Annotated in this window: 47 protein-coding genes (1 of these 47 running past the window's edge); 24 read left to right on the top strand and 23 right to left on the bottom strand. The window is 71.5% G+C overall.

What is annotated here, in order from left to right:
* Positions 1-107 precede the first annotated feature (107 nt).
* Both ACWCRB_RS14590 and ACWCRB_RS14595 read right to left on the bottom strand, forming a co-directional pair.
* A complete protein-coding gene (locus ACWCRB_RS14590; protein ID WP_450996365.1) occupies positions 108-857 on the bottom strand; it encodes an SDR family NAD(P)-dependent oxidoreductase in 750 nt (249 codons plus the stop codon).
* Positions 858-925: 68 nt separating this feature from the next.
* A complete protein-coding gene (locus ACWCRB_RS14595; protein WP_450996366.1) occupies positions 926-1,729 on the bottom strand; it encodes an SDR family NAD(P)-dependent oxidoreductase in 804 nt (267 codons plus the stop codon).
* A gap of 271 nt (positions 1,730-2,000) precedes the next feature.
* Between ACWCRB_RS14595 and ACWCRB_RS14600 the strand changes: the two genes are divergently transcribed.
* The 6 genes from ACWCRB_RS14600 (at position 2,001) to ACWCRB_RS14625 (ending at position 11,559) form a co-directional block, all read left to right on the top strand.
* Complete coding sequence (locus tag ACWCRB_RS14600; RefSeq protein ID WP_450996367.1) at positions 2,001-5,240, top strand: amidohydrolase family protein; 3,240 nt, start codon at positions 2,001-2,003, stop codon at positions 5,238-5,240.
* A gap of 79 nt (positions 5,241-5,319) precedes the next feature.
* Complete coding sequence (locus ACWCRB_RS14605) at positions 5,320-7,614, top strand: tetratricopeptide repeat protein (RefSeq protein WP_450996368.1); 2,295 nt, start codon at positions 5,320-5,322, stop codon at positions 7,612-7,614.
* Positions 7,518-8,738, top strand: coding sequence for a hypothetical protein (locus ACWCRB_RS14610; protein ID WP_450996369.1), 1,221 nt, complete (start codon positions 7,518-7,520; stop codon positions 8,736-8,738). The genes ACWCRB_RS14605 and ACWCRB_RS14610 overlap by 97 nt, the downstream gene beginning before the upstream one ends.
* Positions 8,735-10,009, top strand: a complete 1,275-nt coding sequence (locus ACWCRB_RS14615) for an alpha-glucoside ABC transporter substrate-binding protein (RefSeq protein WP_450996370.1) — start codon at positions 8,735-8,737, stop codon at positions 10,007-10,009. The genes ACWCRB_RS14610 and ACWCRB_RS14615 overlap by 4 nt, the downstream gene beginning before the upstream one ends.
* A gap of 143 nt (positions 10,010-10,152) precedes the next feature.
* Positions 10,153-11,094: an amidohydrolase family protein gene (locus ACWCRB_RS14620; protein ID WP_450996371.1), complete on the top strand. Its 942-nt coding sequence runs from the start codon at positions 10,153-10,155 to the stop codon at positions 11,092-11,094.
* A gap of 9 nt (positions 11,095-11,103) precedes the next feature.
* The gene (locus ACWCRB_RS14625; RefSeq protein ID WP_450996372.1) at positions 11,104-11,559 is read left to right on the top strand and encodes an RpiB/LacA/LacB family sugar-phosphate isomerase; all 456 of its coding nucleotides are present in this window, start codon (positions 11,104-11,106) and stop codon (positions 11,557-11,559) included.
* Positions 11,560-11,605: 46 nt separating this feature from the next.
* Here the strand turns inward: ACWCRB_RS14625 and ACWCRB_RS14630 are convergent, their stop codons facing one another.
* A complete protein-coding gene (locus ACWCRB_RS14630) occupies positions 11,606-12,385 on the bottom strand; it encodes a DeoR/GlpR family DNA-binding transcription regulator (RefSeq protein WP_450996373.1) in 780 nt (259 codons plus the stop codon).
* Between the two features lie 145 nt (positions 12,386-12,530).
* Between ACWCRB_RS14630 and ACWCRB_RS14635 the strand changes: the two genes are divergently transcribed.
* Genes ACWCRB_RS14635 through ACWCRB_RS14645 form a run of 3 tightly spaced genes read left to right on the top strand, consistent with a single transcriptional unit; the run spans position 12,531 to position 15,143 of the window.
* On the top strand, positions 12,531-13,436 hold the full coding sequence (locus ACWCRB_RS14635; protein WP_450996374.1) for an SIS domain-containing protein: 906 nt from the start codon (positions 12,531-12,533) through the stop codon (positions 13,434-13,436).
* A 30-nt stretch (positions 13,437-13,466) separates the two neighbouring features.
* A complete protein-coding gene (locus ACWCRB_RS14640) occupies positions 13,467-14,315 on the top strand; it encodes a class II fructose-bisphosphate aldolase (RefSeq protein ID WP_450996375.1) in 849 nt (282 codons plus the stop codon).
* Between the two features lie 39 nt (positions 14,316-14,354).
* Positions 14,355-15,143, top strand: coding sequence for a helix-turn-helix domain-containing protein (locus tag ACWCRB_RS14645; protein ID WP_450996376.1), 789 nt, complete (start codon positions 14,355-14,357; stop codon positions 15,141-15,143).
* 34 nt (positions 15,144-15,177) lie between these two features.
* Here the strand turns inward: ACWCRB_RS14645 and ACWCRB_RS14650 are convergent, their stop codons facing one another.
* Positions 15,178-16,326, bottom strand: coding sequence for a methyltransferase (locus ACWCRB_RS14650; protein WP_450996377.1), 1,149 nt, complete (start codon positions 16,324-16,326; stop codon positions 15,178-15,180).
* A gap of 55 nt (positions 16,327-16,381) precedes the next feature.
* Between ACWCRB_RS14650 and ACWCRB_RS14655 the strand changes: the two genes are divergently transcribed.
* The gene (locus ACWCRB_RS14655; RefSeq protein ID WP_450996378.1) at positions 16,382-17,023 is read left to right on the top strand and encodes an alpha-ketoglutarate-dependent dioxygenase AlkB family protein; all 642 of its coding nucleotides are present in this window, start codon (positions 16,382-16,384) and stop codon (positions 17,021-17,023) included.
* Between the two features lie 193 nt (positions 17,024-17,216).
* Positions 17,217-18,437 carry an ROK family protein gene (locus ACWCRB_RS14660; RefSeq protein ID WP_450996379.1) on the top strand — a complete coding sequence of 407 codons (1,221 nt, stop codon included), beginning with the start codon at positions 17,217-17,219 and terminating at the stop codon, positions 18,435-18,437.
* 94 nt (positions 18,438-18,531) lie between these two features.
* On the opposite strand, the gene ilvY is transcribed toward ACWCRB_RS14660, so the two are convergent.
* Entirely contained in the window at positions 18,532-19,401 is an 870-nt protein-coding gene (gene ilvY, locus ACWCRB_RS14665; RefSeq protein WP_450996380.1) for an HTH-type transcriptional activator IlvY, read from the bottom strand.
* Positions 19,402-19,489: 88 nt separating this feature from the next.
* Here ilvY and ACWCRB_RS14670 point away from each other — a divergent pair, with 88 nt between their 5' ends.
* The 4 genes from ACWCRB_RS14670 (at position 19,490) to ACWCRB_RS14685 (ending at position 24,773) form a co-directional block, all read left to right on the top strand.
* The gene (locus ACWCRB_RS14670) at positions 19,490-20,971 is read left to right on the top strand and encodes a ketol-acid reductoisomerase (RefSeq protein ID WP_450996381.1); all 1,482 of its coding nucleotides are present in this window, start codon (positions 19,490-19,492) and stop codon (positions 20,969-20,971) included.
* Positions 20,972-21,124: 153 nt separating this feature from the next.
* The gene (locus tag ACWCRB_RS14675; RefSeq protein ID WP_450996382.1) at positions 21,125-21,445 is read left to right on the top strand and encodes an SHOCT domain-containing protein; all 321 of its coding nucleotides are present in this window, start codon (positions 21,125-21,127) and stop codon (positions 21,443-21,445) included.
* Positions 21,442-22,194 (top strand): ABC transporter ATP-binding protein, encoded by a 753-nt coding sequence (locus ACWCRB_RS14680; protein ID WP_450996383.1) that lies wholly within the window; start codon positions 21,442-21,444, stop codon positions 22,192-22,194. Before ACWCRB_RS14675 ends, ACWCRB_RS14680 begins: the two co-directional genes overlap by 4 nt.
* On the top strand, positions 22,191-24,773 hold the full coding sequence (locus ACWCRB_RS14685) for an ABC transporter permease (protein WP_450996384.1): 2,583 nt from the start codon (positions 22,191-22,193) through the stop codon (positions 24,771-24,773). The genes ACWCRB_RS14680 and ACWCRB_RS14685 overlap by 4 nt, the downstream gene beginning before the upstream one ends.
* 42 nt (positions 24,774-24,815) lie before the next feature.
* On the opposite strand, the gene ACWCRB_RS14690 is transcribed toward ACWCRB_RS14685, so the two are convergent.
* Both ACWCRB_RS14690 and ACWCRB_RS14695 read right to left on the bottom strand, forming a co-directional pair.
* A complete protein-coding gene (locus ACWCRB_RS14690) occupies positions 24,816-25,364 on the bottom strand; it encodes an ATP-binding protein (protein WP_450996385.1) in 549 nt (182 codons plus the stop codon).
* Between the two features lie 239 nt (positions 25,365-25,603).
* Positions 25,604-25,927 carry a hypothetical protein gene (locus ACWCRB_RS14695; protein WP_450996386.1) on the bottom strand — a complete coding sequence of 108 codons (324 nt, stop codon included), beginning with the start codon at positions 25,925-25,927 and terminating at the stop codon, positions 25,604-25,606.
* A gap of 336 nt (positions 25,928-26,263) precedes the next feature.
* On the opposite strand from ACWCRB_RS14695, the gene ACWCRB_RS14700 reads away from it, so the two are divergent.
* Complete coding sequence (locus ACWCRB_RS14700; protein ID WP_450996387.1) at positions 26,264-27,400, top strand: PLP-dependent cysteine synthase family protein; 1,137 nt, start codon at positions 26,264-26,266, stop codon at positions 27,398-27,400.
* A gap of 103 nt (positions 27,401-27,503) precedes the next feature.
* On the opposite strand, the gene ACWCRB_RS14705 is transcribed toward ACWCRB_RS14700, so the two are convergent.
* On the bottom strand, positions 27,504-28,319 hold the full coding sequence (locus tag ACWCRB_RS14705; RefSeq protein ID WP_369031903.1) for a DeoR/GlpR family DNA-binding transcription regulator: 816 nt from the start codon (positions 28,317-28,319) through the stop codon (positions 27,504-27,506).
* Positions 28,320-28,699: 380 nt separating this feature from the next.
* On the opposite strand from ACWCRB_RS14705, the gene ACWCRB_RS14710 reads away from it, so the two are divergent.
* Entirely contained in the window at positions 28,700-31,066 is a 2,367-nt protein-coding gene (locus ACWCRB_RS14710) for a hypothetical protein (protein ID WP_450996388.1), read from the top strand.
* Here the strand turns inward: ACWCRB_RS14710 and ACWCRB_RS14715 are convergent.
* The 4 genes from ACWCRB_RS14715 to ACWCRB_RS14730 all read right to left on the bottom strand — a co-directional run bounded on the left by ACWCRB_RS14715 (position 31,036) and on the right by ACWCRB_RS14730 (position 35,665).
* Complete coding sequence (locus ACWCRB_RS14715; RefSeq protein ID WP_450996389.1) at positions 31,036-33,474, bottom strand: right-handed parallel beta-helix repeat-containing protein; 2,439 nt, start codon at positions 33,472-33,474, stop codon at positions 31,036-31,038. The genes ACWCRB_RS14710 and ACWCRB_RS14715 overlap by 31 nt on opposite strands.
* A 117-nt stretch (positions 33,475-33,591) precedes the next feature.
* Positions 33,592-34,197 (bottom strand): Rv1733c family protein, encoded by a 606-nt coding sequence (locus ACWCRB_RS14720; RefSeq protein ID WP_450996390.1) that lies wholly within the window; start codon positions 34,195-34,197, stop codon positions 33,592-33,594.
* A gap of 159 nt (positions 34,198-34,356) precedes the next feature.
* On the bottom strand, positions 34,357-35,181 hold the full coding sequence (locus tag ACWCRB_RS14725; RefSeq protein WP_450996391.1) for an MOSC domain-containing protein: 825 nt from the start codon (positions 35,179-35,181) through the stop codon (positions 34,357-34,359).
* A gap of 40 nt (positions 35,182-35,221) precedes the next feature.
* On the bottom strand, positions 35,222-35,665 hold the full coding sequence (locus ACWCRB_RS14730; protein WP_450996392.1) for a DUF6643 family protein: 444 nt from the start codon (positions 35,663-35,665) through the stop codon (positions 35,222-35,224).
* A 278-nt stretch (positions 35,666-35,943) separates the two neighbouring features.
* Here ACWCRB_RS14730 and ACWCRB_RS14735 point away from each other — a divergent pair, with 278 nt between their 5' ends.
* Positions 35,944-37,239 (top strand): TerD family protein, encoded by a 1,296-nt coding sequence (locus ACWCRB_RS14735; protein WP_450996427.1) that lies wholly within the window; start codon positions 35,944-35,946, stop codon positions 37,237-37,239.
* 10 nt (positions 37,240-37,249) lie between these two features.
* On the opposite strand, the gene ACWCRB_RS14740 is transcribed toward ACWCRB_RS14735, so the two are convergent.
* Entirely contained in the window at positions 37,250-38,416 is a 1,167-nt protein-coding gene (locus ACWCRB_RS14740; protein WP_450996428.1) for a glycosyltransferase, read from the bottom strand.
* Positions 38,417-38,486: 70 nt separating this feature from the next.
* Between ACWCRB_RS14740 and ACWCRB_RS14745 the strand changes: the two genes are divergently transcribed.
* Together ACWCRB_RS14745 and ACWCRB_RS14750 are read left to right on the top strand one after the other, a co-directional pair.
* On the top strand, positions 38,487-39,272 hold the full coding sequence (locus ACWCRB_RS14745; RefSeq protein ID WP_450996393.1) for a glutamate racemase: 786 nt from the start codon (positions 38,487-38,489) through the stop codon (positions 39,270-39,272).
* 62 nt (positions 39,273-39,334) lie between these two features.
* On the top strand, positions 39,335-39,886 hold the full coding sequence (locus ACWCRB_RS14750) for a hypothetical protein (RefSeq protein ID WP_450996394.1): 552 nt from the start codon (positions 39,335-39,337) through the stop codon (positions 39,884-39,886).
* 24 nt (positions 39,887-39,910) lie between these two features.
* Here ACWCRB_RS14750 and ACWCRB_RS14755 read toward each other — a convergent pair whose 3' ends face one another.
* Positions 39,911-40,981, bottom strand: a complete 1,071-nt coding sequence (locus ACWCRB_RS14755; RefSeq protein ID WP_450996395.1) for an O-antigen ligase family protein — start codon at positions 40,979-40,981, stop codon at positions 39,911-39,913.
* Positions 40,982-41,187: 206 nt separating this feature from the next.
* Between ACWCRB_RS14755 and lnt the strand changes: the two genes are divergently transcribed.
* Together lnt and ACWCRB_RS14765 are read left to right on the top strand one after the other, a co-directional pair.
* On the top strand, positions 41,188-42,798 hold the full coding sequence (lnt, locus tag ACWCRB_RS14760; protein ID WP_450996396.1) for an apolipoprotein N-acyltransferase: 1,611 nt from the start codon (positions 41,188-41,190) through the stop codon (positions 42,796-42,798).
* 66 nt (positions 42,799-42,864) lie between these two features.
* Entirely contained in the window at positions 42,865-43,359 is a 495-nt protein-coding gene (locus ACWCRB_RS14765) for an NUDIX hydrolase (protein ID WP_450996397.1), read from the top strand.
* 48 nt (positions 43,360-43,407) lie between these two features.
* Here ACWCRB_RS14765 and ACWCRB_RS14770 read toward each other — a convergent pair whose 3' ends face one another.
* Together ACWCRB_RS14770 and ACWCRB_RS14775 are read right to left on the bottom strand one after the other, a co-directional pair.
* Positions 43,408-44,592 (bottom strand): PucR family transcriptional regulator, encoded by a 1,185-nt coding sequence (locus ACWCRB_RS14770; RefSeq protein WP_450996398.1) that lies wholly within the window; start codon positions 44,590-44,592, stop codon positions 43,408-43,410.
* 105 nt (positions 44,593-44,697) lie between these two features.
* Entirely contained in the window at positions 44,698-45,963 is a 1,266-nt protein-coding gene (locus ACWCRB_RS14775) for an alpha-L-fucosidase (protein ID WP_450996399.1), read from the bottom strand.
* Between the two features lie 207 nt (positions 45,964-46,170).
* On the opposite strand from ACWCRB_RS14775, the gene ACWCRB_RS14780 reads away from it, so the two are divergent.
* The gene (locus tag ACWCRB_RS14780; protein WP_450996400.1) at positions 46,171-49,119 is read left to right on the top strand and encodes a carbohydrate binding domain-containing protein; all 2,949 of its coding nucleotides are present in this window, start codon (positions 46,171-46,173) and stop codon (positions 49,117-49,119) included.
* Positions 49,120-49,166: 47 nt separating this feature from the next.
* On the opposite strand, the gene ACWCRB_RS14785 is transcribed toward ACWCRB_RS14780, so the two are convergent.
* The 3 genes from ACWCRB_RS14785 to ACWCRB_RS14795 are packed head-to-tail and all read right to left on the bottom strand — an operon-like array spanning position 49,167 to position 52,860.
* Positions 49,167-50,036, bottom strand: a complete 870-nt coding sequence (locus ACWCRB_RS14785) for a geranyl diphosphate 2-C-methyltransferase (RefSeq protein ID WP_450996401.1) — start codon at positions 50,034-50,036, stop codon at positions 49,167-49,169.
* Positions 50,037-50,095: 59 nt separating this feature from the next.
* Positions 50,096-51,424, bottom strand: coding sequence for a family 2 encapsulin nanocompartment cargo protein terpene cyclase (locus ACWCRB_RS14790; protein WP_450996402.1), 1,329 nt, complete (start codon positions 51,422-51,424; stop codon positions 50,096-50,098).
* A 5-nt stretch (positions 51,425-51,429) separates the two neighbouring features.
* Complete coding sequence (locus tag ACWCRB_RS14795) at positions 51,430-52,860, bottom strand: family 2B encapsulin nanocompartment shell protein (RefSeq protein WP_450996403.1); 1,431 nt, start codon at positions 52,858-52,860, stop codon at positions 51,430-51,432.
* A 339-nt stretch (positions 52,861-53,199) separates the two neighbouring features.
* Between ACWCRB_RS14795 and ACWCRB_RS14800 the strand changes: the two genes are divergently transcribed.
* Positions 53,200-53,610, top strand: coding sequence for an SseB family protein (locus tag ACWCRB_RS14800; protein ID WP_450996404.1), 411 nt, complete (start codon positions 53,200-53,202; stop codon positions 53,608-53,610).
* 12 nt (positions 53,611-53,622) lie between these two features.
* Here ACWCRB_RS14800 and ACWCRB_RS14805 read toward each other — a convergent pair whose 3' ends face one another.
* The 4 genes in view from ACWCRB_RS14805 to ACWCRB_RS14820 are tightly spaced (at most 56 nt apart) and all read right to left on the bottom strand, a layout consistent with a single transcriptional unit that may run on beyond the window.
* The gene (locus tag ACWCRB_RS14805) at positions 53,623-54,999 is read right to left on the bottom strand and encodes an FAD-binding oxidoreductase (protein ID WP_450996405.1); all 1,377 of its coding nucleotides are present in this window, start codon (positions 54,997-54,999) and stop codon (positions 53,623-53,625) included.
* Positions 54,996-56,156: an acyl-CoA dehydrogenase family protein gene (locus ACWCRB_RS14810; protein WP_450996406.1), complete on the bottom strand. Its 1,161-nt coding sequence runs from the start codon at positions 56,154-56,156 to the stop codon at positions 54,996-54,998. Before ACWCRB_RS14810 ends, ACWCRB_RS14805 begins: the two co-directional genes overlap by 4 nt.
* On the bottom strand, positions 56,153-57,169 hold the full coding sequence (locus ACWCRB_RS14815) for an ABC transporter substrate-binding protein (protein ID WP_450996407.1): 1,017 nt from the start codon (positions 57,167-57,169) through the stop codon (positions 56,153-56,155). The genes ACWCRB_RS14810 and ACWCRB_RS14815 overlap by 4 nt, the downstream gene beginning before the upstream one ends.
* 56 nt (positions 57,170-57,225) lie before the next feature.
* A protein-coding gene (locus ACWCRB_RS14820; RefSeq protein ID WP_450996408.1) for an LLM class flavin-dependent oxidoreductase crosses the window boundary here: on the bottom strand, positions 57,226-57,671 show its final stretch. It continues 661 nt past the right edge of the window; only the last 446 of its 1,107 coding nucleotides appear in the window; the start codon falls outside the window, past its right edge — the gene reads right to left on this strand; it ends in the stop codon at positions 57,226-57,228.

Genomic DNA, 57,671 nt, shown 5'->3' on the forward strand with positions numbered 1-57,671 from the left:
GTCCTCGTCCTGAGGACGAGGCCGTTCAGGCCGAAAGGGGGGTCTGGGGGCGCAGCCCCCAGGGATGGGAATGGGTAGGGGCGGCGGGGGCGAAAAAACCAACCACCTCAACGCGCCGTCCAACCCCCATCGACATACAACTCAGACCCAGTCACAAAGCTCGCGTCATCGGAAGCGAGAAACGCCACCGCCCCCGCCACCTCCTCAGGCGTACCAAGCCGCCCCAACGGCGTCCCCTCCACCATCGCGGTCAACCGAGGCGTGCCACGCCACAGTTCACGGGACCGAGGCGTCTCGATGAACCCAGGATGCAGCGAGTTCACCCGAACCCCACGCGTAGCCCAGTGCAGCGCGGCATTCTTCGTCATCAACCGCACAGCCCCCTTCGCCGCGTGATACGAGAACTGCGCACCAAATCCCCCCACCGTCCCGAAGATCGACGCGACATTGACAATCGAGCCCCCACCGGAACGCTCGATCGCCGCACCCCCGTACTTCATCCCGAGCCAAACCCCGGTCTGGGTCACTCCGAGAACCCGCTCCCAGGACTCCATGGTCTCCGTCTCAACCGTGTGCATGGCAGCGATGCCGGCATTGTTGACCAGCACGGACAAACCCCCCAGCTCACCGGTCACCGAATCGACGACCTCCCGCCAAGCCGACTCGTCCGAGACGTCGAGCGCCAACCCCAGCGCCCCACCCCCGACCTCCTCGGCAAGCTTCGCGCAGCGATCACCGTCGAGGTCGGTCACCACGACCACCGCGCCCTCGGCCGCGAGCCGCCGTACGACGGCATCACCGATACCTCCCGTGGCCCCGGTCACCAGCGCCGTCTTTCCAGCCAGCCTCGCCTGCATCGAACCCCCTGTCCCAGCCATCGTCATCCCAGTCATGGATCTAGGCGCGCCCCGCCCCTCCTCAGCCCTCAATCCCGCACCCCAAGCCACGCAAGCGCACCCCCATCGATCACATACGACGCCCCCGTGATGAACGCCGCGTCGTCCGACGCCAGAAAGCACGCCAGCTTGGCGACCTCCTCCGGGCGCCCGAGCCGCTCCACCAACTGCGGTGCGGTCAGCTCCCGTTCCATGGCGTCACGGTCGGTCGCGGCGGCGAAGTAGTCCTGGGCGAGCGGGGTGTCGATGACGCCGGGGCAGAAGCAGTTGCAGCGCACGGGGGCCAGGTCGACGGCGGTCACCTTGGTCAGATGGATGACACCGGCCTTGGTGACGCCGTAAGCGGGGGCGTTGGGAAAGCCGGTGAGGCCGGAGACCGAGGCGGCGTTCACGATGGCGGGCCCCTGCCGCGAGCGGCGCAGGTGGGGTGCGGCGAACTTGGTGGTCAGCCACACCGCCTTGAGGTTCACCTCGTAGACGGCGTCCCAGACCTCCTCGGAGAGCGACTCGACCCCACGGTCCGGGTCCGCCGTGAACGCGGTCTCGATCACCCCCGCGTTGTTGACCAGGACGTCGAGCCCGTCGAACCGCTCCGCCGTACACGCCACCATCGCCTCGATGTCGTCCCGCACCCGCAGATCGCACACGATCGCCTCGGCCCGCGCCCCCTCCGCGCGGACGAGGTCCGCCGTCTCGGCGGCGGTCTCCTTGTTCCGGTCGGCGACAGCCACGGCCGACGCGCCCTGCCGGGCCATCTGTACGGCGATCGCCCGCCCGATCCCTTGCCCCGCGCCGGTGACGAGGGCGGTCCTGCCATTGAGGGAACCCAGCATGAGTCTGCTCCCGATCCCGAGTACGCGACGCACATCCCGAAACAGGCCGTACATCCTGAACTGAACTAGCTTCATTTTCTTCGAGTCTAGATTTGCGCGACAGCGGGGGGCAAGGCTCACGTCAGAGTGAAGTTCGGCCGAGAACCGCCGGGCGGGGTCCCCCGAAGGCCACTCTGCCCCTTACGTTCTTCTCCTCACCTCTCTCACCCGCCCGGCCCGTCCGACCTGCCCAACCTGTCCGACACGCCAACTCCGCACACTGGGAGCCTTCTTGGACGCCGAAGACACCTTCAGCACCACGGACGACGACGACACCCGGTTCGGCCCGCTCTCCCGCCGCAGATTCCTCCAGGTGACCGCCACAGCCACCGCCACGGTCACTGTCACGACCGCCGCACTCGCCACCGCCGGTGCGTCGGCCGCGATCGCCGCGCCTCCCAAAACGAACCTCACCTTCACCGCCGCCACAGGCGGCTCCGCGACCCTCGCCCCCGCCGGTGACCGTCTCGTCGCCGAGGTCCAGAACGTGCTCTGGTCCGTGCCGCGCGGCGGCGGCACCGCCGTCCCGCTGACCGCGCCCGGCCTCGAACCCACACGCCCCCAGTTCTCGCCCGACGGCAGCCGTCTCGTCGTGTGCGCCTACCGCGGCGGAGGCTTCCATCTCTGGACGCTGCGGCCCGACGGCACCGGCCTTCGGCAGCTCACCGACGGGCCGTGGGACGACCGGGGCCCGGCCTGGTCGCCGGACGGCACCCGGATCGCGTTCGCCTCCGAGCGCGGGGGCGACACCGTGACCGGAGCCCCGTACCGCGTCTGGGTCGTGGACGTACGCACCGGCGCGCTGACCCGGCTCACCGGGCGCCCCGGCCAGCAGGGCCCCGGCCAGGACGCCGCCTGGGAGGACTTCGACCCGACCTGGTCATCCGACGGTGAGCGAGTGCTGTTCGTGCGCGCGACCGTTCCCGCACCGGGCACCCTCCGCGCGACCACCGTCGCGTCCGTGGCCGCCGACGGCTCGGGCCCGGTCGTCACGGAGCACACCGACGACTCCGGCGCCCAGCTCATGACCCCCGCCGTCTCACCCGCCGGACACCTCGCCTACCTGCGCACCACGGCCGCCCCCACCGCCTCCTGCACCCTCGTCGTGGACGGCACACCGGTCCCCGTCGACGGAGACCTCCTCCCGGCACCGCCCCGCTGGACGGACGGCGAACGGCTGCTGCTGAACATCGACGGCCACTTCCACCTCCTCGACCCGGACACACCGGCACCGGCCGACCGCGAGGAGATCCCGTTCACGGCCACGCTCCCCGTGCACCGCCCCAAGTACCGCGTCAAGGCGTACGACTTCGAGGGCGCCGGCACCCGCCCCGTCCGCGCGCTCCACCTCCCCGCCCTCTCGCCCGACGGCCGGTCCGTCGCCTTCGCCGCGCTCAACGCGCTGTGGACCGTCGGGACGACGGGCGGCCGGCCACCCCGCAAGGTGCTCCAAGTCCCCGCCACCCGCTATGTGCTGGCGCCGACCTGGACACCCGACGGCACGGCGCTGGTGTACGCCGACGACCGCGACGGGCTGTTCACCGTACGGCGCCGCGACCTCGACTCCGGGACGGAGACCGTGCTCGCCGAGGGCGGCCGGGTCTTCCCCGCCCTCTCGCCCGACGGGACCCGGCTGGCTTGCCTGGACATGTCGGGCAACCTCGTGGTGCGCGACCTGCCCGACGGCGCCGAACGGATCCTCGCCGCACCGCTCGGCTCGGGCGGTCTCCCCGGCCGCCCCAGCTGGTCGCCCGACGGCCGGTACGTCGCCCTCTGCGACCGGAACCGCGTCAACCAGCGCTTCCGCGAGGGCTTCAACCTCATCCGGGTCGTCGACACCACCACCGGCACCGCCGTCCTGCACGCCCTCGCCCCGCACACCTCGCTCGCCGACCGCTACGACTCAGGGCCCGTCTGGTCCCCGGACGGCCGCTGGATGGCCGTCGTCGCCGAGTCCGCACTGTGGCTGCTGCCGGTCCGCGCCGACGGCACCCCCGACGGTGAGCCCCGCCAACTCACCACCGAACCCGCCGACCACCCGTCCTGGTCCGCCGACTCCCGCACCCTCCTCCACCTTTCCGCCGGCACCCTGCGCCTGACCGACATCGCCGACGGCAGCACCCGTACCGTCCGCGTCCCGCTGGACTACCGCAGACCCCGCCCGGCCGACACGGTCGTCCACGCGGGCCGCTTCTGGGACGGCACAGGGCCGGACGTCCGCGAGGACATCGATGTCGTCGTCCGCGACGGCCGTATCGTCGAGGTCGCCCCGTACCGGGCCGGCCGCGCGGCCGTACGGCGGATCGACGCGAGCGACCGCACGGTGATCCCGGGTCTGTGGGACGCGCACACCCACCCCTGGCAGTCCACCTACGGCGGCCGTCAGACGGCCCTCCAGGTCGCGTACGGGATCACGACCGCCGTCTCGCTCGGCGGCTTCGCCTACGAACAGGCCCGCATCCGGGAGGCGGTCGCCGCCGGTGCCCTCGCCGGACCCCGGCTCCTGTCCACCGGCGAACTGCTCGACGGCGGGCGCGTCGCCTACAGCATGGCCCGCGCCCACCGCACCCCCGAAGGCCTGCGCCGGTCCCTGACCCGGGCGCGGGCGCTCGACTGGGACTTCGTGAAGACGTACGTACGAGCCCCCGGCTGGGTGATGAAGGAGGCCGCCGACTTCGCCCACGACCGGCTCGGGGTGCGCAGCGGCAGCCATCTGTGCAGCCCGGGCGTACAGCTGGGCCAGGATCTGACGACCCATCTGCAGGCCACGCAGAGACTGGAGTTCGGACACGCGACCACGGCGACGGGCCGCGCCTACCAGGATCTGGTGGAGATCTACGCCCGTACCGACTTCCACCTGATCGCCACTCCGTTCACGGCGGCTCCGCTGCTCGGCGCCGACCCCAGCCTCGCCGACGACCCGCGCGTCACGACACTCATGCCGCCGTGGGACACCGCACTCGTCCGGCAACAGGCGGGCGTACCGCCCACCGCAGCTCAACTGGCGACGCTGGACCGGGAGTTGGATGTCTACCGGCGGATCCTCGCGGCGGGCGGCCTGGTCGCGCTCGGCACGGACCAGCCGCTCGTCCCGGTGGGCCTGCACCTGCACCTGGCGTTGCGCGCACTGCACCGCGCCGGCCTCTCGCCGGCCGAGGCACTGCGCACCGCCACTCTGCTCCCCGCGCGGGTCTTCGGGGCCGACGCCGACCTGGGCACCCTGGAGGAGGGCAAGCTCGCCGACCTCACGATCGTGGACGGCGACCCCTTCACCGACTTCGCCACCCTGATCCGTACCGTGGCCGTCCTGCGAGGAGGCGTCCCCTTCGAACAGGCGGCCCTGGTCGACGCCTTCGGCGCCGACTCCACGCGCCGCCACGGCCTCCAACAGTCGCCCTCGGCCGAGGACTGGCTGGAGGTCAGCCACCGTATGCGGCGCGACGGATGCTGCGATCCGGAGAGCGGGGGCTGAACACCGCCGCAGGAGTTCCGCAGGGTCCGCACGGAACGCGAGGGGTCATTTGGCCGCCTCGGGCCTACTCTGGGGAGGCATGGCGGGGGATGCGGGCAAAAGCGTGTCCGGTGAAGTGCCGGACTCCGAGTGGTCGTTGGGGCCACTCGTGATCGCCGGGCAGCCGGCGTTCCTGCGGGCCGCGCGCGTCGAACTCCCCGAGGAGAACCCCGATCCGACCGTGCTGCCCACGATCACACTGCTGGAGCGTGCGGCGTCCCGGGGGATCGACGCGGAGGAACTGCCGCTGCCGCCCGGGCAGTTGCTCGCCGGGCAGTACCTGCTGATCCGGCCGCTCGGCTACGGCGGGATGGGCGAGGTCTACCTCGCGCTCGACACGAAGGTCGACGACCGCGAGGTGGCCATCAAGATCCTGCACCCCGAACAGGCGGCGGTCGCGGCGGGCGCCCTGGTCCGGGAACGGCGGGCCCTGGTCGACCTCAGCCACGACGACATCATCCGCGTCTACAACTACGGGCACCACCCCGAGGTCGGCGACTTCCTCGTGCTCCAGTACGTGGACGGGCTGACCCTGGAAGAGGTACGGGCGCGGGCGCGGCTGAACCCGGAGGAGTTCGGCGGCGCACGGTTCCACGAGTTCGTGCTCGCGTACGGCCTGCGGATCCTGTCCGCCCTCGGGCATCTGCACGCCGACCTGCCCGGCAAGGTCTACGGCGATCTGAAGCCGGACAACGTCATGCACGACGGCACCACGACGAAGATCATCGATGTCGGGAGCGTTCGTGCCGCCGGGCTGCCGGGGCTGACGACGAGAGGATTCCGCGCCCCGACGGTGGGCCCGAACGGTGAATGCTCCGGCCAGGACGACCTGTTCAGTCTGGGGGAGACACTGCGGCGGCTGAGCGGCCTCGGCACCTCGCTCCAGGACCTGGCCCGGCTCGGCGACCTGGGCGCTCCGGACGGTTCGGCGGCCGCGGCCACCGAGGAGACGACCGCTCCCGCTCCCCGCGGCCTCGGCCTCGTCTCGCTCGCCCGTGTGCTGGATCGGGCGACCCGGAGCGAGCGGCACGAGAGATTCGCCGACGCACGCGAGATGGCTGAGCAACTACGCGGTGTCTTCCGTGAGTTGAGATCCCTGCGGACCGGCACCGAGACCTTCGAACCCTCGCCGCTGTTCCTCCAGTCGGCCTACGCGCTCGACGGCGCCCTCGGATCCGCGCCACCCCTCGCCCACTGGGCCGCGCCGGGCACCCTCTCGCCGTACGCGCCGCCGTCACCCGCCGAGGTCGCGTACCGGCTGCCCGTCCCGCGGCCCGACCGACACGACAGCCACCATGCCGAACTGAGCAGACTGGCCGACGCCGCCCCCGAGGCACTCCTCCAGCACACCGGGGACTGGCGGGACTCCACCGAAGTCCATCTGCTGCGCTGCCGTCTGCGCCTCAGGGCGGCGGGCGACGGACCCGACGCCGCCGAACGGGAACTGCGGGCCGCGGAGGAGTCGGTCGGGCCCGAACGCGCCCCGTACGACTGGCGGTTGGACTGGCACCGCGGACTCGTCGCGCTCGCGCGGGACCAAGTGGACGTCGCCAGGCGGCACTTCGACCGGGTGTACGCGGCGATCCCCGGCGAGTACGCGCCGAAGCTCGCCCTCGGGTACTGCGCCGAGTGTCTCAAGCGGTGGCACGAGGCACTCACGTTCTACGAGGCGGTGCGGCTGCGCAACCCGTCGTTGGGCAGCGCGGCCTTCGGCGCCGCGCGGGCCCGCCTCGCGCTGGGCGGTGAACGGTCGCGCGAGGAGGCCGTGCGCGAACTGGACGCGGTCCCGCAGCACTCGCGGCACCGAACCGCCGCCCGCACGGCGGCTGTTCGCATCGGAGTCGAGGACCTGCGGACCGCCGAGCGCAGCGGAGAGCTTCCGGAGCGGCTGCGCGAGGTGCTGCGACGGCTGGCCCTGCTCTTCCACGCGCACGGGCTGACCGACGAGGAGGCCAGGGCCCGGATGACCCTCGAAGCGTGGGAGGCCGTCCAGGGCGCGGTCGCCCGAGGCGCCCTCGACGCGAGGGAACTCGACGCCCTGGCCGCGGACGCCGATCCGCGGCTGGGCCTCCCGTCCGACGAGCCCGGCCTGCGCAAGGACCTCTCCCGGCTCCACCTCGCCCTCGCCCACCAGGCCGCCCGCTCCGCCGCGCCCGAGGACGCGACCGTCGCCGAAGTCCTCCTGGACCGCGCCTACGAGGTGCGTCCGCTCGCCTTCCGACACCGCAGGGACAGTCCATGGCCCGGGAAGAGACTCACCGACTGGCTCCGGACGGCCGCCTCCGCGACCTCGCAGAGACAGCCGTCCGCCTCGGACGGGCCACTGCCTCCATAGCCGCCGAACTCGCCCGCCGCGTTCGGCGCTACGCCTGGCCGTCGACCACGGGCCGCCGCAACCGCGCGTATCTGCGGGACCGGCTCGTCGCGATGCCGCTGCTCGCCGTGGTGGTCTTCGGGGCGTTCGGATGGGCCTATGCGGACGTGCGCGGGGACTCCGCGTACGTACGGGACCGGGTCGCACCCGCACTCGTCGACCTCGCGGACGCCAAGGCCTCGCTGCTCATCGCGCAGGGCGAGGCCGAGAAGAGCCTCGACGAGGGACGGGCGGCGGAGCTGGGCGGGCTCAACGAGCGGTACCGCACCCGGATCGCGCGAGCGACGCAGCGCCTGAACCAGGTCACCCGTGGCGGGGCGCTCACCGTCGCCGAGGAACAGGACCTCCGCGTGGCGTCCGCACTGGTCGTGGACTACACCGGCTGGATCGGCCGGGCACAGGGCCACGCGACCGACCCGGTCCTGCGGGACGCCGAACTGACGTACGCGCGCAGCATGCTCTGCTCGGCGACGGTCACCGCCGAGGAGCGCGAGGACCGCTATCCGGAGTGTTCGGCCGGGACCGGCCCCGGCGCGACCGCGATCGTGGACCGTGTGTCGGGCCTGGAGGAGCGGCTGCGCGAGCGGCTCGCGGACCGGGCCGCCTGGGGCACGGGCGTGATCACCGCCGCGACCGTCTCCGCGCTCGCCTTCGTCCTGCTCGCCGCCGGTCTCTGGCGGACCGTGGCCTTCCTGCGCCGCCGCTTCCGTATCCGGCTCAGCATCCCCCTCACCGCAGCCGCCCTGCCGCTGCTCGCCCTGCCGCTCCTGACGGCCGACGCGCTGCTCGCACAGCACGCCCAGAACGCGGCTGTCCCGGTGGCGGACGCGCTCGCGAAGCGGACCTCGCCGGCAACGGAGGCGATCGTGGAGGAACGCCCGTTCGACGGCCCCGATCCGGGGGCCATCGAAGTACTGGAGTCCCGCATCGACGACGATCTGGCGGACGGACGGCTCGCCTTCCTCGACGGAGCGGCACCGCTCGTGTTCCCCACCGGCCTGGCCTGCGCGGCCGTCACCGGCGGCGCCCTGCACGGGTACCGCCGCGAGTACCTCGTCGTGACCCGCGGAGGAGCCGCCTCATGAGACGCGTCCTGCACGCCCTTCTCGCGACCTGCCTCCTCGCCCTGGTCCCCGGCTGTACGTCGGACACCCCCGACCCGCTGGTCGTCCTCGGCCCCTGGACCGGCGAGGAGGGCCGGGCCTTCGAGGCGGCCCTGCGGAAGCTGGACGACGGCACGGGACGGACGTACACCTACGAAGGAACCCGCTCGCTGCGCGAGACACTCGTCTCACAACTCGAGGCGGAAGCCCCGCCGGACGTGGCGATCCTCAACAGCATCGGCGAACTCACCGAGTACGCCCGCCGCGACAAACTCAGGCCGCTCGTCGAGGCGACCGCCGAGCGCGCCTATCCGCCGTGGGCGCCGACCCTGATCGTGGACAGCAGACGACGGACGTACTGGGTGCCGCTGAAGGTCGATCTGAAAAGCCTGGTGTGGAGCAAGGAGGGCACCTCCTCCGAGAACCCGGAGTGGTGCGTGGGGCTCGCCTCGCAGCAGACCTCGGGCTGGCCCGGCACGGACTGGATCGAGGACATCCTGCTCCACCAGGCGGGCCCCGCCCGCTACACGGAGTGGGCCACAGGCAGGCTGAGCTGGCGGGACCCGGCGGTCGAGCGGGCCTGGCAGACATGGGCGCGACTGCTCGGCGACCGCTCCCGCACATCGCTCCAGCGGTCCCTGACCACGTCGTACGAGGGCACACCACAACCTTCCGGAGAGCCGCGCGGTCTGCTCGACTCCCCGGGCTTCGACTGCACCCACGAGCACCAGAGCGCCTTCATCCGGTACGTCTACGCCGGCGACGACATCCGAGTGGAACCGTCCGCCCGCTTCCTGGACGGGCAGCCCGAATACCGGGACGCGTACGAGGTCGCGGGCGACATGGCCGCCGTCTTCAGCGACGACCCGGCGGCTCAGGAACTGGTGGAGCGGCTGTCCGGCCCGGCGGGGCGCGAACTCTGGCGTGAGGCGGCGGGCCCGGCGGTGCGGCCGCTGTTCCCGGACCCGGCCGGCCTGCCCCCGACGGCGACCGCGGACCCCATCGAACAGGAGATCGACTCCCTGCTCACGTCCGGGGCCCGCACCCTGTGCTTCGACGCGTCCGACGTGATGCCGCCCGAGGTGCGAGACGTCTTCTATCGAGCGGTGCTCGAGTTCTTCCGGGACCACACGGCGAAGCACCTCGACTCACTGCTGGGTCAACTGGAGTCCGTACGTGCCCAGACGGTCGAGAACTCCGGCGACGACCGCTCCTTCCGGCCGCCGGAGGACATCTGCGCGCCGGGCGGATGAGACGCGCGCCCGGCGGATGAGACGCGCGGCCCTGCCGAGGTGACGACTGCATCCCGGTGGCTCGCGGTCTCATTTCGCGTATCGTCATTTCTTGGTCGATATCGCCTATGGCGTCAGTCGTATCCGAGGAGGCTCGGGCAGTCATGACGGACCCCACCCGTATCGATGTCCACCAGCATCTGATCCCACCGGAGCGCGCCCGTGCGATGGCCGGGCGCGCCGCCGGGCTCGGCTGGCCGGCGCCCGTGTGGGACGAGGCGAGCGCGCTCGCGATGATGGACCGCCGGTCCATCGCCACCGGCGTGCTGTCGTACGCCGCACCGCTCGCCGCCCCCGAGGACCCGGACGGCGCCCGGACCGAGGCACGGAGCGTCAACGAGTACACCGCTGAACTGGTCAAGAACCGGCCCGACCGCTTCGGCCTGTTCGCCGTGCTGCCCCTCCCGGACGTCGACGGCGCGCTCGCCGAGGCCGCCCACGCCCTGGACGAGCTGAACGCCGACGGAGTGATGGTCCTGTCCAACGCCCAGGGCCGCTACCTCGGCGACCCGGAGTTCGAGCCCCTGTGGGCCGAGTTGGACCTCCGGTCCGCCGTCGTGCTCGTCCACCCCACCGCCCCGCCGGGCCCTCCGGACCCCACGCTGCCGCCCGCCCCACTGGTCGATTTTCCCTACGACACCACCCGCACCGCCCTGCATCTGGCGATGCGCGGGGTACCCCGGCGCTACCCCCGGATCAGGATGATCCTGCCGCACGCGGGCGGCTTCCTGCCGTACGCCGCCCAGCGGCTGGCCCTCGTCGGCCACCTCGACCCCGACACCAACCCCGAGGACTTCCTCGCCGACCTGCGCCGCTTCTACTTCGACACCGCCCTCGCCGGCAGCCCCGCGACCCTGCCCTCGCTGCTCGCCTTCGCCGACCCCGAACGCATCCTGTTCGGCAGCGACTTCCCCATGCTCCCCGAGGAGTGGGGCACCGGCTTCGACAACGGCCTTGACGGGTACGCCGGTTGGGACCCCGGCCAGTTGCACGCGGTCAACCGTGGCAACGCCGAGGCGCTCATTCCGCGACTCGCGACGAGTTAGTCTCGGGGCATGCGGATCTCCGTCTCCTCCGACATGGACGAACCCGTGGCTCGCGCCCTCCTCGGGCAGTTGCGCGACCGCGGACACGACGTGGTGACGTACGGGGCACTGAGCCCCGGCGACGATCCCCAGTGGGCCGCCTGCTCGGAGGCGGCGGCCCGCGAGGTCGCCACCGGGAACGCCGACCAGGCCGTCGTGTGCTGCTGGACCGGCACGGGCGCGTCGATCGCCGCGAACAAGGTGCCCGGTGCACGCGCGGCCCTGTGCACGGACGCCTACACGGCGGACGGCGCCCGCCGCTGGAACGACGCCAACGTGCTCGCGCTCAGCCTGCGCCTGACGTCGGAGCCGCTGCTCAAGGAGATCCTGGACGCCTGGTTCGCCGCCGAGGCGAGCGCGGACGCCGAGGACCGGGAGAACGTGGCACGCGTGGAACGGCTCGACAACACCAGAACCACCCCCTGAACGAAGGCAGTTGAAAGAGGCCCGTGATCACTGACACTGTGATCACTCAGACCGTGATGACTCTGAGCCCGGCCTCCTCGAACCGCCCCACCGTCTCCTCGTCCGCCGCCGTGTCCGTGACCAGCGTGTCCACGGCCTCGACCGCGCAGATACGGGCGAACGCCCGCCGCCCCAGCTTGCTGGAGTCGGCGGCCACCACCACGCGCCCGGCGCGCTCGCACAGCAGCCGGTTGATCGCGGCCTCCGCCTCGTCGTTCGCCGCCGCCCCGTGGGTGACGTCGAGGGCGACCACGCCCAGTACGGCCATGTCGATGGTGATCTGGCTCAGCACACCGTCGGCGAGCGGCCCGACGAGTTCGTACGACTGCGGGCGTGCGACCCCGCCCGTCAGCACGATCTTGAACTGGGGCCGTACGGCAAGCTCGTTGGCGATGTTCAGGGCGTTCGTGACGATCGTCAGCGCGGGCGAGCCGACGGTCAGATCACCGCGTACGGCCAACGCGCGCGCCACCTCCGTCGTGGTCGTGCCGCCCGTCAGGCCCACCGCCTCGCCGGGGGCGACCAGATCCGCGACCGCCCGTGCGATGCGCTGCTTCTCGGAGGCGCGGCGGGCGGTCTTGTAACGCAGCGGCAGTTCGTACGACACGCCGTGCACGACCGCGCCGCCCCTGGTGCGTACGAGCATCTGCTGCTCGGCGAGCTGGTCGAAGTCACGGCGGATCGTCGCGGCCGACACCCCCAGCTCGGCCGCCGCCTCCTCGACCTCCAGCCGGCCCCGCTCGACCAGCAGCTCCAGCAGGGACTTCCAGCGGGCGTCCCGGGACATCCGGACTCTCCGTTCCTCGATCTTCCGCGACCCTAGCGCACCGAATGTTCACGGCCCCTGCTGCTCGGATGCTTGATTCTGCTCGAAACATGGCTATATCTTGCAAGAACGAGCATGAATCGGCTCTCTGGGGGAGAGGCAGCGCATGACCCATGTCGAGGACGAACTGAACAGCCAGCCCGAGTGCTGGACCCGCGTCGCCGCGGAGGCGGCCGAGCATGCCCACGCGCTGCCGGCGGCGGGGGAGCGGGTCGCGATCGTGGGCTGCGGCACCTCGTACTTCATGGCGCAGGCCGTCGCGGCTCTGCGGGAAGGTGCCGGCCAGGGAGAGACGGACGCCTTCGCCGCCTCCGAGTTCCCCTACGGCCGCCCGTACGACCGGGTCGTCGCCCTCACCCGGTCCGGCACCACCACCGAGGTGCTCGAACTGCTCGGACGACTGCGGGACGGCACACCCTCGGGTACGCGGACACGGACGACCGCGATAACCGCCGATCCCCGAACTCCCGTGATGGAAGCGGCCGATGACCTCGTCGTGCTCGACTACGCGGACGAACGCTCCGTCGTACAGACGAGATTCGCCACCACCGCACTCACGCTGTTCCGGGCCCACCTCGGACTGCACGACGAGACCGTGCTCGACGACTGCCGTACCGCGCTCTCGACTCCGTTGCCCGAAGGACTCGTCGAGTGCACGCAGTTCACCTTCCTCGGCCGGGGCTGGACCGTGGGGCTCGCCAACGAGGCCGGGCTGAAGATGCGCGAGGCGTCCCTGTCCTGGACCGAGGCCTATCCGGCGATGGAGTACCGGCACGGCCCCATCAGCGTCACCACCCGCTCCACGGCCACCTGGATTTTCGGCGAGGCACCGGAGGGGCTGGCCCAACAGGTGCGGGACACCGGCGCCTTGTGGGTGGCCGGCGTCCTCGACCCGCTCGCCGAACTCGTGCGCGCACAGCGCCTCGCGGTCGCGGTGGCGGCGGCACGGGGCCTCGACCCCGACCGCCCGCGGCACCTCACCCGCTCGGTGATCCTCGCGCCGGCACTCTGACGCCTCGCCCATGTCCTGGAAGGAGGAGACATGCCCCTCGTGACCACCGGCGAACTCGTCACCCGGGCCGCCGCCACGCACTCGGCGGTCGCCGCGTTCAACATCATCACCCTGGAGCATGTCGAGGCCGTCATCGCCGGTGCGGAGGAGGCGGGTTCGCCCGTCGTCCTCCAAGCCAGCGAGAACGCCGTCAAGTTCCGCCGGGGACAGGTCCTTCCGCTGGCCCGCGCCGCAGCCTCGGCCGCCGAACGCGCCGCCGTACCCGTCGCGTTGCACCTCGACCACGTCCAGAGCGACGACCTGCTGCGCCAGGCGCCCGCCGCCGGATTCAGCTCCGTGATGTACGACGCGGCCCGGCTGCCGTACGCCGAGAACCTCGCCGCGACCCGGGCCGCCGCCGACTGGGCGCATGCCCAAGGGCTCTGGATCGAGGCCGAGTTGGGCCAGGTGGGCGGCAAGGACGGACGGCCCCCGCTGGACGCCCATGCACCCGGCGCCCGTACCGACCCCGCCGAGGCCCGCGCCTTCGTCGCCGACTCAGGGGTGGACGCCCTCGCCGTGGCCGTCGGCAGCACGCACGCCATGACCACCCGTACGGCGGCCCTCGACCACGACCTCCTGAAGCGGCTCTCCGCCACCCTGGACGTCCCCCTCGTCCTGCACGGCTCGTCCGGCGTACCTGACGACGAACTCGTGTCCGCCGTCGTGGCCGGCATCACCAAGGTCAACGTCGGTACGGCCCTCAACATCGCCATGACCGGCGCCATCAGGGAGTTCCTCGCAGCCCACCCCGAGACCGTCGACCCGCGTAAGTACCTGAGCGTGGGCCGGGAGGCGATGGCGCGGACGGTGACCCGGATCATCGGCGTACTGAGCTGACACAGAGCTCAAGGCCACCAGCGCTGGTATTTTTTCACCATGCACGAAACGGAGCTGTATCTCGGTGAGCCGCCCCACGTCGCCAACGCGGGCGTCGGCGTGCACGGGATCGCGAGCCGCACCGACGTCTTCCGGCTGCCGGAGCTGTGGCAGCTGCACCTCTACCAGTACGAGGCCGAGCTGATCGTCGGCGGCACCCCGCACGTCGTCCGCCCCGGCCGCGTCAGCCTCGTACCGCCCGGTACCACGGTCCGCTTCCGCTACCAGGGCCGCTCCGAACACCTCTACGCACACCTGCGCATCCCCACCACGGGACCCTCGCGCACAGTGCCCGTGGTCCAGAACGCGGGACCCGAACTCCCCGCCCTCACCGGCCTGTTGCTCGCGGCCATCGCCGCCGTGCCACGCGCCCCCGAGCACACGAGAGCCGAGATCTGGACCGCGCTGTGGCGCATCGCCCACCTCACCCCGGACACCGAACGCCCTGGCCCCGGCCCGCATCCGGCGGTCAGTGCGGCCATCGCGTACATCGAGGGCCAGCTCGCCGCCCCGCTCACCGTGCCGGCCGTCGCCCAGGCGGCGGGCGTCTCGCACAACCACCTGACCAGGCTCTTCAAGGCCGCGACCGGCGACACGGTGGTCGGCTACATCCGCCGCCGCAGACTCGACCGCGCCCGCCACCTGCTGCGTGCGTCGACCCTCTCCATCCCGGCGGTGGCCGCCTCCGTCGGCATCCCCGACCTCCAGGCGTTCAACAAGGCATGCCGCCGCGAACTCGGCGCGTCACCACGAGCCCTCCGGGGAGAGACGACCACCACCGGCACCTGAGGTGGTAGAAATTCACCCCGGACCGCCTACCTCATCACTGCTTGACGGCCTTCAGCACCACGAACTTGGCATCGCTCGCGACGAGCCGACTGTTGCCGAACAGCTTCCGCAGCTTGAGGTGATAGCCGAGATGCCGGTTGCCGATCACCCACAACTCACCGCCCGGCCGCAGCGCCCGCCGGGCGCCGGTGAACATCCGCCAGGCCGTGGCGTCCGACGTCGCCTGGTGGGTGTGGAACGGCGGATTGTTGAGCACGAGGTCGACACTTCCGTCCGCGATCCCGGCCAGCCCGTCCCCGACCCGGAACTCGGCCTGCCCGTCCGGCAGTTCGTTGGCCCGGTAGGTCTCCTCCGCCGAGGCCACCGCCTGGAACGACTCGTCGACGAAGAGCAGCTCGGCCTCCGGCGAGGTCAGTGCCACCGCCGTACCGACCACACCGTTCCCGCAGCCCAGGTCGACCACCCGGGCGGCACCCGACGGCTCCGGCAGATGCTGGAGGAAGAACCGGGTGCCGATGTCGAGACGCTCGGCGCAGAAGACGCCCGCGTGGTTGACGACGGTGTGCCCGGAGACGGGGCCGACACCGTCGGGCAGCGAGTAGCGGAGTGGCCAGGGATTGACACCCTTGCCCACCGACGGACCGACACCGGCGTGGATGAGCCGGGCCTTCTTCTCCGCGAGCGAGGTCCGGGTCGGGCCGACGATCCGCTCGAACAGCTTCAGCGTCGAGGTGTGGATCTCCTTCACCATGCCGGTGCCGACGACGACCGTGTCCTTGTGCAGCGCGGGCGCCAGCCGCAGCAGCTGGTCCTCGAGGAGCGCCAGGCTCTTCGGCACCCGCACGAGCAGCACGTCGACGAGCTCCGGCGGCGGATCCTGGGTGGTGAGCAGCCGTACGGAGTCCTCGTCCACGTCGGCCCGCCGCAGGTTCGCCCGGGTCGCCTCCTGGGCCAGGAACGAGTCGGTGATCTGCGTCGGCCGGTGCGCGGCGAGCGCCGTGGTGAGCGCGCCCCAGCGGTCACCGACGACCACGACCGTGCCGGACAGATCGGTCCCGGCCTCCGCGAGATGCCCGAGAAGGTACTCGTCGGCGGCGTCCCACGCGCGGAGCCGCTCACGCGGATCGGCGGGGAAACGGGTCAGCGTCAGTTCGGCCCAGGGAGTCGTCATACGGTCGGTCATCGTGGCCCCACCCTACAGAGCCGCAGCTCACACCCCGTCGGGCAGGATGGGATCCATGGACGCCGAGCTGTTCCCCAGAGCCCGTACGGAGATCGCGCCGGGGGCGGTGCACGTGCCGGACTGGCTGGACGCGGGACGTCAGCGCGAGCTGCTGGACGCCTGCCGCGACTGGGCACGCCCACCGGCGGGCCTGCGCACGGTCCGGACGCCCGGCGGCGGCACGATGACCGCCCGGCAGGTCTGTCTCGGCTGGCACTGGTACCCGTACGCCTACGCCCGCACCGTCGTCGACGGCGACGGCGCGCCGGTGAAACCGTTCCCCGACTGGCTGGGCGAGCTGGGGAAGGAGGCGGCCAGGGCAGCGGCGTACGACGGTGACGCCGCCTACGACATCGCGCTGATCAACTTCTACGAAGCCGACGCCCGCATGGGAATGCACCGCGACAGCGACGAGAAGTCGGACGCGCCCGTGGTGTCCCTGAGCCTCGGCGACACCTGCGTCTTCCGCTTCGGGAACACCGAGACACGCACCCGGCCCTACACGGACGTCGAACTGCGCAGCGGCGACCTGTTCGTGTTCGGCGGCGCCTCCCGGCTGGCGTACCACGGGGTGCCACGGGTGTACGAGGGCACGGCGCCGCCCGAGTTGGGACTGACCGGCCGACTGAACGTGACGCTGAGGGTCAGCGGTCTCTAGGCGGGTCCGGCGAAGTCCGCTACGGTACAGCGCCCCTGGAAGGCGCCCCGCAGGGGCAGCCTTCCAGGGGCGCGGGGCTGTGTTGAATGTGCGGCTACCGCCGCGTGGGCGCGACCAGCCCCCACCGGGCCCGCAGTCAACGAACCGCCCAACCAGCGGAGCGCATCGTACGGATCATGGGAGACTCGCCCTCATGAGCGGCAAGGTCGAAGGGACCACTTCAAAGACGCGGTTGGACCGGGGGCGCGGCGCCCTCGGGCCCGCCTTGGAGCTGGTGCACACCGGCCGGGCGCCCACCCGGGCCGTGCTCACCGCCGAGCTGGGCGTCACCCGGGCGACGGCCGGTGCGGTGGCCGCCGAGCTGGAGGCGCTCGGGCTGATCAGCGTGGACGCCCGGCCCGGCGCGGCGGCCGGTTCGCAGGGACGCCCCTCGCACCGGCTCGACGTCGCCGAGGAGGGGCCGGTCGTGCTGGCTGCGCAGGTGCACGCCGACGGGTTCCGGGCCGCGCTGGTCGGGCTCGGCGGGCGGATCGTCGCCACCGCGCCCGGCTGCGAGACCGTCGACGCCGACCCGGCGAAGGTGCTCGGCTCGGTCGTCGACGCGGGTGCCGAGTTGCTGCACGACACCGGGCGGCGGTGCGTCGGCGCCGGTCTCGCCGTGCCGTCGGCCGTAGCCGAGCCCGAGGGCCTGGCCCTGAACCCGCTGCACCTCGCCTGGCCGGCCGGTGCGCCGGTACGGGAGATCTTCGCCGAGCGAGTACGGGCGGCGGGCATCGCCGGACCGGCCTTCGCGGGCAACGACGTCAACCTCGCCGCGCTCGCCGAACACCGGCACGGCGCCGGACGCGGCGCCCGCGACCTGCTGTGCGTCGCCACCGGGCACCGGGGGGTCGGCGGGGCGCTGGTCCTCGACGGCCGTCTGCACACGGGGAGTTCGGGCCTCGCGCTCGAAGTCGGCCACCTCACCGTCAACCCCGAGGGCCGCCCCTGCCACTGCGGCAGCCGGGGCTGCCTGGACGTCGAGGCCGACCCGCTCGCCTTCCTCACGGCGGCGGGCCGAGACCCAGGCCCCGAGGTCTCGCTGCTCCAACAGGCCAACGACCTGATCCGCGACCAGTACACGGACCCGGCGGTCCGCACGGCCACCGAGACGCTGATCGACCGCCTGGGCCAGGGCCTGGCAGGCCTCGTCAACATCCTCAACCCGGACCGCATCATCCTCGGCGGCCTCCACCGCACCCTCCTGGACGCCGACCCCAACCGCCTACGCGCAGTGGTGGCCGACCGCAGCCTCTGGGGCCGCAGCGGCGGCGTCCCCATCCTCGCCTGCACCCTGGACCACAACAGCCTCGTGGGAGCAGCGGAGTTGGCCTGGCAACCGGTACTGGACGACCCACTGGCAGCACTGACGTAAGGGCCCGTCGGGCGCGGGGCTGTGTTGAATGTGCGGCTACCGCCGCGTGGGCGCGACCAGCCCCCACCGGCCCGCGGCCAAAGAACCACCGCACTCAGCCCGCGCTGTCCTGCCCCATGAGGCTCCACAACGCCGCAACCTGAGGCCGCCGCAGATCACCCCGCCGCACACACAACCCAATCGGAAACCGCTCCGGCGCCGGATCAACCGGTACAACCGCCAACCGCTCCCGCACCGCACTGTGATCAAGAACAAGCCGAGGCACAACCCCCGTCCCACACCCCAGCGCAACCAACGTCAACAACCCTTCGTGACCGTCCGGTTCAGCAGCCACCTCGGGCGAGAACGAAACACCCCGCGCCCGGAACCACCGATCGGCCGCCTCCCGCACCAACCCCCGACAAGGCAACACGAACGGCCCCGCAAGCCCCGGATCCGGACGATCCCGAGCCGTCACGAACACCAACTCGGTCAAGGCAACAGTCCGACTCACCAACGGCTCCGGCAACCGCGCCGGAATCCCCGCGACGGCCACATCGACCTCCCCCTCGTCGAGCCGCGCCAGCGCCGCCGCCGCGTCACCGGTACGCAGATCGAGCCGTACGTTCGGATGCGCGGCCCGAAAGGGCGCCAACAGCCCCGGCAGCAGCACCTGACAGGCAGTCACCGTCGCGAACACGGCCAACCTGCCAGTGAGTTGAGCGGGGTCAGGGTGCTCCTCACGGTACGCACGCCACAACTCCAGCGCCTGGACGGCGTATTCACGGAACCGATGCCCCTCAGCCGTCAGAGACACCCCGCGCGGCCCCCGGTCGAACAGCCGATGCCCGAGATCGGCCTCCAGCCGCTGCACGGTCCGGGTGAGCGTAGCCGGACTGACATGACAGTCCAGACTGGTCCGCCCGAAGTTCAGCGTCTGCGCCAGATGGACGAAAAGACGCAGCTCCCGATGGTCGTCGCGCATACCGTGACCTGGCCCTTTCATTCTCCGCAACAGTCCGCTGCACAAGTTGCGCTTGCCGCAACACTCGCCGCGACCCTACAACTCGACCATGACCTCGACCACGCACAGCACTACCCACACCTCCCGCGTCTTCGCCCTGGAACCGATGGACGTGCCCGGCAGAACGGAGACCATCCTGCGCGGCGGACGCCACCTCCTCCCACTCCTGCCGCAGGCCTTCGAAGGCATCCGCCGCATCGGCGTCATCGGCTGGGGCCCACAGGGCCGCGCCCAGGCCCTCAACCTGCGCGACTCCCTCGCCGGTACGGACATCCGGGTGACGGTCGGGCTCCGCCCGGGCTCCACCTCCGCCGCCGACGCCCGCGCCCACGGCTTCACGGAGGCGGACGGCACCCTCGGCGACTGGCTCGCCGTCACCGCCGAAAGCGACCTGGTCATCCTGCTGATCGCGGACGCGGCACTCGCCGCCCACCACCAGGAGATCTTCGCGACCCTCGAGCCGGGCGCGGTCATCGGCCTCTCGCACGGCTTCCTGCTCGGCCATCTCCGGTCGTACGGCGGTGAGTTCCCGCCCGGACACGGGGTGATCGCCGTCTGCCCCAAGGGCATGGGCGACTCGGTGCGGCGCCTCTACGAGCAGGGCGCGGAGATCAACGGCGCGGGCATCAACAGTAGCTTCGCCGTGCACGCGGACCCGGACGGCCGGGCCACCGACCTCGCCCTCGGCTGGTCGGTCGCGCTCGGCTCGCCGTACACCTTCCGTACGACCCTCGACAGCGAGTACCTCTCCGACATCGTCGGCGAGCGTGCCATCCTGCTCGGCGCCGTCCACGGCATCGTCGAGAGCCTGTACACCCGCTTCCGGCTGGCCGGGGACGACGAGACGACCGCGTACGAGAAGTCCTGCGAGAACGTCACCGGCCCGATCGCCCGCACGATCTCCCACGAGGGGATCCGCGCCGTCCGCGAGGGCCTCGCCCCGGCGGACCGGGACACGTTCGACCGCGCGTACACGGCCACCTACCGCCCCGCCCGCGACCTCGTCGCCGAGATCTACGACGAGGTCGCCGACGGCACCGAACTGCGCAGCGTCATCCTCGCCGAACAGCGCCTCGGGGCCCGCCCGATGAGCGGGATCAGCGGCTCCCCGATGTGGGCGGCGGGGGAGCGGGTGCGAGCCCGGCGGGCGGAGCGCGAGCTGCCCGTCGAGCCGTTCACCGCAGGCGTGTTCGTGGCCACGATGACCGCCCAGATCGACGAGTTCGCCGAGCGCGGCCACCCCTGGTCGGAGATCGTCAACGAGTCCGTCATCGAGGCCGTCGACTCGCTGCTGCCGTACATGCACGCCCGTGACGTGGCTTACATGGTGGACAACTGCTCGCGCACGGCCCGTCTGGGCGCCCGTCGCTGGGGTCCGCGCTTCCAGGCCGCGTACGAGCAGATCGCGTACCCGGCGGCCGAACTCCCCGCCTCCGAAGCCCTGTTGGCGGCCTTCGACACCCACCCGGCGCACGAGGCCCTGGCAGCGGCGGCGAAGCTCCGGCCCTCGGTCGACATCTCCGTCGCCTGACACAGGCCCGACACCCCCGGGAAGCAGCCGCAAGAGGCCCACGTACTCCCGGGGAGGTACACGCGCTCCCGCCGGCCGTACGACGACCCGGACCCCCTCCCGGCGCGAACGTGGAGTCATCGCACAGAACCCCTACCTGGGAGATGACTCGACATGAACACCCTCGCGAACTGGGACGGCGGCCCCGGCCCCTGGATCCTCTTCTTCCCGCTGATCTGGGCGGCCGTCGTGATCGGCGTCGTCACCGTCCTGCGCCGCACGGTCTGGCGCGGACGTCGCGGCGGCCCGTGGCGCGCCATGAACGGGCGTTACGACGCCCAGGACCGCCTCTCCGGCGACGCGCCCCTGGCCGTACTGGGCCGGCGCTTCGCCTCCGGTGAGATCGACGAGGATGAGTACTGGCGGCGGCTCTCCGTCCTGGACGAGCAGTTCGGTGCCACGGGCGGCCGTGCGGGCAAGGGCGGTGCGGTATGACCACCGCCACCACCACGACCCGTACGGCGGCCCATGTCGTCGACGCGGTGAAGGTGTACGGCGGTGGCGACACCGCCGTACGGGCCCTCGACGGCGTGAGCGTCGGCTTTCCGGCCGGCCGCTTCACCGCGATCATGGGGCCCTCGGGCTCCGGCAAGTCCACCCTGATGCACTGCGCGGCAGGCCTGGACACCCTCACCTCCGGAGCCGCGTTCATCGGCGACACCGAACTGGGCGCGCTCGACGACCGGCGCCTCACCCTCTTGCGCCGCGACCGGATCGGCTTCGTCTTCCAGGCGTTCAACCTGGTGCCGACGCTGACCGTCGCCGAGAACATCCGGCTGCCGATCGACCTGGCGGGCGGGGACGGCGACCGGGAGTGGATCGACGCGCTCGTCGACGTGGTCGGCCTGCGCGACCGGCTCCACCACCGCCCCGCCGAACTCTCCGGCGGCCAGCAGCAACGCGTCGCCGTGGCACGGGCGTTCGCCGGCCGGCCCGACGTCGTCTTCGCCGACGAACCGACCGGCAACCTCGACAGGCGCTCCGGCGAGGAGGTCCTCGGCCTGCTCGGCCGCGCGGTGCGCCACATGGACCGCACGGTCGTCATGGTCACCCACGACCCGGTCGCCGCCGCCCACGCGGACCAGGTGCTCTTCCTGGCCGACGGCCGTCTGGTGGACCGGATGGAATCCCCGACCGCCGACAAGGTCCTGGACCGGTTGAAAGCCTTCGAGGTGCCGTCATGAGCGACTCCGCACACCCTCTCCGTCCCACCGTCCGCATCAGCATGTCCTCTCTCCGCGCGCACAAGCGCCGCTTCGCCGGTACGTTCCTGGCGGTCTTCCTCGGTGTCGCGTTCCTGGCCGGGACCCTGGTCATGGGCGACACGCTGCGCGCCAGCTTCGACACCATGTTCGGGAACGCGACGAGCGGTACCGACGCCGTCGTCCGCAGCGCCGACGCCATCACCACCCCCGGCGAGAGCGAGGGCGTACGCCAGCCGGTCCCCACCGACCTGGTCAAAACCGTCGAGCAGGTCCCGGGCGTCGCGGCCGCCGCCCCCAACATCCAGGGCGCCGGCCAGCTCATCGCCGCCGACGGCGACCCCATCGGCGGCCAGGGACCGCCCACCCTCGCCGGCAACTGGATCACCGACCCGAAGCTGAACCCGTACCAACTCGCCGAAGGACGCGCCCCGTCGAAGTCCGGCGAGGTCGTCGTCAACCGGGGGACGGCCAAGCAGGGCGACCTGAGGATCGGCGACACGACGACCCTGCGTACGCCCGACCCGGTCAGGGTGACGATCGTCGGCCTCGCGACCTTCGGCGGCGAGGACGGCATGGCACAGGTGACGTTCACCGGGATGACGCAGGCCGACGCCGAGAAGTACCTCACGGCGAGGCCCGGCGAGGCGGCGAGCATCCAGGTGCGGGCCGGTCCCGGGGTCGGTCAGCAGGAGCTGGTGGACCGGCTGACGTCCGTACTGCCCAAGGGCGTCGAGGCCATCACCGGTCAGGAGTCGGCCGAGGAGAACACCGAGATGATCTCCAGCCAGTTCCTGACCATCTTCACCCTGTTCCTGCTCGTCTTCTCGGGCGTGGCGATCCTGGTCGCGACCTTCTCCATCCACAACACCTTCGCGATCGTCGTCGCCCAACGCACCCGAGAGAACGCCCTGTTGAGGGCGCTGGGGGCATCTCGCAGCCAGGTCACCGCGGCCACACTCGTCGAGGCGACCGCAGTCGCCGTGACTGCGTCGATCGCGGGTCTCGCCGGTGGCATCGCCATCGCCGCGGGCCTCCAGGCACTGTTCCCGGCCATCGGATTCCCCTTCCCCGAGGGCGACTTGGTGATCGGCTGGCTGTCCATGCTGCTGCCGCTCGCGGTCGGCATCGTGGTCTGCCTGGGCTCCGCGCTGCTGCCCGCCGTACGCGCCGGCCGCACCGCACCCCTGGCCGCGCTCCGCGAGACGGCCGTCGACCAGTCGGGCGCCTCGTCCGTCCGGGCGGTCACCGGCGCGGGCCTCGGCGCCCTCGCGATCGCCATGACGCTGACCGGCGTCCTGGTCTCACCGTCCTTGTGGCTGGCGGGACTTGGCGCCGTACTGGCCCTCGCCGCCTTCGTGGTTCTCGGTCCCGTCGCGTCGACCACCGCCGTACGGATCATCGGCGGCCCCCTCGACAAACTGCGCGGAGTCACCGGCGGCCTCGCCCGGCGCAACGCCCTGCGCAGCCCCAAACGGACCGCCGCCACCGCGAGCGCCCTGATGATCGGCGTGGCCGTCGTCTCGCTGTTCACGGTGTTCGGCGCCTCGCTGAAGGCCACCATGGACCAGACCGTGTCGCGGTCCTTCGCGGGCGATGTGGCCGTGAGCACCCCGTCGTTCGGCGCGGGCGGCAGCGGACTCAGCCCCGCTCTCGCGCCCGCGATCGCCGAGCAGCCCGTGGTGGCGGACGCTGTCGGACTCGGCCGGGGAGTCGCCGAAGTCGACGGCAAGGGACGGGCGTTGACCGTCACCGCCCCCGTCACCCTCGGCAAGGTCTTCGACCTCGGCCAGATCCGCGGCTCGCTCGACAACCTGGGCACCGACGGCATCGCCATCACGGAGTCGGAGGCCGACCGGCAGCACCTGAAGACGGGCGACACCACCCAACTCACGTTCACCGACGGTCAGAAGGAGACCTTCACGGTCCGCGCGGTCTACGGCCGGTCCGAACTCGCCGGCGAGTACGTCATCACCCGTGCCGCCTGGGCCCCGCACCGCACCCAGGACTCCGACACGCTCATCGCGGTCTCCTTCAAGGACGGTGTGAGCACGGACGCGGGCAAGGCCGCCGTGGAACAGGTCGCCGCACGATACGGCGACCCCGAGGTGCAGACCCGCGACGAGTACGCCCAGTCGTCGGCCGGAGGCATCGACATGATGCTCACCCTCGTCTACGCGCTGCTCGCCCTCGCGGTGCTCATCGCACTCCTCGGCATCGCCAACACCCTGACCCTCGCCATCCACGAACGCACCCGCGAACTCGGCCTGTTGAGGGCCGTCGGCCAGACCCGCGCCCAACTGCGCGCCATGGTCCGCTGGGAGTCGGTCCTCGTCGCAGCCTTCGGCACGGTGGGCGGGCTCGCCCTCGGCGGCTTCCTCGGCTGGGTGCTGGTGAAGGCCTCGGACGGCGCCAGCGACAGCGCCTTCGCCTTCGCGCTGCCGCCCACCCAGCTCGTGATCGTGGCCTTGGTGGGCGTCGCGGCCGGAGCACTCGCGGGCCTGCGCCCGGCCCGGCGGGCGGCCCGCCTGGACGTACTGCGAGCCATCGCCACCGAGTGACGTACAGACCAAGGGGGAGGGACGCCGGAGGTCACCGCCCGGTCAGCCTGCGACGGCCGACCGGGCGGGAGCGTGTTCCGGCCTGCGCCGGTGAACCCCCGGCTTGTACCCCTTGTCGTCGCACAACGGCTCCTCGAACACCTGACGCACGGGCGTCGCGCTCGCGGGCCGGGTCTCCGGGGCGGTCACCACCGGCGCGACCGTCGGCAGCGTGAACCACACGACCTTCCCCGACTCGCCGTCCGGCCGCACACCCCAGCTCTCGCTCACGGCGGCGACCATCGCGAGGCCGCGTCCGCAGGTGGCGGTGGGATCCGCGTCCCGCAGCTCGGGAATGCGCGGGTCGTGGTCGTGCACCGAGACCGTGAGCCGGTCCAGCAGGACCTCGATCTCCACGGTGCACAGCTTGTCGGGCTGGGCATGCCGGTGGACGTTGGTCAGCAGCTCGGTCACACCGAGCGAGGCCCGGTCTATCAAGGGATCCAGATGCCAGTAGCGCAATTGTGCAGAGACGATTCTGCGGACCTGGCCGATCCGCGACGGAAGAGCTTGCAGCTCCACCGTGCAGTGCCTGCTTGGGTGGCTGATCACGGCTTGCGACTCCCCGAATTGAGGTCCGGAAGAAGACACGAGATCGGATCCAGCAGAATGCCTGCGTGCAATGGCCGCCTGCTGTCGTGGCCGGCGGGCTGGTTCGCAGCGTTATCGCCGGTAAACCCAGAGTGACGTGTGACAAGCGTGGCTCAGGGGACGGAAACCCGCAACTCGCGGCCTGGCGCACAGCACGCCAGATGTCCGTACGAGATGCGGCCCCGCGCTCCCCGGCCTGCTCAGTGCCCGCGCCCGGCCGCCTTGCGTACGGCCTCTATGAACCGGCGTGCCGCGGGCGGCCCGGTCTCGCCCGGCGCCGGGTCGTGATCCCCCAGGGTCAGCAGGTAGCGCTGGCCGTTGAGGTCCGCGAGCGCCCGGTCGTCGGCCGCGAACCAGGGCTTCGACGCGCGCACCGCCTGCACGGGAGCGCTGTCGATCTCGCTGCCGTAGCTGGTGAGCAGCTCCAGCCTGCCGTCGCTGATCCGGACCTGCCCGGCCCGGGTGAGGGAGCGCAGCCTCTTCCCGATTCGCACGCCCGTGGCCGTGAACTCCGGCTCCGCCATGATGCTCCGCCCCCTTGTCGGCTTCCGCCGAGATGCGTGGTGATCCCGCCTGGAACGTGATCCATTGTGCGCCCCCGTGCCGTGCAGTCTGCCTGCCCCCGGCGTCGAGCACCAGTGCGTACGGCACTCTCCGGCAACGGGCGGAAGCACTCACCGGGATGCGCCCCACCCCCCGCCGGCTCCCGCCCGACCCGCGGCGGCCCCCTGCCCACAGGTCTGCCTTTGATCCACCCAAAGGGATGTTTATGCAGGTGAGAGGCGTGTTGAAGGTGTCTATGATCGGGACGTACGGCTGCGCAAGGACGCCGTCGGCACGCCCATCACAAGGAGCCCGACGTGAGCATCCCCGACCCCACCGGGACCGCCGAAACCCTCGACACGCTCGACGTCGACCGCAGTGACGCCGACTACCGCGCCTGGCTCAAAGAGGCCGTCCGCAAGGTCCAGGCCGACGCCAACCGCTCGGCCGACACGCACCTGCTGCGCTTCCCGCTGCCCGAGAAGTGGGGTATCGACCTGTATCTGAAGGACGAGTCGACCCACCCCACCGGCAGCCTCAAGCACCGCCTCGCCCGCTCGCTCTTCCTGTACGGACTGTGCAATGGCTGGATCCGGCCCGGCCGCCCGGTGATCGAGGCGTCCAGCGGCTCCACGGCCGTCTCCGAGGCGTACTTCGCGAAACTGATCGGCGTGCCCTTCATCGCGGTGATGCCCCGCACGACCAGCGCCGAGAAGTGCCGCCTGATCGAGTTCCACGGCGGCCGATGTCACTTCGTGGACGACTCCCGGAAAATGTACGAGGCCTCGGCGGCCCTCGCGGCCGAGACCGGCGGCCACTACATGGACCAGTTCACCTACGCGGAACGGGCCACGGACTGGCGCGGAAACAACAACATCGCCGAATCCATCTTCCGCCAACTGGAGTTGGAACGTTTCCCGGAGCCCGCGTGGATCGTCGCCACGGCCGGCACCGGCGGCACCTCGGCGACGCTCGCCCGCTACGTCCACTACACGCAGCGCGACACCCGTATCTGCGTAGCGGACCCGGAGAACTCCTGTTTCTTCGAGGGCTGGACCACCGGCGATCCGGACGTCACCTGCGACTGCGGCTCCCGCATCGAGGGCATCGGCCGCCCCCGCATGGAACCCAGCTTCGTCCCCGGCGCGGTGGACCGCATGATGAAGGTCCCCGACGCGGCCAGCATCGCCGCGGTAAGAGCCCTGGAACAGGCGATCGGCCGCAAGGCAGGCGGCTCCACGGGCACAGGCCTGTGGAGCGCCCTCAAAATCATCGCGGAGATGGTCGCAGGGGCCCAACAGGGCAGCGTAGTAACCCTCCTGTGCGACCACGGCGACCGCTACCTGGACAAGTACTACTCGGACACCTGGCTAAAAGACCAAGGCCTGAACATCACGCCTTACAGGTCGGCGATCGAGGCTCTACTGAAAACAGGCGTGTGGACGACCCCCTAGGGGCCCCTGAAAGGCCGCCGAAGGCGCCTTTCAGGGGCGCGGGGAACTGCGCGACAAGCCACAACGGCGCAGCACCCGCAAACCCACCCCCCAAGGCACCCCTCTAGGCGCCCTCACCCGCAACAACCAGCCTCCGCAAATGCTCAGAGACCTCATCCCGAGCCTCAGAAACCAACCCCGAGTCCGTAACCAACGTATCCACCTGCTCCAACGCCGCGAACGAACTCAACCCCACCGTCCCCCACTTGGTGTGGTCGGCAACGACAACAACCCGCCGAGCCGACTGCACCAGCCGCCGATTCGTCTCAGCCTCCGCAAGATTCGGCGTGGACAACCCGGCCTCGACAGATATCCCGTGCACCCCAAGAAACAGCACGTCGAAATGCAGCGACGCAATCGCCTGATCGGCCACAGGCCCGACCAGCGAGTCGGACGGAGTCCGCACCCCACCCGTCAACACCACCGTCGCCGCCCCCTGCCGCTGCCCCGACACCCGCTGCGCGGCGTGGAACACATCAGCGACCCGCACGGAGTTCGTCACGACGGTCAGATCCGCCACGTCCAGCAACTGATGCGCCAGCGCGTACGTCGTCGTACCACCCGACAGCGCGATCGCCGAGCCCGGCGCGACCAGCTCCGCCGCTGCCCGCGCGATGTCCTCCTTGGCCGTCAGCTCAAGGCCCGACTTGGCCTCGAACCCCGGCTCGTGGGTGCTCGCCTCGACCACCGGCACCGCGCCGCCGTGGACCTTCTCCAGGACGCCCTGGCGGGCCAGCGCGTCGAGGTCGCGGCGGACCGTCATGTCCGACACGCCGAGCTTGCGCGTCAGTTCGTTGACGCGAACGCCCCCGCGCCGCCGTACCTCGTCGAGGATCAGGGCGCGCCGCTGCTCCGCGAGGAGGTTCTGGTTGTCATTCACGACCGCTCCACGTCCTTCCGGGGTTCCTCCGGGCCTGTCGGTCCACTCGCCCCCACCATCTCCGACACGTCCCGCACACCCGCTGCAAACCTGCTGCGAACCCGCTCCGACAAGGACATTCCTCCTGCTACCGGCCCGGCGGACGTCCCATACTCGCATGGGCCGGTACTCGTCGCGCCACTGCCCGTCACGACGCGAACATGTCACTCTGGCAACACGGGCTCCTCGCACGTCACACGGATCGGGGAGATTCCGTGACGAGAGGTGTACGGAGCCCACTCGGCGGAGATCCTCCAGTCCCGCACGGCATCGTTCCCTGACCGGACGACAGCCGTCGGTGTGACACGGGGGAAGTACGAGCAACGGGGGAAGTGCGAACAGTGGAACAGGCACAGGAACGAGCCTCGAAGTCCGGGGCGAACGGCGCGGCGAGGCCGCCCGAGGAGACGGGGGCGACCAGCGGTATCGCCCTGGAACTGCTGGTCCACGGCGTGGGCGGCGCCACGCCCGAGAAGATGCTCAACGATCCACGGACCGTCCGTGTCACCGGCGACGACACGGCCGCCGTGTTCCGGCGCGTGGACGACGAGAAGGCGGAGGACCGTCCCGTCGATCCGGACGGTGCACCGGTGCGCGAGGCGTACGTCTGGTGCAACCTCACCTCCGGCAACGGCACGCGCGCCCTGTGGCTGTTGCTGCTGCCGTTCATGGTGGTCAACCTCGCCCACTGGATGCGCCCCACCGCCCGCAACCGGCCGGGCACGGTCCGGCTGTACGGCCTTCTGGTGCGCCTCGCCGGTCTGACCCTCACGGTCCTGCTGGTCGCCGCCGCCTGTGAGGTCGCCCTCGACCTGACGGCCTGGCAGTGCGCGGGCACGCGCGCGTGCGCCGAGGCGCACTCCTGGCTGGGCTTCCTCTCGCCGACCGAGTCGGACGGCGGCTGGTGGAGCGAGCCAGGCCGCCGCCTCGCCCTGGCCGCCGTGGTGCCCGCCGCGCTCACCGGCCTGCTGTGGTTCCTGTCCCGCCGCACCTGGAGCGCGTACGAGTCCCAGAAGCCGCTGACCCACGCCCCGGAACCCTCCGACGACAACATCCGCACGGCGCTGGGGCGGCCCGGGTTCTGGTACGGGCGGCGACTGGTCGCCCGGCTGCGCGCCGCGCACACCGCGGCCGGCCTGCTGACGGTCGCCGCAGCCCTCGGCTCCGCCGCCTCCCGCCACGACCGCGAACCCGGCGGTCCGGCGGCCCTGGAGGCGCTGTCCCGGCTCCTGGACGTGGCGCTGATCGCCGGGGCCGTCGCCGTGGTGTGGGTGGTGTGCCGCCGCGGGCGCACCGAGAGACGCCTCGACCAGGAACTCGACGCCCGGCTCGTCCGCCTCCTCCCGGGTGCCGCGCTCGCCCTGCTGCTCCTGACGGCCGTGTACGCCGGCTGGTCGCGCCCCGGGTGGCGGTCGACGGGGCGGCTGCCGGGCGACACGACCTTCGGCACCATCGCGCTCCTCCAGGGCCTCCTCGTCCTCGTCCTGGTCGTCGTCGCCCACCTGCTGTACCGCGCCCACCCCGACCCGCGTGCCGCCATGCGCGGCTTCGCCGGACCCGCCGTCGCGACGCTCGCCTGCGCGCTCGGCGGCGTGATGTCCGGCGGTGTGTCCCAGCGCGTCGCCGACTGGCTGGACGGCACCGGCGGCACCATCGAGGGCCCGCCCGTCCTGCTGACCTGGCAGGCGTCCGTGATCCCGGCCGCCCTCCTCGTCGTCCTGGGCCTGGTCGGCTGGCTGGCCCGGCGCACCCTGCAACTGCGCCGCGGCGAGCTGGAGGCCGTGGAACAGGACTACGCCGACGGTTCCGGGCAGCCCCTGGACGACGCCCGCACCCGCCGGATCGCGAGCACGCGCGCGATGGCCGCCCTCACGGACCGGGCACCTCGCATCCTCGGCATCACCTCCGCGGCGACGCTGCTCCTGGGCGCCGCAGCCCTGGCCGGAGCCCAGCTCACGGACGACACGCCCGGAGACGCCTCCCACGGCTCGTACGCCATCGTCCAGGGCGCCGCCGAGACCGCCCAGGCACTCGGGTCCTGGCTGATCGGCGTCGGCTTCCTGCTGTTCGTCACCTGGGGGCGGCGCGCCTACAAGGACGCCTCCGCGCGGCGCACCATCGGCATCCTCTGGGACGTCGGCACCTTCTGGCCGCGCGCCGCCCACCCCTTCGCCCCGCCCTGCTACGCCGAGCGGGCCGTGCCCGACCTGACCTGGCGCATGGCCACCTGGACCGAGGAGACCGGCGGCCGTCTGGTCATCTCCGGGCACTCCCAGGGCAGCGTCCTCGCGGCTGCCGCCGCCTGGCAGCTCAAGCCGTCCGTGCGCAAGCGTGTCGCCCTGCTGACGTACGGCTCACCGCTGGAGCGCCTGTACGGGCGCTGGTTCCCGGCCCACTTCGGCCCCGCCGCGCTCACCTCGCTGCACCACGACGTGGCCTGCTGGCGCAACCTGTACCGGCTCACCGACCCCATCGGCGGCCCCGTGCATCTGCCCGGCGACTGCGGCCCCGAGGTGGACCGCGCACCGCTCAAGGACCCGCTCTCCTACGGCCGTACCAAGAAGCATCCGCTGCCCGCGCCGATCCTCGGGCACTCCGACTACCAGGCCGATCCGGCCTTCGCCGAGGAGCGCGAGGAACTGCTGAAGCGGCTGCGGCCCCGCGAAGGGGTGCCCGCTCAGGGCAGCTCGGGCAGGTCCTCCGGGTAGAGCAGGGTCAGGTCGTCCGTGCTCGGCTCGGCGTGCTGGGCGACCCGGCCCGCGTGCCGCTCGACCATCGCCTCGAACGTCTGCCGGGCCGTACGGCCGTTGCCGAACGTCGCTCCCTTGGGGATCTCCGTGAAGTACTTCAGGAGAGCCTCGGGGGAGCCGGGGCCGAGCCGGTACTCGTGCTCCTCCGACTGCTGCTCCACGATCCGCAGCAGCTCCTCGGGGCCGTAGTCACCGAAGGTGATGGTCCGCGAGAAACGGGACGCCACACCGGGGTTGACCGACAGGAAGCGGTCCATCTCGGCCGTGTAGCCGGCGACGATCACGACGACGGCCTCCCGGTGGTCCTCCATCAGCTTCACCAGCGTGTCGATGGCCTCCTTGCCGAAGTCCCGGGCGGAGTCCTCCGGGGACAGCGCGTACGCCTCGTCGATGAACAGGACACCGCCGCGCGCCCGGTCGAAGGCCTCCTGGGTGCGGATCGCCGTCGAACCGATGTGCTCGCCGACCAGGTCGACCCGGGACACCTCGACGAGATGGCCCTTCTCCAGGACGCCGAGCGCCGCCAGGATCTCGCCGTACAGCCGCGCGACCGTCGTCTTGCCCGTACCGGGGGAGCCCGTGAAGACCAGATGGCGGCGGGCGGAGGCGGCCTTGAGACCCGCCAGCTGCCGGCGCCGGCCGACCTCGATCATGTCGGTGAGGGCCCGCACCTCGCGCTTGACGCTCTCCAGGCCCACCAGCGCGTCGAGTTCACCGAGCACGTCCTTCGAGGACCGCGCGGCCTTCTCCGGCTCCGGGGCGGTGGCCGCCGACTCCTGCTCGGTGGCGCGCTGGCCCGGGATCGAGCCCAGCAGCCCCGGCGACTGCGTGACCGTCTGGACGGCCGTCTCCGGCACCGGGGACGGCCGCAGGGCCGCGCTCTCGTCGCTGGTGCAGTCCTCGACGACCGGACCGCCACCGGGAGCCGTGCCCGGCCCGCCCTCCGCGAACTCGTAACCACCGCGCGCGCACCGCTCCGTACGGCACTTCGTCAGGGTCGTACGGCAGCCGTCTATGACATGGAAGCCATAGCCCTCACTGCCCGTCACCCGGCAGTTCAGGAAGCTGCCCCGGCCGCCCGCCGACACATAGAAGCCCGCCTCGGCGGGGGAGTCGACCGTGCAGCGCTCGACGGTCGGGTCGGCGCCCTTGGTGACGATCACACCCGTCTGCGTACCGACGACCGTGCAGCCGCTCAGCGTGCCGCCGCTGCCGTGGTCGCGGAACCAGGCACCCGTCGCCGCGTCCCGGATCCGGCAGTCGTCGAGCTGCGCCGTCGCGCCGTCACTCACCGACACGGCCGTGTTGCGGACCTGAGAGAGGTCGCTGTCGACGACGTCCGCGCGGGAGCCCCGATCGAGCACGAACAGGGCGTCCGGCACGTCGTGCACCCGGCAGGACTCGAGGACCGCCGTGGCGCCGTCGCTGATCCACACCGCCGGATAGTCGCCGGTGCTGTCGAAGATCTCGCACTGGTTGGCGTCCACGCGCGTGCCCGGGTCCCACACCGACAGCCCGTTGCGCCCGAACTGACGCACCGTCGTGCGCGTCAGCGTGAGGACCGAGCGGGACCGCAGATCGACCGCGTTCTCCGGGATGTCGTGGATACGGCAGTCGGCGAGCGTCAGTACGGCGTCGGTGTCGAGCGTCACGCCGTCCGCGGACGTCCGGTGCACATCGCAGTCGGTGAGGTGGGCGGTGGCCCGGCCGGTGACCTGGACGCCGCTGCCCTTGACCTCGTACACCTCACAACCGATGCCCTCCAGCGCCGAGTTCTCGCCCGAGACGGACAGCCCGACGCCCGAGGCGTGGTGCACCCGGCAGCGCTCCAGACGCGGATGCCCGCCGTCGCGCACGGTCACGCCCGCCTGCCCTGCCGCGACGACCTCGCACTCCTCGAACACCCCGCCCGCGCCGTCCAGTACGGCGATACCGGCGCCCGCCGGGTTGTCGACCGTGCAGCGCCGGACCGTCGGTCTCGCGCCGCCGCGCACCTCGATGCCGGCGGCGGACCGTGTCACGATCCGCAGGTCCAGCAGCTCCGGCGTGCCCTCCTCGACGAGCAGGGCGGGCGCGGTCGAGTCCTGGCCCTCCACATGCAGGTCCTGGACGACCGCGGAGGCGCGCACGGTGAGCGGCACACCGTCCACGGGCGCGATCCGTACGGAGCCGGGGGAGCCTTCGGGGCCGCGCAGCGTCACCGCCCGCTGGACGACGAGGTTCTCCCGATAGGTACCGGGAGCGACCGTGAGGACGTCACCGTCCGCCGCGGCCTCCAGGGCGGCGGCGAGCGACGCGTACTCACCCGTGCGGCGCCGCCACCTCGATGTGCCGGTGTGCGTCACCTGGACCGTGCCCTGTGCCATGGCGCTGCTGTGCCCCCACCTCGTGGAACGCGGGATGTCGCGGAAGGTGCCGAACGATGTCGGCCGGTCCACCGTAGCGTGCGCGGGCACGGTGGGTTGACCAGAGCCGGAACGAGGTCAACTGCCGGTCCCGGTCCGGCCCCAGTCGGGTCCGGCCCGGTCCCATGCCTGGTCCCAACGGGCGTACCGGCGACGGACCATGCGCCAGACGATCAGGCGCCGGCCGCCCTCGACGAACCCGGCCGACAGGACGGTCGCGCCGAAGCCGGCGAGAACCGCGTGGGTCGTCGCGGTGGCGGTGTCCAGTGGACGGGCGGTTATTCGCCCCTGTTCGTCCGTCCACAGCGTGAAGTGGTCGCCGGGATGCGGGGACTTGAGGTTCGCCAGGACCTTGCCGTGCTGCTCGGTGCCGTCAGGGCCCGTCCAGTCGGCCTCCACGCGGCTTCTCGCGTCCCGCGTGGAGGACGTCTCGGGGTCGGGCTCCAGCGCGGAGCGGGCGAGCTTCTTGACCACGGTGGCCGTCACGAGATGCCGGGCCTCGCGCTGGTCCCGTACGGCCTGTTGCAGCGCGTCCTGGGCGACACCGCCGATCAGGAGGCCGATCAGGGGCGCCGCCAGCAGGATCAGCAGCAGGGCCGTCAGTGCCACCCAGGCCTCGGCCAGGTCGGTCGCGCGGCGCAGTGGATTGTGCCGCCAGCGCCAGAGTCCGCCGATCGCCCGCAAAGCCGCACCCCCTTCCCGCTCCGTGATAACCCCGGTCGGAGCAGTTCACGCACAAAGCCGGTCGAAGAGAGAGCGAAATCACCTCTCACCGTCTCTTACCGGCCGTCTCGTGAACTTCTCACCAAAGCCAACGGTCAGGCCCCGTGCCGGTGTTCCCGCCTACGCGAGGATCCTGAACGGATCGCCGACCCGGATCGTCCCGGGGTTCTCGGGGACCAGGTTCTGGCCGAACACCAGCTGGTTGCCGAAGCGGCGATGGCGGCCGAGCGTGCGCAGCGGTTCCCGTCCGCGTTCGGCGGTCTCCTGGTCGGTGGTGGTCACCACGCACCGCCCGCACATCTTGGCCACCCGGAAGGCGACCTCACCGATGGCGATCCGGGACCAGCCGTCCTCGGCCCAGGCGGCGGTCCCCGCGACCACCACGTTGGGCCGGAAGCGGTTCATGGGGAGCGGGCCCTCCTGCGGGTGATCCCCCCGCGCGATCAGTGAGTTGAGGGCGTCCAGCGAGGCGAGCGTGGTGAGCAGCAGCGGATAGCCGTCGGCGAAGCTCACGGTCTCGCCGGGCCGCGCGAACTCGGGGTCGACCGCGCGGCGCGTGGCCGGGTCGTCCATGTGCAGGAGACGTACGTCCTCGCCCAGATACCCGCTGCACCAGACATGCGCCCCGTCACCGGCGGGCACGGCCTCCACCTTGGTGCCGAAGATGTCCACCGTCGTCGTGTCCGTCACCTCCGGGACGGACAGGGTCAGGGGCGCGCGACCGGGCGCGGACAGACGAATTCCGCCGCCGGGCAGAAGCTCGGCGGCGGCCTGTGCCAGACGCGGTTGCTGGCGCTGTGTGACGACCTTTCCCCCGGCGTCAATCAGCACCCAGCGTCGGTCTCCGGCCAGCCCCCAGGGCTCCACCTCGGCTTGCCGGGGCGACTCGCCCCGGAACGCCTTGACCGGATGGATGTGAATCGAGTGCAGCTCCGCGTTCCCCATACCGCCATCGTGCCAAGGCACGGACACTCCGGGGGCCAGATCAGTACCCGCGGTACTGCTGGTTGTTGTACGGCTCCTGGTACGGCGCGGGGGCCGGGCGGGGAGCCGCCGGGCGCATCGCCTCGTAGCCGGTGGCCGCCGCCGGACGCTGCTGCTGCATCGGCTGGCCCGCACCGGCGGGGTAACCGCGCGGCGGTGCCTGCTGCGGGATGTACGCGGCCGGCGCCTGCTGCAGCGGCGAGGGCTGCTGCGCCTGCGGGTAGCCGCCGTAGGAGGGGGCCTGCTGGGACGGGCCGGCCGGCAGCGCCGGGAGCGCGGACGGCAGGGCGGGCAGGTTGAAGCTGCTGCCCGTGTCGTACGCGGCGGGGACCCGGATCGGGGCGATCTGCGGGGCCCCCCGCTCGGCGACGAGCGAGTCGTAGATCGGGGTGTCCGGGAAGGCGGAGTAGTAGCCGCCGCCGTAGGTGGAGCGGGGGGAGGTCATGGCACATAAGTTAAGCCCACGATGAGCTGGTTGGGGAGACCGATAAGAGGGTTGTTTTCCGTGTCGGCAGTGACGCGGGACCCCCAATGCGAGCGAACTTGTCAAAAAGGGGCACCAGCTCATGCTGAGATCAGGTAAAGGCCAGGTTCCGGCCGGGTTACCGACGGGTCGCCCCGCGTTCCCCGGGCGTTCGTCAGGGGAGTCCAACAGGAGTTCACAGGCCCGGGAGAATAGGTTGGGCCGCGAGGCGATCAGAGATGGGGGCAGCCATGGCAGCCATGTCAATGTCCAAGGGGTCGAACGTTCCGGTGCCCACGGCGGCGCTCCGGGTCGAACTGGGCCGGCGCTCCGGGCCGGGCGTCCCCGACACGGACGCCTCCGCGCTGCTGCTCGTGGCCGGAAAGGTCCGTTCCGACGGCGACTTCGTCTTCTACAACCAGCCCGTGCACTCCTCCGACGCGGTCCGGCACGAGGGCAAGCGTGACAGCGGGGGCCGGGTGACGGACACCCTGCTCGTCGACCTCACGCGCGTGGAGCCCGCGGTCGAGACCGTGGTCCTCGCCGCCTCCGCCGACGGAGGAACGTTCGGGCAGGTCCCCGACCTGTACATCGAGGTCCGGGACGCGGCGCAGGGCACGGTGGTCGCCCGCTTCGACAACGCGGGCGCCAGTGTCGAAACGGCGTTCGTGCTCGGCGAGTTCTACCGCAGGCAGGGCGCCTGGAAGTTCCGCGCGGTCGGGCAGGGCTACAGCAGCGGCCTGGCGGGCCTGGCCACGGACTTCGGCATCACCGTGGACGAGCCCCAGCACACACCCGCCCCGCAGACCGCCGCCCCCACGCCTCCGCCTGTCGCACCTCCGGTGACCATGTCCCGGCCGGTCGCACCGCCCGTGACCGCGCCCCCGCCCGCGCCGCCCGCCCCTCCCGCGACGCCGGTACGCCTGACCAAGGTGACGCTCACCAAGGAGGCCCCGTCCGTCTCGCTCACCAAGCAGGGCGGCACCTCGGGCGCGCTGCGCGTCAACCTCAACTGGCAGGTGCACAAGCAGTTCTCTGGGTGGGGCAGCAAGCTCGGCCGGGCGATCGCCCAGCACTCCGATCTCGACCTCGACCTGTGCGCCCTGTTCGAACTCTCCGACGGCAGCAAGGGTGTCGTACAGTCCCTCGGCAACGCCTTCGGGGCGCTGCACCAGCCGCCGTACATCCACCTCGACGGCGACGACCGCACCGGGGCGATGTCCAGCGGGGAGAACCTCACCGTCAACCTGGACCACATCCAGGCCTTCCGGCGCATCCTCATCTTCGTGACCATCTACGCGGGCGCGCGTTCCTTCGCCGACCTGCACGCCACGGTCACGCTGACCCCGGCGAACGGCGCGGCCGTCGACTTCTCGCTCGACGAGTGCACGGTGCCCTCCACCGTGTGCGCGCTCGCCCTGATCACCAACACGGGTGGCGATCTGATGGTCCAGCGCGAGGCCCGCTATCTCGTGCCCGAGCGCGGAGTGAGCCCGCAGCGGACCGTCGACCACGCCTACGGCTGGGGCATGAACTGGACCCCGGGCCGCAAGTGACGCGGGCCGGTCAGCTCTCGTCCGTGGCGGCCTCCGGACGCGCGTACGTCCGGCCCTTCCAGGCGGCGCCGCGTCCCCGGTAGTGCTGCACCGCCGAGTCGACCGTCATGAGGAGGTACAGGAACGCCGTGAACGGCAGCAGGGGAGCGAGCCACAGCGGCTGCCCGTAGTAGCGCAGCATCGGGACGTACGTCCCCGCCATCACGAGCCACGCGAGCCCGCCGCACACCGCCGCGGCCGTCGTCCCGGTGACGAGCCCGGCCAGCAGGGCGAACGGCGGCACCAGATACACCAGGGCGAGGCCGAGCACCGTACCGAGCAGGAGCGACGGGCTGTGCCGCAACTGCGCGTACGCGCTGCGCGAGACCATCCGCCACAAGTCGTGCAGCCGCGGATAGGGCCGCACGCTGTCCACCCGCTCGGCGAGCCCCAGCCAGATGTGGCCCCCGCCGCCCTTCACGGCCCGCGCGAGCGCCACGTCGTCGATGACGGCCTGCCGGATGGCGTCCGGGATCCGGGCCCGCTCGGCCGCCTCCGTACGCAGCAGCACGCAGCCGCCCGCGGCAGCCGCCGTCCGCGACCCCTTCCGGCCGATCCGGCGGAAGGGATAGAGCTGCGCGAAGAAGTACACGAAAGCCGGTACGACGAACCGTTCCCAGACGCTCGCCACCCGCAGCCTGGCCATCAGTGAGACGGCGTCGTAGCCGCCGCCCCGCGCCGCAGCCACCAACTCCCGCAGACTGTCCGGCGCATGGGCGATGTCCGCGTCCGTCAGCAGCAGGAACTCGGGTCCACGCGCGCGTGCAAGGCCGATGCCGTGGCGTACGGCCCACAGCTTGCCCGTCCAGCCCGCGGGCGGCTCCCCGGGCGAGTCCACGGTCAGCGGCAGCCCACCGTGGCGCCGAGACAGTTCCCGGGCCAGCTCCCCGGTGCCGTCCGAACTGCCGTCGTCGACCAGGAAGACCTCGGCCCGCCCCGGATACTCCTGCGCGAGCAGTGACGGCAGGCTCGAGGGCAGCACGGCGGCCTCGTCACGGGCCGGCACGACGACACAGACGGACGGCCAGGTCTCCGGCTCCCGCTCGTACGACGGCAGCCTGACGTCCGTACGCCAGAAGAAGCCCTGGCACAGCAGCAGCCACAGCCAGGCGGCGAGTGATCCGACGGCGATCCACACAACGGCGCTCACCCGCCGCAGTCTGCCCCACCCCAAAGGGCCGCAGGGGCACGCCGTTTATAGTGACCGGGTGAAGATCGCGCTCATGGACTCCGGAATCGGACTTCTGCCGGCAGCCGCAGCGGTACGGCGGCTGCGGCCCGACGCGGATCTCGTGCTCTCCCTGGACCCCGCGGGCATGCCCTGGGGCCCGCGCACCCCGGAGGATCTCACCGAGCGCGCCCTGGCCGTCGCCGAGGCCGCCGCCGCGCAGCGGCCCGACGCCCTGATCGTCGGCTGCAACACCGCGACCGTGCACGCCCTGACCGCCCTGCGCGCCCGCCTCGAACCGGAGCTGCCGGTAATCGGCACGGTCCCGGCGATCAAGCCCGCCGCCGCGGGAGGCGGGCCCTTCGCGATCTGGGCGACCCCCGCCACCACCGGCAGCCCCTACCAGCGCGGCCTCATCAAGAACTTCGCCGAAGGTGTTGCGGTCACCGAGGTCCCCTGCTGGGGACTGGCCGAAGCAGTCGAACACGCGGACGAGACGGCGATCGACGCCGCCATCGACGCCGCGGCAGCCCTCACCCCCGACGAGGTAACGACCGTCGTCCTGGGCTGCACCCATTACGAACTCGTCGCCGAACGCATCCGCGCGGCGGTCCAGCAGCCCGGCAGCCCGCCGCTCGTCCTGCACGGCTCGGCCGGCGCGGTGGCCGCCCAGACGCTCCGCAGGCTCGGCGCCCACCCCGCCCCTGAGGCGCCGGCCGAGGGCACCCTCACCGCGCTGTTGAACGGCGTCGCGGGCCCGCTGCCCGCCCCCGCGCTGGCCTACGAGGAGGGCAGGCTGCTCCAGGCGGCCACCCCCGTCCGCTGACCGGAGCAGTCACCCTCCGCAAGCCGGTGCCCGCGGAGCGGAACCTGAGTAGTCTCATAAGCATGAGGGACCACCCCCACGACGAACACGTCGAAACCGAGCCGACCGACGTCTGGACCGGCCGGGCGACCAACCGTGCCCAGTGGATCCTGGCCCTCGGCGGCTGTGCCTTCATGGCTCTCGGTATCGAGCTGGCCGTCGACTCGGCATGGACGTCCGGCGTCGCGCCGCTCGCCATGTCCGTCGTGGGCTGCATCGCGGCCGGACTGCTCGTCCTCTTCGGCACCCTCGCGTTCGTGCACGTCGCCGTGAAGGTCGACAAGGACTCCCTCGAAGTGCGCTGCGGCCACATCGGCCTGCCGCGCCGCCGCATTCCGCTGTCCCAGATCGTCGGCGCCGACTTCGTGGCCAGGGTCACCCCGCGCCAGTGGGGCGGCTGGGGCTACCGCTGGCGGCCCCACCAGGGCACCGCGGTCGTCGTACGCCGGGGCGAGGGCCTGGTGCTGCGCCTCGGGGACGGGCATACGTTCACGATCACGGTGGACAACGCGGAGGCCGCCGTACGCGTCATCCGGGACCGGCTGAGGTCCGGCGCGGCCGGGGCCACGCACTGACGTTCCCGACGCCCTCGTGGCGGTCTAACGGCGTTCCCGCGCGCGTGTCGTTGTCGTGTCCGGTGTCTCGTAGACCAGGGGGCGGGCCGTCGCCAGGCCCGCCAGGAGGCCCGCGCCCGCCGTCACCGTGGTGAAGCTCAGTACGTTGCCGACCGTCGCCAGGACAGCCAGACCCGTCAGGGCCGCGCCCGCCGTCAGTGCGACGGGCGTGGGGCGCGGGGTGCGCCACAGGGCGTACAGCACCCAGCAGAAGACCGCCGCCAGCAGGACCACGCCGACCACACCCTGCTCGGCCGCCTGCTGGAGCGGCGCGGAGTGCGGTCTGGACTCGGCCGGCAGCGCCTGCGAGGCCGTGCGGCTGAGTTCCGCGAACCTGCCGGGGCCCACACCCAGCGCCGGGTCCCGGTGGGCCAGCAGCAGGGCGTCGCGCCACAGACCGACCCGGTGACCGCTCAGCTGCCCCTCCAGCGAGTCGGCGAGCCCGTCCGGCAGTACGTCCTCGGCGACCGCCCAGGCCGTCCCGGTCACCACGGCCGTCGCCAGCGCCAGCCCCGCCAGGCCCACACCCCGGCGCCGCATGTGGTCGGCGGCGAGCGAGCACAGCAGGACGGCCGTACAGAGGGCGAAACCGGCGATCGGGCCGAGGACCAGCGACGCCACCGTGATCCCGGCGGCCAGGGCGCGCAGCGCCAGTCGCAGCAGCGGAGGCCGGGCCGCCCAGGCCGCACAGCAGGCGGCGCCGGTGGCCAGCACCAGCAGCGCGGCAACGGCCCCGAGATGCCCGGGCGGGGTGGCGATCTGCGGCCCCGGCAGGGTGTGCGGGGCGGCCACCGCCAGACCGAGCCCGGCCAGCGCCGCCGTACAGGGGGCGGCGACCGGCAGCAGCGCCCCGCAGATCCGGCCCGACGCGTAGCCGGCGGCCACCGCGAGCACCGCCAGGAGCACGCCCTCGGGGCGGCCGTCGTGCGTGGCCGCCGTGATCAGCGACCAGGTGGCACACGCGCCCAGCACGACGACGCCCGCCGCGTCGGAAACGTTTCGTCTCTCGCCGTCCGCCGCCTCGTCGGCCGCAGACGTCCTCCCCGTGGAACCCAACCCGCCGCCCCCCGACCTGTGACGGGCCCCGACCGCGCGGGCCGTCGCCGGCGCGCACGTCAGAGGCTCCGGCACACCGTAACGGCTGGTGCGCCATTTGTGGACGAGTTACGCAGGAACGATGCTGCGGACGGGCCGGGGCGGGCCCCCTCCCACGGGCCGGACCGTGCTGTCGGCGTCTTAGGCAGGCGCCGTACACTCCCGGAGTGACCGCCACCGCTCCTTCCACCACCGAGCCGGACCAGCTCGAACCGCAGCTCGCGCCCGCTTCGCGCCGCGCGCGGCTGCTGCGCCTCTGGCCGGCCGCCACCGCCGCGCTCGCCGGAGTGCTGCTGTACGTCAGCTTCCCGCCGCGCACCCTGTGGTGGCTCGCCCTGCCCGCCTTCGGCGTCTTCGGCTGGGTGCTGCGCGGCCGGTCCTGGAAGGTCGGACTCGGTCTCGGCTACCTCTTCGGTCTCGGCTTCCTGCTGCCGCTGCTGGTGTGGACCGGCGTCGAGGTCGGCCCGGGGCCCTGGCTGGCACTGGTCGTCATCGAGGCGGTCTTCGTCGCGCTGGTCGGCGCGGGCATCGCGGCCGTGTCGAAGCTGCCCGGCTGGCCGCTCTGGGCGGCGGCCGTGTGGATCGCGGGCGAGGCGGCACGCGCGCGCGTGCCCTTCCGCGGCTTCCCCTGGGGCAAGATCGCCTTCGGCCAGGCGGACGGCGTCTTCCTGCCGCTCGCCGCGCTGGGCGGCACCCCGGTGCTCGGCTTCGCCGTCGTCCTGTGCGGATTCGGGCTGTACGAGACCGTGCGCCAGGTGATCGAGTGGCGCCGCACCGGTGCCGTACCGCATGTCGCGGCAGTCGTCGCCGCGCTGAGCCTGGTCGTCCCCGTGCTGGGCGCCCTGGCCGCGCGGGCGCTGGTCAGCGACAAGGCCGAGGTCGGCACCGCGACCGTCGCCGTCATCCAGGGCAACGTCCCGCGCGCGGGCCTCGACTTCAACTCCCAGCGGCGTGCCGTCCTCGACTACCACGCGCGCGAGACCGAGCGGCTGGCCGCCGAGGTGAAGGCGGGCAAGGTTGCCCAGCCCGACTTCGTCCTGTGGCCGGAGAACTCCTCCGACATCGACCCCTTCGCCAACCCCGACGCCGCCGCTGTCATCGAGAACGCGGCCAAGGCGATCGGCGCGCCCATCTCGGTCGGCGGCGTCGTCGAACGCGGCGGCAAGCTCTACAACGAGCAGATCCTGTGGGACCCGGAGAAGGGCGCGACGGACACGTACGACAAGCGGCAGGTCCAGCCCTTCGGCGAGTACCTCCCGCTGCGCTCGCTGCTCGAACACATCAACAAGAACTGGACCACCATGGTCCACCAGGACTTCAGCCGGGGCAGCAAGCCCGGTGTGTTCACCATGGACGGCGCCAAGGTCGGCCTCGCCACCTGCTACGAGGCCGCCTTCGACTGGGCGGTGCGCGACACCGTCACCCACGGCGCCCAGATGATCTCCGTTCCGAGCAACAACGCCACCTTCGACCGCAGCGAGATGACCTACCAGCAGCTCGCCATGTCCCGGATCCGCGCCGTCGAGCACAGCCGGACCGTCACCGTCCCGGTGACCAGCGGCGTGAGCGCGATCATCATGCCGGACGGGAAGATCACGCAGAAGACCGGCATGTTCGTGGCCGACTCGCTCGTCCAGAAGGTGCCGCTGCGCTCCTCCGAGACCCCCGCCACCAAGCTCGGCATCCTGCCCGAGATGCTCCTCGTCCTGGTCGCCGCCGGCGGTCTCGGCTGGGCGATCGGCGCCGGTGTGCGCGGGCGGCGCGCCGGTGGCGTGTAGCCGTACGCCGGTGGCACGCCCCCTTGATCAACAAGGGTGACCGGGCGGCCCGGTTAGGGTCGTGGCATGGCTACTCCTGACTTCATCAGCGCTCTCCGTGCCTCCGCCGGCCGCCAGTTGCTCTGGCTTCCCGGTGTCACCGCCCTCGTCTTCGACGACGAGGACAGAGTGCTCCTGGGCCGGCGCACCGACACCCGCAAGTGGTCGGTGGTCGGCGGCATCCCGGACCCGGGCGAGCAGCCGGCGGCGTGCGCGGTGCGGGAGGTCTACGAGGAGACGGCGGTCCGGTGCGTGCCCGAACGGGTCGTGCTCGTCCAGGCTTTGGACCCGGTGACGTACGAGAACGGGGATGTCTGCCAGTACATGGACATCACCTTCCGCTGCCGGGCCGTGGGCGGGGAGGCGCGGGTCAACGACGACGAGTCGCTGGAGGTCGGCTGGTTCGCGGTGGACGCGCTGCCGGAACTGAACGAGTTCGCGCTGTTCCGGATCAAGCAGGCGATGGCCGACGCCCAGGCGCCCACCTGGTTCGACACGACCGGTTTCGCCAGCTTCGAGTGACCCCGGATTGTCCCGCCGGACACTCCGGCGGGACCTCCGTGGGCCCGGTCAGCCCCGCGCGAGCGACCGTGTCACGACGACGCTGAGGACCCGTACGCCGTGGGTGGAGCCCGGTTGGATGCCGGTGAGTTCGTGGGCGCGCTGGAGGCGGTAGTCGAGCGTGCGGGGGTGGACGTTGAGGGCCGCCGCGGTGCGGGTCCGGTCCATGTCGTACCGGTAGTAGCTGTCCAGCGTGGCGATGAGGTCGGGCCCGCGGGTGAGGTGGCCGGCGAGGTCGCCGAGCCAGTTGTCGACCTCCGGCAGCCGGCTGACGCCCAGCTCGACGAAGACGTCGTTCATGGTGTGCGGGCGCTGCTGCCCGGACTGCATGGGCGCGACCCGGCTGATCCGCCGGGCCCGGTCGAAGGCGGCGGCCAGGGCACCGGCCGCACCGACGCTCGTGCCGATGGCGCAACTGCCGCCCACCGCCTCGGTGATGTCGTGTACGACGGACAGCGCGCGGTCCTGCCGGGTCGGTACCGTCGGCGCGTCGGCCGGATCGTCGGCGGACTCGGGTGTCAGGGCCACCAGTTCCTCGGGGTCGTGCCACATGATCGGCACCTGACGGCGGCGCAGCAGGGACTCGGTGATCTCCTCGCGGCGGGCGCTCGTGGGACGCGGCCGGCCGGGTACGCGGACGACGGTCACCCGGTAATGCGGGTGGACGCGCATGCCGACGCCGGACGCCAGGCCCGGCGCGGCCGGGTCGTCGGAGAGCAGGGCCTCGGCCAGCAGCCGGACCCTGCCGACGAGGGACATGCGGCGCCGCTGCCCCGCGACGAACCCCGAGAGGTAGGCCTCGCCGCCGCGTGTGCCCTGCGGGCCGAACCAGCGCATCAGGCGCATGAGGTCGTCGCCGTCGTCGGGGCCGGTCGAGTCGTTGATCTCGCGCAGCATCAACCGGGTGTGTGCGACGACCAGTTGCTGGTGGCCCGGTAGGGACAGCCCCTTCCCGGCCCGCTGTTCGCCCACCGAGGCCATCAGCCGGAGATCGTCCGCGCCGAGGGGCTCTTCCTCCGCCGCCAGTTCGACGGTCCGGCGCCGTAACCACACCGAGTACTCAAGGGCTTCCCGGCGCGAGCGGGCGTCCCGTTCCAGTACCTGGTACTCGGGGACCTCGCGCCGGTAGACGTCGGTCGCGTTCCGGGAGTTGCTGTCGAGCTGTCTGAGCAGTTTCGTGAAGAGATTCCCCATGTCACCCTCCTCATGGCACCGTCGGCGGGGCGTCCGCCCAGGAGTTGTTCGTTCGAACTCCTGTTTTGGATGTCATGTACTGGGTGACATGGGCGACATCGGGTGTCAGTCGCGGCCCGTGCCCCGGTAGAGGTCCAGCTCGCCGTCGAGTTCCACGGCCAGGACGGTCGCGTACTCGTCGAGGTCGGCCGCCCCGGGCGCGTCGATCCACGTCACGCCGGGCACCTGGTCCAGGCCGCCGGTGACATGGTGGCCCAGCTCGGTGCCCGTACCGACGACCGAGACCCGCCGTACGGCGTTGCGCAGGCCCCGGATCGACACGGCCTCGCGCGGTGCGTCGAAGCAGATCAGGTACAGGGTACGCCGGTCGGCGGAGAGGGTGCTCGGCCCGTAGTGGTGCCCGGCGGGCAGGCCCGCGACCGTGCCGTACACGGCGTCGGCGTGCTTGGTGACCCAGGCGCCGAGCCCCTCCAGGCGCTCCACCTGCTCCTCGGGGATCGTGCCGTCCTCCATCGGGCCGGCGCCGAGCAGCAGATTGCCGCCCATGCCGATCGTCTCCGTGAAGTAGCGCACGAGCTGGCGGACCGACTTGAAGTCGCGGTCCTTGGCCCGGTAGCTCCACGAGTCGTTGATCGTCAGGCACAGCTCCCATGGACCGTCCGGGGCGATCAGCGGAACGCCCTGCTCGGGGGTGGCGTAGTCGCCGTAGCTGAGCATGCGGGCGTTGAGGATGGTGTCCGGGTTGCCCGCGAGGATCAGTTCGGACAGCTCCCGCATCCGCCACTGCTCCTCGGTGCGCTCCCACTCACCGTCGAACCAGAGGATGTCGGGGCGGAACCGCTCGACCAGTTCGCCCACCTGGCCGTCGCGGTACGCGAGATAGCGCGCCCAGGCCTCCGGGTCCTCCTCGCCGGGGCGGGCGTGGGAGTAGTCGTTGGCCTCGACGATGTGCGGGCCGGGGTGGCGCTCGCTCGCGTAGTCGGGGTGGTTCCAGTCGGAGTGCGAGTAGTAGAGGCCGACCTTCAGGTTCCGCTCGCGCAGTGCGTCGACGAAGCCGGTGACCAGGTCGCGGCCCGCCGGGGTGTCCCGGACGACGTCCAGGTTGCGGTGGTCGGTGTCCCACAGGGCGACGCCGTCGTGGTGCTTGGTGGTGAGCACGGCGTACTGGGCGCCGACACGGGCGAACAGCTCCGCCCAGGCCTTCGGGTCGTAACGCGAAGCCGTGAAACGGTCGAGCTGTTTCATGTACTCCTCGTGCGAGACCTCGTCCGTGTAGAAGGACCAGGACTCGGCCCAGCCGTCCACGGCGTAGATGCCGTAGTGGATGAAGATGCCCAGCTTGGCATCGGGGAACCAGGGTTGCATCGGCATACGCCCACGCTAGGCACGGGCCCCCGGCGCGCGCGTGGGCTCGGGTCACCACTACTGGTCCGTTTTCACCATCGGTGCCGGTCGCTGTGCGATCCCTTTACGTGACTGTCATGTACCTGTAGCTTCCGCGCTGCAAGTGTTTTCAGGAACTTTCCGGTTCCCCTTGCAGTCCAGAACCGAGCATTCCGGGCCGTATTGGAGTCACGCATGAGGCAACCCCTGGTGGCGCTGGTGGCGGCTGCCGTGCTGGTGGGAGCGGTCCCGCCGGACACAGGCTCCGCGCCCATGGCGGAGACGGCCGCCGCCGCGTCCAACACGGCGACCGTCTTCTACTACACGAAGACCAAGAGCTGGCCCACCACCTATCTCCACTACGCCCCCGACGGCGGCTCCTGGACCACCGTCCCCGGCACCCAGATGGAGTCGGCCTGCACGGACTGGGTCAAGAAGACCGTCGACCTGGGCTCGGCCGCCGGACTCCAGGCGACCTTCAACAACGGCAGCGGCACCTGGGACAACAACGGCGGCAGCAACTACGCGCTCGGCACCGGCACCATCACCGTCAAGGACGGTGTGATCGCCCACAGCGATCCGTGCGCCGACACCGGTACGGGCACCGGAAACCAGGCCACCGTCTACTACTCGACCGCCACCTCCGGCTGGACCACCGCCAACATCCACTACGCGCCCACCGGCGGCTCCTGGACGACCGTCCCCGGCGTCGGCATGGAGACCGCCTGCACGGGCTGGTGGAAAAAGACCCTCGACATCGGCACCGCGACCTCGCTCAAGGCGGCCTTCAACAACGGCAACGGTGTCTGGGACAACAACAACAGCGCCGACTACACGATCGCGACCGGCACCACGACCGTGAAGGACCGCACGGTCACCGCGAACGCCACCGACCCCTGCGCCGCCGAACCACCGGACACCGAGGCACCGACAGCGCCCGCCGACGTCACCGCGAGCGCCACCAACACCTCGGTCGTGGTGAGTTGGGACGCGGCGACCGACAACAAGGGCGTGACCAAGTACCAGTTGACGCGCACCGGCGGCATCCAGGGCACCGTCGTCACGGACATCGGCTCAACGGTGTTCTCCGACACGGGACTCGAGGAGCGCACGACCTACACCTACACGGTCAAGGCCGTCGACGCGGCCGGCAACACCTCGCCCGCCTCCGCCGCCGCGACCGCCACGACCGGCGACCAGGCCCCCGCACCGGCCTCCGGCACCCCGCTCGGCACCGACCCCCGCAAGGACCCCATCTACTTCGTCCTCACCGCCCGCTTCTACGACGGCGACACGAGCAACGACCGCGGCGGCAGCCAGCACACCAAGTCCGGCAACGCGGCGAACAACGACCCCATGTTCCGCGGCGACTTCAAGGGACTGGTCGAAAAACTCGACTACGTCAAGGCGCTCGGCTTCTCCGCGCTCTGGATCACCCCGGTCGTCCTGAACCGCTCGGACTACGACTACCACGGCTATCACGGCTACGACTTCTACAAGGTCGACCCACGCCTGGAGTCGGTCGGCGCCTCCTACCAGGACCTGATCAACGCGGCCCACGCCAAGGGCATGAAGATCTACCAGGACGTCGTCTACAACCACAGCTCCCGCTGGGGCGCCAAGGGCCTGTTCACGCCCACGGTGTACGGCGTCCGGGACACCCAGTGGAGCTGGTACTACGACGAGAAGGCCGAGGGCTTCGAGTACGACGGGCTGACCGTCGAGCCCAAGTCCGGGAAGTCCTACTACAACGGCGACCTGTGGTCGACGGCCGAACCGACAGGCAACACCTGCCTCAACTGGGGTACACCGACCGGCGGCAAGAGCGCCGAGGGCTACACGCTCTACAACTGCCAGTGGCCGAGCCCCACTTCGGGCATGTTCCCCAAGGCGTACTACCACCAGTGCTGGATCGGCAACTGGGAGGGCGAGGACGCCCGTTCCTGCTGGCTGCACGAGGACCTGGCCGACTTCAACACCGAGAACACCACGGTCCAGAACTACTTGATCGGCGCGTACGACAAGTACATCGACATGGGCGTCGACGGCTTCCGCGTCGACACGGCCGTCCACATCCCGCGCGTGACGTGGAACCGCCGTTTTCTGCCAGCGATATACGAGCGCGTGACCCAGAAGTTCGGCGCCACGGCCGCGCAGAACTTCTTCGTCTTCGGCGAGGTCGCGGCCTTCGTCAACGACAAGTGGAACCGTGGCTCGGTCAACCACTCGGCGCAGTTCTACACCTGGAAGGAACGCAAGGAGTACAGCGCCGACGACGAGACGGCGGCCATCGAGCAGTTCAATTACGAGAACAACCTCGGCACCGGCAACCAGCCGACGTCCACCAACGCCTTCCTGAGCGGCAACAGCTACCACACGCCCGACCGCAGCCAGTTCTCCGGCATGAACATCATCGACATGCGCATGCACATGAACTTCGGTGACGCGCCCAACGCCTACGGCAACGGCAAGGACTCCGACGACTCCGTCAACGACGCCACGTACAACGTCGTCTACGTCGACAGCCATGACTACGGCCCCAACAAGTCGAGTAACCGCTACAGCGGCGGCACCGACGCCTGGGCCGAGAACATGGCGCTGATGTGGACCTTCCGGGGCATCCCGACCCTGTACTACGGCTCCGAGATCGAGTTCCAGAAGGGCAAGCAGATCGACTGCGGTCCGACCTGCCCGCTGGCGAACACGGGACGGGCGTACTACGGCGACCACCTCGCCGGATCCGTCACCGCGAGCGACTTCGGCACGGTCGGCTCGGCGAGCGGTGAGGTCGCCAACACCCTCGCCCAGCCCCTGGTCAAGCACCTCCAGCGGCTCAACCAGATCCGCCGGGCGGTCCCGGCCCTCCAGATGGGCCAGTACTCCACCGAGGGCATCAGCGGCCAGATGGCCTTCAAGCGCCGGTACACCAGTGGCTCGACGGACAGCTTCGCGCTGGTCACGGTCACCGGCGACGCCACCTACACCGGCATCCCGAACGGCACGTACACCGACGCCGTCACCGGTGACGTACGGACCGTCTCGAACGGCACGCTGACCGTGGCGGCGCCGGGCAAGGGCAACCTGCGGGTGTACGTCCTGAACGGGCCCGGGAAGATCGGGACCGCCGGGCCGTACCTGAAGTAGCGCGATGCCGGTCCCGGGCCCCGACCGGCCCGGGACCGGCCGCGTCCTCAGATCCGGTCGGCCGCGATCAGCAGATAGTGGAAACTGCCCTCCTTGTACGCGGTCAGGAACGCCTCCTCGATCCCGGTCGTCACCGACGACTCGGCCCGCAGCTCCCAGTACGGCATGGTCGCCTCGGTCAGGTCGACGACGTTGATGGGTACGAGGTTGTTGGCGGCCATCGCCTTGAAGTACTCGCTGCGCGGGTGGATGTTGCACGTGTAGTGCTCGTCGATCCTGCTGACCGCCTTGGATCGCATGCCCTTGACGTCGTTCGAGCACCCGGTGATGCACACGTACCGGCCGCCGGGTTCGAGCAGTCGCGCGAACTCCCCGTACAGCTCGAAGAGATCGACGTACATCGTCGTCTCGTTGGTCCAGATGGCACGGCGTGAACCCGTGGCGAAGCCGGAGTCCAGCATGTTGCGGAAGTGGAAGCGCACCTTGTCGTCGACACCGCGCCGCTTCGCCTGGTCGTTGGCGAAGGCCACCTGCTGCTCGGAGATGCTGACGCCGTCCACGGAGCAGCCGAAGCGGGCGTTGGCCATGATGCTGCTGCCACCGCGTCCGGAACCGGCGTCCAGGAGACGGTCCTGCGGGCGGACCTCGCCGAGGTGGTCGAGGAGAACGTCCGCCTGGGCGGTCTCCAGGCGGTGCATCTCCTCGATCATCCGCTGCTCGCGGGTCTCCGCCGGGCCCTGGAGGACGGACGGGTCGTAGTCGCCGATGCCGTAGTGGTGGTGGTACAGGTCGTCGACCTCGCCGAGGCGGAGGTTGACCGCGTTGCGCTCCGCGTTCCAGTAGTCGGCGACGGACTTCTGGTACTCGGTGCGCAGGACCTGGTCCATCGCGGTCGTTTCCATGTCGGTGACAGGCATGGTGAAGCGATCTCCTTGCGGGACAAAGGGGTTGGGGGAAGGGCGGGGGGTTCTGTGCGTCAGGCGGGTGTCGTGTAACGGGCGCTGACCGCGTGCCATTCACGGTTGCCGCCCAGCCAGGCCCAGGTGCCGGCCAGGAACCGGCGCAGCTCGGGGGAGGCGGTGAGGGCTAGTGCGGCTGCCTCGGCCTCGAAGGTGTGCATCAACTCGTTGTGGATCTCGACCGTGCGGTCGACCGCCTCCGCCAGGGAGCACCCGTCCTCGGACTCGATCAGCCGGGGCAGACTGAAGTCCGTCGGGTCCTCCTTGCCCATGGAGTACAGGTCGTTGACGATCACGCTCGCGGAGCCCGCCAGGGTGAAGGCACGGCGTACCGCCGGGTCGGCGAACTCGCCGTACGGCAGCTCGTACCCGGCGACCGCGTCGACCAGCACCATGCACGGGATGAAGCTGTTCTCGTGGCGGTGCATCAGGAACTCCCAGACGGGCGGCCGGTGCCCTGCCGTGTGCCAGAAGCCTTCCTGGTTGTACGCGACGAACATGATCGCCAGCTCATGGCGCAGCCGCCGCACCTGGCCCGTCGTGGCGTACCGGGCGAGATCGGCGAGGCCGGAGCGCAGCGCCCGCATGACGGGGTCCGCCCGGACGACCTTCTCCAGCTGCGGTGCGTACGCACGGGGGAGATTCGCCTGGTCGATCACCGAGTGGGCGATCGCGAGGCGCTGCCCGAGCACCTCGTGCCGGGCCTCCTCCACCTCGCAGTCCACGTAGTGGTCGTCGACGGACCACTCCGCGAGCGCGCACTTCGCCGCCGCCAGCAGTCGGCCGAGGTCGTCCGACTCGGGGTGCGCCAGCATGATCAGCCGTCCGAAGTCGGCCTTGCGGATCATGTCGAGCCGGCCGGGGTAGATCCCGATTTCCTCGGCCCACTCGACCAGTCCCTCGGTGACGGCGTCGCCGAGAGCGCGGTCGTCGCGGACGGCGGGCGGGCAGTGCAGGCCCGGGGCGGGGTCCGGTTTCTCGGCGGCGCCATGTGGCGGCTGGGCCTGGGCTGCCGGTGCCTCGCCGCGTCGCGCCTCCGGCAGCGTGAGCCGGGTGGTCGACGTGCCGAGACCTCGCGGTCCGGTGGGCAGGGTGGTGGCGAGGCCCGCCTTGACGGCTTTCCGTACGCCCGTTCCGGACGGTCGGCGCACCGGAGCGAAGTACGGGATCCGTGCCGCCGACGTGCCCAATCCCGTGGGCGCGGTGGGCAGTTGGGGCCCGCGGGACGCCTTCGACGGGACCGGCAAGCGGGCCGAAGCCGAAGGCCGCGCCGCCAGCAGCGCCCGTACCAGCCCGGCCGTGTCATGGCTCGCCGAGGGAGCGAGGACCCGGGAGATCAGGGACACCGGCGTCAGCTTCCGTTGGTCCGGGAGACCTCGACGTTCTCCAGGACGCCGAGCGCGTCCGGCACCAGCACGGCCGCCGAGTAGTAGGTGCTGACCAGGTAGGAGATGATCGCCTGCTCACTGATGCCCATGAACCGCACGTTCAGGCCCGGCTCCACCTCGTCCGGGATGCCCGTCTGGTAGAGGCCGATCACACCCTGGTCGTCCTCGCCCGTACGCATCGCGATGATCGACGAGGTGCCCTGCTCGCTGACCGGGATCTTGCCGCAGGGCAGCAGCGGCACCCCACGCCAGGCCGGCAGATGGTGGCCGTTCAGCTCGATGCCGCCGAAGTAGATGCCTCGCTTGTTGCACTGCCGGCCGAACGCGGCGATCGCCTTGGGATGGGCGAACATGCAGCGGGTGCCGCGCCGCATGGTGAGCAGCTCGTCCAGGTCGTCCGGGGTCGGCGGACCCGAGTACGTGGAGATCCGCTGGTCGAAGTCGGCGTTGTGCAGCATGCCGAAGTCCTTGTTGTTGACCAGTTCGTACTCCTGGCGCTCGCGCAGCGCCTCGATGGTCAGGCGCAGCTGCTGCTGGGTCTGGTTCATCGGCTCGTTGTAGAGGTCGGCGACCCGGCTGTGCACCCGCAGCACGGTCTGCGCCACGCTCAACTCGTACTCGCGCGGCTGGAGTTCGTAGTCGGCGAAGGTGCCCGGCAGGGTCTCCTCGCCGAGGTGTCCCGAGCTGAGGGCGATCTCGGCCTCGCCGGACTTGTTCATCCGCTGATGGCCGTTCGAGCTGATGTGCTGCACATGCGAGCGCAGCCCCTCGTGGCGGTCCGCGACCGCCTTGTACGCCGACAGCGGCAGCGCGAGCATGGTCGTGGCCGTCGCCGCGCGGGCCGTGAACTCCCACTTCCCGCCGGCCCCGGCCAGCACCTGGCCGCCGAAGGTGTCCCCGTCGGCCAGCAGCCCGAGGACCGTCTCGTCGCCGTACGGACCCTCGCCGAGCTTCTCCACCTTGCCGTGCGCGATCAAGTAGACGTGGTCCGCCTTGCGGCCCGCCTGCACGATGACCTGGCCCGGCTCGAACTCCTTCTGCACGAACTTCTCGGCCAGCGCGCCCAGCGCGTCACAGTCCGCGAAGCCGCGCAGCAGGGGCAGCTCGCCCAGCTCGGCCGGTACGACCTGGACCTTCGCGCCGGTCTTCACGAAGGAAACCCGGCCGTCGCCGACGTTGTACGAGAGCCGGCGGTTGACGCGGTAGGTGGCGCCCGGCACGTTCACCCAGGGCAGCATGCGGCTCAGCCAGCGTGAGCTGATGCCCTGCATCTGGGGTTCGGACTTGGTGGTCGTCGCCAGATTGCGCGCCGCGGCCGTGCCGAGGCTCTGTTGCTCGGGCTGGTGCGCCGTCGCGGGGCCGCCGGTCGGCGCCGTCACTGTCTCAAGGGGCATGGGTGTGTCCTCGTTCCCGATTGGAGGTGTCACGCTGCGTGTCCAGATCTATCGGAATCCGGTGACAGTGGGTGATGGGTGTGGATGGCGTGCGAGAGCGTGGCGCCGACCGGAGTGACCCCGTTCGCGCCCCCTGTGCGCGGGCCGCTCAACCGACCGGCCGATCAACCTACTTGGCGTTGTCCGACAGGTGGGTGCACCGCGACCGAGCGTGTGTTCACCCACCCGTCTGTCCGGGACAGGTATGCGCGGGACCGGCTCGGGTAGGCGACCCGTACTGTGCCCGGGACCGGCGAGTCCCGGGCGGCCCGTACGACCGTCGCTATCAGGGGACCCGACATGGAGACACCCACGCGCCACCACACCGCCACACCGGCCCGACGTGCGCTGGACGCGCTGGCCGGCAACAGCGAGGACCCGGCCGCGCTGGACGTCCTCGCGAGGAGCGACGTACTGGTGCCCGTACCGGACGACGTCAGCGACGCGGACGCCGGTGATCCCTCGATGGTGGCGCTGCCCGTCCTGGAGGAGCCGAACGGGCGGGAGGCCGTGCCCGTGTTCACCTCGGAGTCCGAGCTGGCCGGGCTGCTGCCGGCCGTCTCCCGCTACCGTCTCGTCCCGCTCGGCGCGCTCGCCGACCAGTGGCCCACCGGCGACCTCGCGCTCACCATCGACGCGGCCTCCCCGCACGGCCTGACGATCACCTCCGAAGGCGTACGGACCCTGCTGGCCCGGCCGTACGAGTACTGAACCCCCGCCCTGCTAGAGGGACTTGCCCGGGTTGAGGATGCCCCGGGGATCGAACGCGTCCTTTATCCGCCGCTGCAGCGCATGCGCCGCAGGGCCCAGTTCGTCGGCGACCCACTGCCGCTTCAGCACCCCCACCCCGTGCTCGCCGGTCAGCGTCCCGCCGAGCCGTAGCGCCAGGGCGAAGATCTCGCCGGCCGCCTCCCAGGCCGCGTCCGGCAGCCCGTCCAGGGACGGGTCGACCACGATGATCGGGTGCAGGTTTCCGTCCGCAGCGTGCGCGATGGTGAACACCGGGACGTCATGGCGCCGCGAGATCTCCCGGATCTCCCGAGCCGCCTCCGCCAGCCGGGAACGGGGGACGGCGATGTCCTCGATCAGCGGGCGGCCCAGCCGTTCCAGCGCGGGCAGGGCGCCCCGGCGGGCGGCGAGCAGCGACTCCGCTTCGGCCGGGTCGTCGGTCTGCTCGACCGACGTCGCCCCGGTCTTGGCGAGGACCCCGGCGACCACCGCCGCCTCCGCCCCGGCACCCGCCCCGTCGCACTGCACCAGCAGCAGCGCCGCGCCCCGCTCCCGCAGCGCCGGGTCGACGGCGTGCAGGACAGGCCCGTCGACCAACTCCGCCAGCGCCGGTACGACCCCGGCCCTGCCGATCGCGTACGAGGCCTCGGCGGCCTCCTCGAAGGACGGGAAGTACGCGGCGACGGTGGCCGTGGCCACCGGCAGCGGGCGCAGCCGCAGGGTCGCCGAGGTGATCACCGCGAGGGTGCCCTCCGAGCCGGTGAGCAGCGCGGTCAGGTCGTAGCCGGTGACTCCCTTGACGGTACGGCGGCCCGTGCGCACCACCGTGCCGTCCGCGAGCACCGCCTCCAGGCCGAGCACGCTGTCCCGCGTCACGCCGTACTTGGCGCAGCGCAGCCCGCCCGCGTTGGTGGCGATGTTCCCGCCGATCGTCGACAGCGCGGCACTCGCCGGATCGGGCGCGTACCGCAGGCCGTGCACGCCCGCCGCCCGGTCCAACTCGGCCGTGATCACGCCGGGTTCGGCGACGGCGAGGTGGTCGTCCTCCGACAGTTCGAGGATGCGGTTCATGCCGGAGAGGTCGAGGACGAGGGTGCCCTCGCCGGCCGTCGCTCCGCCCGACAGCCCGGTACCGGCGCCGCGCGGCACCACCGGCACGCGCAGGGCGTGCGCGTGCCGGAGGGTGACGGTGACGTCCTCGGTGCGTCGTGCGTGGACCACGGCGAGCGGGCCGCCGTACGGCCTGGTGCCGGAGCGGTCGGTGGTGTGTGCGGCCAGTGTCAGCGGGTCGGTGGCCAGCCGGTCGGGCGGCAGATCGCGGGCGAGGAGGCCGAGGAACTGGGCGGAGGCGGTCGTGGTCGGGGCGGTCACCGGTCCTCCCGGGCCGCTGCGCCGGCGGCCTTCTGTAGAGCCTTCGTGCCGATCGCGAGTACGGAGATGTCCTCCTGGGGTGCGTGCACCGGCGCGCACTGGATGTCGCGGAAGTGCCGCTCCAGGGGGTTGCCCCGGGCCAGCCCCGGATTGCCGAGCAGTCGCACGGCCAGCCCGACGGCCTGTACGCCGTGGCGGTCCGCCAACACCCGTGCCCCCAGGGCCTGTTCGGGGGTGTACGACGGGTCTGCGGCGTCGACCTTGGCCGCACCGCCGAACACCAGCTGCTCGGCCCCCGTCAGCAGCACCTCGATCTCCCCGGCCGCCCGGCGGAAGCGTTCCGTACGGGCCACCGGGTGCCCGAGGTTGGCGGGCACCCGGGTCTGCGCGAACGTGTGGAAGAACGCCTGCGCGGCCCGGGCGACCCCCAAGTACAGGGCGGCGAGCGGCAGATGGAGGGACGCGCCCGCCCGGTTGTCCTGCTCGGCCGCCGGACCGTACGGCGCGAGGCCGATGACCTGCTCGTACGGCACCTCCACGTCCCGGAAGGTCACATCGTGGCTGCCGCTCGCGCGCAGCCCCAACTGGTCCCAGTGGCCGGTGACTTCGATGCCGGGGGAGTCGCCGGGCACCAGGAAGGTGCCCACGCGGGGCTCCGGTTCGTCGGTGGTCGCCCACACCAGGAACCAGTCCAGCCCGTCGGCGCCCGTGACGAACCGCTTCGTACCGCTGATCGCCCAGCCGTCCCTGGTGCGCCGGGCCCGCGTGGCGGGCAGTCCGCCGCGCGCGGGGGAGCCCAACTCCGGTTCCACACGGGCGTGGTTGACGAGCACGGGACGTACGAGCGACTCCTTGACGACCCGTGCGTACAACTCCTCGGGCCAGTGCGGCTGTACGGCCTGGCGGTTGTGGGTGGTGAGGGTCATCGCGGCGATCAGGGCGACGGACGGGTCGCCCTGGCCGAGGGTGTGCAGGATGTGCGCGGTCTCCTCGACGCCCGCGCCCCGGCCGCCGTACCGCTCACCGATGGTGGCGGTGAGCAGGCCGGCCTCGTGGGCGGCCTTCAGGGACTCGGTGGGGAAGGCGCCCGAACGGTCGTACTCGGGGGCCAGTTCGGCGATACGGGCGGTCACGGCAGCGTCTTGCGGCGTGGTCACAGTTTCTTCTTCAGGTCGGCGGCCAGTTCGGTGTTGAGCTTCGTCGTCCAGAACGACTTCACGTCCAAGTGCTCCTTGAGGGCGCCGAGTTCGGTGAACACGTCGGCCACCTTCTGCTGCGAGGCGATGGTGTCGTCGCCCACCGGGCGGGCCTGGGTCGGGCGCTGGGTCTGCGCGTCGACCAGGTCCTTCTTCGCCTGGGCGAGCGGCTGGTGCGTGTTGTCCGACACGACCTCGGCGAACTCGGCCTCACGGCCGTCCCGGACGTACGCGTACGCCTGGGTGATCCGGGCGATCAGATCGGCCGTCGCCGCCTGCTGGGCGGAGTTCTTCAGGACGCTGTCGCGGGCCGTCCAGAGGAAGTTGCCGGAGAGGATGTCCTTGCCGGAGCCGACCGTGGTGGCGCCCTGCTGGTGGGCGGTGATGATCGACGTGCCGTAGGAGGCGAAGGCGTCGATGCCGCCGCCGTTCAGGGCCGCGAGACCGTCGTTGGGCAGCAGCGGCTTGGCGTCGACGTCGGACCACTTCAGGCCCGCCTGCTTCAGCAGTTGGAAGAGGAAGTAGTGGGCGGTGGTGTTCTGGACGTAGCCGACCTTCTTGCCCTTCAGCCCGGCGATGCCGGTCACCTTCGAGCCCTTGGGGACGACGACCTCCTGGTTGAGCGTGGCGGCGCGCTGCACGGCGACGACCTTGAAGTTCGGCTTGCCGTCGGCGGCGGCGAAGATCGGCGGGATCTCGCTGGAGGAGGCGACATCGAGGGCGCCGGCGCGGATCGCCTGGAGTTGCAGGTCGCCGCCCTGGAAGACGCTCCACTTGACCTTGTAGGGGGTGTCGTCGAGGTGGGCGAACTTCAGGATGGCCTCCTCGACCTTCCAGCCGGTCGCGCCGACCCGCAGGGTGACGGCGGACTGGTCGGTCGACGACTCGGCCTGGGCCTGGCTGCCGCAGGCCGCCGTGAGGGCGAGCAGCAGGACGGCGGCGGACGTGCGCAAGGAGCGTGAGCGGCGGAACACGGAGTCTCCATAAGGGGATTCGCAGACAGGGGTGGGTGGACGGGGAGTCGGCGGGGTCAGGCGGCCTGGGTGGCCGTCGCCGCGCGGTGGGCGAGCTCCTGGCGGACCAGCGGAAGGACGTAACGGGCGTAGTCGATCGCGTCGTTGAGCGGGTCGTAGCCGCGGATCGACAGCAGGTCGCAGCCGATGTCGACGTAGTCGAGCAGCGCCGCGGCGACCGTCTCCGGCGTGCCGACCAGCGCGGTCGAGGCGCCGGCGGCGTTGGTCGCCACCGCGGGGGCGGTCCACAGGCAGCGGTCGTGCACCTCACCTCGGTCCGCGATGTCGAGGAGACGCTGGGAGCCGACGTTGGCGGGGCGGCCGGTGGTGCGGTAGTGGCGCAGCAGTTCGGTGTTGGCGGCCTGGTCCTTGAGCGCGCCCAGCGTGCGGTGCGCCTTCTCCCAGGCCAGTTCCTCGGTGGGCGCGATGATCGGGCGGAAGGAGACCCAGATACGGGGGTGGG

The sequence above is a fragment of the Streptomyces sp. NPDC002156 genome, assembly GCF_053593675.1.

Bases quoted from the DNA above. Each gene is read 5' to 3' on its own strand.
- ACWCRB_RS14590 (WP_450996365.1), bottom strand. From the start codon at position 857: ATGCAGGCGAGGCTGGCTGGAAAGACGGCGCTGGTGACCGGGGCCACG.
- ACWCRB_RS14595 (WP_450996366.1), bottom strand. From the start codon at position 1,729: ATGCTGGGTTCCCTCAATGGCAGGACCGCCCTCGTCACCGGCGCGGGG.
- ACWCRB_RS14605 (WP_450996368.1), top strand. From the start codon at position 5,320: ATGGCGGGGGATGCGGGCAAAAGCGTGTCCGGTGAAGTGCCGGACTCC.
- ACWCRB_RS14610 (WP_450996369.1), top strand. From the start codon at position 7,518: ATGGCCCGGGAAGAGACTCACCGACTGGCTCCGGACGGCCGCCTCCGC.
- ACWCRB_RS14615 (WP_450996370.1), top strand. From the start codon at position 8,735: ATGAGACGCGTCCTGCACGCCCTTCTCGCGACCTGCCTCCTCGCCCTG.
- ACWCRB_RS14620 (WP_450996371.1), top strand. From the start codon at position 10,153: ATGACGGACCCCACCCGTATCGATGTCCACCAGCATCTGATCCCACCG.
- ACWCRB_RS14625 (WP_450996372.1), top strand. From the start codon at position 11,104: ATGCGGATCTCCGTCTCCTCCGACATGGACGAACCCGTGGCTCGCGCC.
- ACWCRB_RS14630 (WP_450996373.1), bottom strand. From the start codon at position 12,385: ATGTCCCGGGACGCCCGCTGGAAGTCCCTGCTGGAGCTGCTGGTCGAG.
- ACWCRB_RS14635 (WP_450996374.1), top strand. From the start codon at position 12,531: ATGACCCATGTCGAGGACGAACTGAACAGCCAGCCCGAGTGCTGGACC.
- ACWCRB_RS14640 (WP_450996375.1), top strand. From the start codon at position 13,467: ATGCCCCTCGTGACCACCGGCGAACTCGTCACCCGGGCCGCCGCCACG.
- ACWCRB_RS14645 (WP_450996376.1), top strand. From the start codon at position 14,355: ATGCACGAAACGGAGCTGTATCTCGGTGAGCCGCCCCACGTCGCCAAC.
- ACWCRB_RS14650 (WP_450996377.1), bottom strand. From the start codon at position 16,326: ATGACCGACCGTATGACGACTCCCTGGGCCGAACTGACGCTGACCCGT.
- ACWCRB_RS14655 (WP_450996378.1), top strand. From the start codon at position 16,382: ATGGACGCCGAGCTGTTCCCCAGAGCCCGTACGGAGATCGCGCCGGGG.
- ACWCRB_RS14660 (WP_450996379.1), top strand. From the start codon at position 17,217: ATGAGCGGCAAGGTCGAAGGGACCACTTCAAAGACGCGGTTGGACCGG.
- ilvY (WP_450996380.1), bottom strand. From the start codon at position 19,401: ATGCGCGACGACCATCGGGAGCTGCGTCTTTTCGTCCATCTGGCGCAG.
- ACWCRB_RS14670 (WP_450996381.1), top strand. From the start codon at position 19,490: ATGACCTCGACCACGCACAGCACTACCCACACCTCCCGCGTCTTCGCC.
- ACWCRB_RS14675 (WP_450996382.1), top strand. From the start codon at position 21,125: ATGAACACCCTCGCGAACTGGGACGGCGGCCCCGGCCCCTGGATCCTC.
- ACWCRB_RS14680 (WP_450996383.1), top strand. From the start codon at position 21,442: ATGACCACCGCCACCACCACGACCCGTACGGCGGCCCATGTCGTCGAC.
- ACWCRB_RS14685 (WP_450996384.1), top strand. From the start codon at position 22,191: ATGAGCGACTCCGCACACCCTCTCCGTCCCACCGTCCGCATCAGCATG.
- ACWCRB_RS14695 (WP_450996386.1), bottom strand. From the start codon at position 25,927: ATGGCGGAGCCGGAGTTCACGGCCACGGGCGTGCGAATCGGGAAGAGG.
- ACWCRB_RS14715 (WP_450996389.1), bottom strand. From the start codon at position 33,474: ATGGCACAGGGCACGGTCCAGGTGACGCACACCGGCACATCGAGGTGG.
- ACWCRB_RS14725 (WP_450996391.1), bottom strand. From the start codon at position 35,181: ATGGGGAACGCGGAGCTGCACTCGATTCACATCCATCCGGTCAAGGCG.
- ACWCRB_RS14730 (WP_450996392.1), bottom strand. From the start codon at position 35,665: ATGACCTCCCCCCGCTCCACCTACGGCGGCGGCTACTACTCCGCCTTC.
- ACWCRB_RS14735 (WP_450996427.1), top strand. From the start codon at position 35,944: ATGTCAATGTCCAAGGGGTCGAACGTTCCGGTGCCCACGGCGGCGCTC.
- ACWCRB_RS14750 (WP_450996394.1), top strand. From the start codon at position 39,335: ATGAGGGACCACCCCCACGACGAACACGTCGAAACCGAGCCGACCGAC.
- ACWCRB_RS14765 (WP_450996397.1), top strand. From the start codon at position 42,865: ATGGCTACTCCTGACTTCATCAGCGCTCTCCGTGCCTCCGCCGGCCGC.
- ACWCRB_RS14770 (WP_450996398.1), bottom strand. From the start codon at position 44,592: ATGGGGAATCTCTTCACGAAACTGCTCAGACAGCTCGACAGCAACTCC.
- ACWCRB_RS14775 (WP_450996399.1), bottom strand. From the start codon at position 45,963: ATGCCGATGCAACCCTGGTTCCCCGATGCCAAGCTGGGCATCTTCATC.
- ACWCRB_RS14780 (WP_450996400.1), top strand. From the start codon at position 46,171: ATGAGGCAACCCCTGGTGGCGCTGGTGGCGGCTGCCGTGCTGGTGGGA.
- ACWCRB_RS14785 (WP_450996401.1), bottom strand. From the start codon at position 50,036: ATGCCTGTCACCGACATGGAAACGACCGCGATGGACCAGGTCCTGCGC.
- ACWCRB_RS14795 (WP_450996403.1), bottom strand. From the start codon at position 52,860: ATGCCCCTTGAGACAGTGACGGCGCCGACCGGCGGCCCCGCGACGGCG.
- ACWCRB_RS14800 (WP_450996404.1), top strand. From the start codon at position 53,200: ATGGAGACACCCACGCGCCACCACACCGCCACACCGGCCCGACGTGCG.